Source organism: Siccirubricoccus soli (genome assembly GCF_024178315.1).
Classification (GTDB): domain Bacteria; phylum Pseudomonadota; class Alphaproteobacteria; order Acetobacterales; family Acetobacteraceae; genus Siccirubricoccus; species Siccirubricoccus soli.
In genome coordinates this window covers 1-56,326 of the sequence record NZ_JAMZIK010000071.1, presented here as the reverse complement: position 1 = coordinate 56,326, position 56,326 = coordinate 1, and the positions used below count along the sequence as shown (strand labels likewise).

The following is a 56,326-nucleotide window of genomic DNA, read 5'->3' as shown; positions in this document are numbered from 1 at the left end:
GGCCAGCGCCTGCCCCACCTCGATCACCCGCAGCCCGTCCAGCGGCCCCGACATGCGCATCCTCCTCTACCGGCGCGGCCAGCATAGAACGGGTCTCCCTGGGCGTGAACGCCCGGCGGCGCAAATCCGCCCTGCCGCGGATGCGCATGGCTGTCCGTGCCGGGGCGGCTGGCGCCGCCCTGCGAGATGGGTATCCTGCGCGCCAGGGTTCCAAGGGAGAGAGACGATGAGCGGCAACAACGCCAACGCCCATTACGTGCCGGTGCGGGAGGATTGGCTGGCCCGCCGCATCGAGCCGGCGCTGGAGCCGGACCTGCCGATCATCGATCCGCACCACCATCTGTGGGACCGGCCGGGCTGGCGCTACCAGCTGGACGAGCTGCTGGCGGATACCAGGCAGGGCCACAACATCGTCTCCACCGTCTTCGTGCAGTGCCGCGCCATGCACCGCGCCGCGGGGCCGGAGGCCTACAAGCCGGTGGGCGAGACGGAATACGTCACCGGCATCGCGGCGATGAGCGCCTCCGGCGAGTATGGCCCGACGCGCGTGGCGGAGGGCATCGTCGGCCATGTGAACCTGCAGATCGGCGAGGAGGCGCGGGATGTGCTGCAGGCGCATATCGCTGCGGCCGGCGGGCGCTTCCGCGGCATCCGCCACATCACCGCCTGGGACCCCGACCCGGTCATCATGAACCCGGCCTACCAGCCGCCGCAGGACATCCTGTTCCGCAAGGATTTCCGCGCCGGCTTCAGGCAGCTGGCGCCGCTGGGGCTGAGCTTCGACGCCTGGCTGTACCACCCGCAGATCCCGGACCTGACGGCGCTGGCGCGGGCCTTCCCGGAGACGCCGATCGTGCTGGACCATGTCGGCGGGCCGCTCGGCATCCGCGGCTATGCCGGACAGCGGGATGAGGTGTTCCGAAGCTGGCGCGCGGCGATGGCGGAGCTGGCCACCTGCCCGAATGTGCACATGAAGCTCGGCGGCCTCGGCATGCGCATCAACGGCATGGGCTTCGAGGACAAGGCGGACCCGCCCTCCTCCGACGAACTGGCGGCGGCGTGGAAGCCCTGGATGCACACCACCATCGAGCTCTTCGGCGCGACGCGCTGCATGTTCGAGAGCAATTTCCCGGTGGACAAGGGCAGCTACAGCTACGGCGTGTTCTGGAATGCCTGCAAGAAGCTGGCGGCAGGCGCGAGCGCGGCGGAGAAGGCGGCGCTGTTCGCGGGGACGGCGCGGAGCTTCTACAAGCTGTCTTGAGGGAGGCTCTGCCTCCCTCAAACCCCCTCCGCCAAGGGCCGAAAGGCCCTTGGGACCCTTGAGTTTGCAGGTCGAACCATCGGGTCTGGAACTCAAGGTTTCCAAAGGCCCTTCGGCCTTTGGTGGGGCGGGGCCGGGAGGGGCAAAGCCCCTCCCGACGCACCCCTTTCAGCAGTCCGAGGATCCGGCCCTTATCCGCCCAGGGCGCGCCCGCGATGCCCACTCCGGCGTGCGGCGAAGAGCCGGGCCGCGGTCCCTCAGCCCAGCGGCTTCAGCGGCTCCGCCACCCCCGGCGGCAGCGGCACCTGCGCCACGTTCAGCGTCATCCCCACCGCCACGTAGTAGCCGCTGACGGCGATGAGATCGATGATGCCGTTCTCCCCGAACCGCGCCTTGGTCTGTTCGTAGGTGGCGTCGGAGACGGTGCGGGTGCGGTACAGCTCCGTGCAGAATTCCCAGATGATCCGCTGGTCCTCCGTCATCCCGTCCGGCTTCCTGCCCTCCGCGATCGCTGCCGCGATGGCGGGCGGCAGCCCGGCCTTCATGGCCAGGATGTGGTGGGCGTACCATTCATACTGCGCCGACCATTCCCGCGCCGTGATCAGGATGGCCATCTCGTTCAGGTCGGGCGGGATGGAGGAGTTGAAGCGCAGATACTCGCCAAGAAGCTGGAAGCGTTCCGCCACCACCGGGCTGCGCAGCATGGCGTTGAAGGGGCCGCGGATGCCGCCGCGCGGCCCGCCGGCGATGCCGGCCGCGACGCGCTTCTGCTCCTCCGTCATCTGCTCCGGCGGTAGAGGCGGCAGGCGGCCACCGCCCTTGCCGCTATCGGCGGGCAGCCCGGTGTCGCTCGGCATGGCATCCTCCCTTTTCGGTTCGCCGGGGATCATCGCCGCCCCGGGGCGATGCGGCAAGCTGCCCGGCCCGGCGGCGTTCTGCCGCCCGTCAAGGCGCCCGCCGGGCCGGACCGCCATTTTCTTTCCTTGCCGGCCGTTTACGCCCTGGCGCGATCTGCTCTAGCCTCCCCGGGACAGGGAATGGCTGCCGGGAGAACCGCTTGGCCTATGCGCTGCAGCAGCTGATCAACGGGATCAGCCTGGGGATGATCTACGGCCTCATCGCCGTGGGTTACACCATGGTCTACGGCATCATCGGCATGATCAATTTCGCCCATGGCGATGTGTTCATGGTGGGGGCCTTCGTCGCCTTGATCTCGCTGCTGCTGCTGCAGGCCGGGGGCGTGCTGGACGGGCCGGCGGCGATCCTCGTCATGCTGCTGGTCTCCATGGCCATCACCGCGCTCTATGGCTGGACGGCGGAGCGGGTGGCCTACCGGCCGCTGCGCGGCAGCTTCCGCCTGGCGCCGCTCATCACCGCCATCGGGCTGTCCATCGTCCTGCAGAATTTCGTCCAGGTCAGCCAGGGCGCCCGGCCGAAGCCGACCGAGACCCTGCTGCCCGGCGGGTGGGAGGTGATGCGGGACGGCGCCTTCGTGGTGCAATTCTCCTACAGCCAGATGCTCATCATCGGCATCACCCTGGCGGTGCTCGCGGTGTTCACCGTGCTGGTCACCCGCACCCCGCTCGGCCGCGCCATGCGGGCCTGCGAGCAGGACCGGAAGATGGCGGCGCTGCTCGGCATCGACACGGACCGCACCATCAGCCTCACCTTCGTCATCGGCGCGGCGCTGGCCGCCGTGGCAGGCACCATGTACCTGCTGCGCTACGGCGTGATCGATTTCTACATCGGCTTCCTGGCCGGGGTGAAAGCCTTCACCGCCGCGGTGCTGGGCGGCATCGGCAGCCTGCCGGGCGCGGTGCTGGGCGGGTTGCTGATCGGCCTGATCGAGACCTTCTGGTCGGCCTATTTCAGCGTCCAGTACAAGGATGTCGCGGCCTTCTCCGTCCTGGTGCTGACCTTGATCTTCCTCCCCACCGGCCTGCTCGGCCGGCAGGAGGTGGAGAAGGTATGAGCCCCACCCGACCGCCGGAGGGCGAGCAGCTGGGCGCCGGGGGCGCGATGCGGCTGGGCCGCACGGTGCCGCCCACCGCAGGCAGGCGCCTGCAGGCAGCGGGGGCGTGACGCGGATGGGCAGGACGAACCCCGTCGCCGCCGTGAAGGATGCGGCGCTGGCCGCCCTCGTCGCCTTCGGCCTCTTCGCCATGATGGTCGGGCTGCGGACCGAGATCGGGCCCGAGGGCGCGCTGGTGCTGCGCCAGCGCTGGGGGGATGTGGCGATCCTCTGCGGCCTCGTCTTCCTCGGCCGGCTGCTGCTGACGCTCTGGCTCGGCCGCCGGCGCGTCGCCGCCTCCACCAAACCGGGGCGCTGGACGGCGCGGCTGCAGCAGGCGGGGCGCCTGTTTGCCCCGGCCATGCTGGCGGTGGCGCTGACGCTGCCGGTGCTCTCGGGCGGGGACCGCTACATCCTCGACCTCGGCATCCTGGTGCTGACCTATGTCATGCTCGGCTGGGGGCTGAACATCGTGGTCGGGCTCGCCGGGCTGCTCGACCTCGGCTATGTCGCCTTCTACGGCATCGGCGCCTATTCCTATGCGCTGCTCGCCACGGAATTCGGCCTCTCCTTCTGGCTCTGCCTGCCGCTCGCCGGCATCCTCGCCGCCTTCTGGGGCGTGCTGCTGGGCTTTCCCGTGCTCCGGCTGCGCGGCGACTACCTGGCCATTGTGACGCTCGCCTTCGGCGAGATCATCCGCGTGGTGCTGCTGAACTGGGTGAGCCTGACCGGCGGCCCGAACGGCATCGCCGGCATCCCCCGCCCCAGCTTCTTCGGCCTGCCCTTCAGCGCGGCGGGCGGGGAGGGGAGCTTCGCCGGCTTCTTCGGGCTGGAGCCCTCGCCGAGCCACCGCGTCATCTTCCTCTACTACCTGATCCTCGGCCTCGCCCTGCTGACGAACTGGGTCACCATCCGGCTGCGCCGCCAGCCCCTCGGCCGCGCCTGGGAGGCGCTGCGGGAGGATGAGATCGCCTGCCGGGCGCTCGGCATCAACGTGACGGTGACGAAGCTCTCCGCCTTCGCCATCGGCGCCATGTTCGGCGGCTTCGCCGGCGCCTTCTTCGCCACCCGCCAGGCCTTCGTCAGCCCGGAGAGCTTCACCTTCATCGAGAGCGCCATCATCCTCGCGATCGTCGTCCTCGGCGGGCTCGGCAGCCAAGTGGGCGTCGCCGTCGCCGCCCTGGTGATGATCGGCGGGTTCGAGGTGTTCCGCGATCTCGGTGACTACCGCATGCTGGTCTTCGGCGGTGCCATGGTCGTCATCATGGTGCTCCGGCCGCGCGGCCTGGTCGGCACCCGCACCCCTTCCATCGCCCTTGGCGAGAAGCGCGCCATCAGCGGGGAGCTGGTGGGGGAGGGGCATGGCTGATGCTGCTGCAAGTGCAGGATGTGACGATGCGCTTCGGCGGCCTCACCGCCGTGGACCGCGTGACCTTCGCCGCCGCCGCGGGGCAGATCACCGCCCTCATCGGCCCGAACGGTGCGGGCAAGACCACGCTGTTCAACTGCATCACCGGCTTCTACCGGCCGAGCGGGGGCGCCATCCTGCTGCATCCCCCCGGGGCCGAGACGGGCGCGGCGCCCGTCGCGCTGCACCGGCTGGCCGGCCACCGCATCGCCCGCGCCGGCGTGGCACGCACCTTCCAGAACATCCGCCTCTTCCCCGGCATGACGGCGCTGGAGAACCTGCTGGTCGCGCAGCACAACGCGCTGATGGCGACCACCGGCTGGGGCATCGGCGCGGTGCTTGGCCTTTCCCGCTACCCGGCGGCGGAGCGCGCGGCGGTGGAGAAGGCGAAGCAGTGGCTGCAGGCGACGCAATTGCTGGACCGCGCCGATGATCCCGCCGGCGCGCTGCCCTATGGCGCGCAAAGGCGGCTGGAGATCGCGCGCGCCATGTGCACCTCCCCGGACGGGCCGGCGCTGCTCTGCCTGGATGAGCCGGCGGCGGGGCTGAATCCGCGCGAATCGGAGGAGCTGGCGAAGCTGCTGCTGCAGATCCGTGCGGGGGGCACCTCCATCCTGCTGATCGAGCACGATATGGGCGTGGTGATGCGCATCAGCGACCGGGTGGTGGTGCTGGACCATGGCCAGCGCATCGCCGACGGCCCGCCCGCCGAGGTGCGCGCCGACCCCAGGGTGATCGCCGCCTATCTGGGCGAGGAGGAGGTAGAGTGACCGCGTCCGATGACCGGAGCGGCGCAGGCCGCGGAGGTCTGAATCGGCCGCATCAGGCGACCGCGCCCCTTCTCGAAGTCGATGGCCTCTCCGCCGCCTATGGCGCGGTGCAGGCCCTCACCGACGTCTCCCTGCAGGTGATGCCGGGGGAGATCGTGACGCTGATCGGCGCCAATGGCGCCGGCAAATCCACCCTGCTGATGACCCTGTGCGGCGAGCCGAAGCCCCGCGCCGGCCGCGTGGTGCTGGCCGGCGAGGACATCACCGGCGCCCCCACCCACGCCATCATGCGCCGCGGCGTCGCGCAATCGCCGGAAGGCCGCCGCGTCTTCCCCCGCATGACGGTGCGGGAGAACCTGCTGATGGGCGCCGAGGCGCTGACGCGGGGCGACCCCACGCCGCAATTGGAACGCGTCTTCGTCCTCTTCCCCCGGTTGAAGGAACGCCTGGCCCAGCGTGGCGGCACGCTTTCGGGCGGGGAGCAGCAGATGCTGGCCATCGGCCGCGCCCTGATGTCCAGGCCGCGGCTGCTGCTGCTGGACGAGCCCTCGCTCGGCCTCGCCCCGCTGGTGGTGAAGCAGATCTTCGAGGCGATCCGCGCCCTGAACGCCGAGACCGGCCTGACCGTGCTGCTGGTGGAGCAGAACGCCTTCCAGGCGCTGCGGCTGGCGCATCGGGGCTATGTGCTGGTCAATGGCCGCATCACCATGGCCGGCACCGGGCAGGAGCTGCTGGCGCGGCCGGAGATCCGCGCGGCCTATCTCGGCGGGCACTAGGCCCCTCTGCCCTCGCAACCCGTTGGAACTGCGCAACCCTCTGACGTAAGCTTCGCGCCACGCCGCCCGCCGAGGCGGCCCACCAGGGAGAGCAAGGACATGTTGACCCGCCGCGGCCTCGTCGCCGCCTCCGCCGGCCTCGCCATCGCTACCGAATCGCTGGCCCAGGGCTCCGGCCCCATCCGCATCGCCTGCGCCGGTCCGCTCACCGGCTCCAACGCCGCGGCGGGAGACCAGATGAAGACCGGCGCCCAGCAGGCGGTGGAGGATTTCAACCGCGCCGGCGGCGTGCTCGGCCGCCAGCTCGCGCTCGAGCTGGGCGACGATGCCTGCGACCCGCGCCAGGCCGTTTCCGTCGCCAACCAGATGGCCGGGCGGCGCGTGGTCATGGTCGCCGGGCATTACTGCTCCGGCAGTTCCATCCCCGCCAGCAAGGTCTATGCGGAGGAGGGCGTGCTGCAGATCAGCCCGGCCAGCACCAATCCGCGCTACACGGATGAGGGCAGCTGGAACACCTTCCGCACCTGCGGCCGGGACGACCAGCAGGGCCAGATCGCCGGCAAGTACATCGCCGAGAATTTCAAGGGCAAGCGCGTCGCCATCCTCCATGACAACCAAGCCTACGGCAAGGGCCTGGCGGAGGAGACCAAGAAGGCGATGAACGCCGCCGGGATGCAGGAAGCGCTCTTCGCCGCCTACAACCCCGGGGAGCGCGACTACAACGCCCTCGTCTCCCGCCTCAAGGGCGCGAATATCGAGGTGATGTACATCGGCGGCTACTACACCGAAGCCGGCCTCATCCTGCGCCAGGCGAAGGAGCAGGGCATGCCGGTGACGCTGATCGGCGGCGACGCGCTGGTGACGCGCGATTTCTGGCAGATCACCGGCGCCGCCGGCGAGGGCGCGCTGATGACCTTCAGCTCCGACCCCCGCACCCGGCCGAGCGCGGCGGACGTGGTGGCACGCTTCAAGGCGAAGAACATCGATCCGGAGGGCTATGTCCTCTACACCTATGCCGCGGTGCAGATCTGGGCGGCGGCGGCGGCGAAGATCAACAGCATCGACCCGCGCAAGGTGGCGGAGGCGATGAAGGCGCAGGGCCCGTGGCAGACGGTGCTCGGCCCCATCAGCTTCGACCGCAAGGGCGATGTGACGGTGCCGGACTACGTCTTCTACATCTGGCGCAACGGCAGCTACGCGCAGATCTGAGGCGGAGGACCAGGCGGCTCCGCCCGTTGGCGGCAGCGCCACGCGGCGGACTCAGGGCGGGGCCCGGGGGGAAGCCCTTCCCCCCGGTGGTGGTCTGGGGGCAAAGCCCCCATCCGCGACGGGATCGTAAAGGCGCCGCCGGCGCGGTTTCCCCTCCACCCGAATCCGGTACTCTTCCCGGGCAACGGCCGGCATACCGGCCAAGGGAGAGAGACGATGCCGGAATTCGCCCCTTCGCGGCGGCAGGCGTTGCGCCTTGCTGCGCTCGCCGCCCCTGTCCTTGCCGCACGCCCCGGCCGCGCCGCCGGCTTTCCGGACCGGCCCATCCGCCTGATCATCCCCTGGGCCGCCGGCGGATCGACCGATGCGCAGATGCGCACCATGTGCGAGATCGCCGCCCGGCATCTCGGCCAGCCCATCGTCATCGAGAACCGCCCCGGCGCCCGCGGCACCTTCGCCGCCAGCATCCTCCACACCCAGGCGCGGCCGGATGGCTACACCATCGGCCAGATCCACCAGGGCGTGCTCAGCCACCCCTTCATGACCCGCTCCGCCACCTGGGATTCGCTGAACGACTTCACCTACATCCTGGCCATCACCGGTTATCTCTCGGGGATCGTGGTGCGCGAGGACTCGCCGGTCCGCGACTGGCCCGGGCTGATGGCGCATATGCGTGCCAATCCCGGCCAGGTCTCGGTCGGCACCTCCGGCGTCGGCGGCGCCAGCCACCTCGTCATCTCCCAGCTTTTCGAGAAGGAGAAGGTGACCTATCTGCACGTGCCCTATCGCGGCGTGGCGGAGACGACGACGGCGCTGCTCTCCGGCCAGGTGGACGCCGTGGCGGACAGCAGCGGCTGGGCCCCGCATGTCGAGGCGGGGCGGATGCGGCTGCTGGCGGTCTGGGCGAATGAGCGGCCGAAGCGCTTCCCGGACGTGCCCTCCATCCGCGAATTCGGCCATGATGTCGGCGGCATCGCGCCCTATGGGCTGGCCGGCCCGAAGGGCATGGACCCGGAGGTGACGGCGCGGCTGCACGACGCCTTCAAGGCCGCGCTGTACGACCCGCAGCACCTGGCGGTGCTGGAGCGCTACGACATGCCGGTGCTGTACATGACCGGCGAGGAGTACCGCGCCTGGAACGCCGCCCGCCTGCCGGTGGAGCGCGACCTCATCCGCCGCCTCGGCATCAGCTTCGAGGGCGGCTGAGGCGGAACGCCGGCCCAGCGGGCAGGGGCCGGCGGCCGCTTTCCGGGGCCACCTGTCGCCGATCCAGCCGAAGATGCGGTCATCCCGCCTGCCGGGACGCTTCCTGCCCCGGCCGACAACCGGGCCATGCTCCGCGGAGCGGAGTGGAACGCCGCCGCGGCGCGGGCTTGGCAGGGCAGGGCAGGGCAGGGAGGTTCCCGGCCGTGGCTGGGCGTACGAATCGCGTGCGACTAACTCGGGAGTGACTCAAGCGCATGGCAGCCATGCGATGTTGTCTATCGCGTGCGATCTAATCGCTGCCTAAGTAGGAACCAACAAGGCGGCGCCTTCGGAGCTTCCGGGCGCCCCATCCTACGGAGACAGCCATGTTCCGCACCGCGATCCTTGCCTCCGCCCTGGCCCTGGCCGCCTTTGGCGGCGCCCAGGCCGCCCCTCGCCTGGTCGGCGGCGGCGACAACGCCGAGGTGGTCTATGACGCCCCCAGCGCGAACCTCGCCGGCGGCGGCACCGCGCAGCTCCTCGGCGGCGGCGATGACAGCCGCCTGATCTATACCGGCCCGGTGGTGACCGCGCCCCGCACCGGCCTTGCCGCCCGGCTGGTCGGCGGCGGCCGGGACCACCAGCTGGTCTATGGCGATCAGGGCACGGGCGGCGCCAACCTCGCCGGCAGCCCGGCCCGTCACGGCGGCTGAGCCCTCCCCTCGGCCTGCCGCTGGCTGAGCGCCCCCCTCTCAGCCAGCCGACCAGCCGCGCGAGGCCGCACGCCTCGCGCGGCTGGCGCAATTCCAACCCGTTCCGCCGCCCGGAGCCAGATCCGGAGCAGGCTGCGACCTGACCGATCACGCCGCGATCCATCAGGTCGGAGATAAGCTGCTCCGGTGCTTGCGGCGGCCCCATCGCCGCCCCATCTAGGGGTCAGTCGTCAACAACCGAAAGGAGGTGATCCAGTGTCTCATTGCCATACGCCGCGTGCCCTGCCTGCGGCCTGGATCATCGTCTCCGCCACTGCGGGGATGGCTTCCTGAGCTGAGCCGGCCGGCAACGGCTGACGCAATGGGAAGGCCCGGGCGGCGACGCCCGGGCCTTCCGCATATCCGGGCCCCGAAGGCCCGCCCCGAGGGCCTACCCCGCCGTTGCCGCCTTGCCCACCGGGTGGTAGTCGCGGCCGAAATAGATCAGCCCGTGGTCGTGCACGCTGCCGGCGCGGATGCCCTGCACCTCGCCGAAGACGACGAGATGCGTTCCCTTCTCGACGACATCCACCACCTTGCAGTCGAAGCTCACCACCGCGCCCTGCAGCACCGGCGCGCCGGTGGCCAGCGTCGCCCAGGTGCCGGCCTCGAAGCGTTCCAGCATGGTGCATTTGGTCACGCCGGCGAAGACCATGGCGGTATCCTTCTGCCCGGCCGCCACCACGTTCACGCAGACATTGCCATTGGCCTTCAGCGCCGGCGCCGCGGTGGCGTTGCGGTTCATGCAGACCAGCAGGGTCGGCGGCTCGTCCGTCACGCTGCACACCGCGCTGGCGGTGAAGCCGCCGCGGCCGCCCGGGCCGTCCGTGGTGATGATGTTCACCGCCGCGCCCAGCCGCGCCATGGCGTCGCGGAAATCCTGCTTGCTCACCGTCATCTCGGCCTGCCCCGTAGCTTCCGGCAAAAGTTAAGCACGTGCCCGGCCCCAGGAAACCCCATCCCCGGCCCTGGCCCGCGCCCCGCCGTCACCGGGCGCGGGAGAGCGGCGGCGCCACATCCTCCAGCGAGCGCCCTTCCGCCGCGAAGCCGAGGCGCCATTCCGTCGCCGCCGCCAGCAGCATCAGCGCCGCCGCCAGCAGATAGCCCCAGAGGATGTCGAACCGCTCCCCACCCTCGATCAGCCAGCCGAACAGCGCCGGCCCCACCACCCCGCCCATGGCGGTGCCGAGGGCGTAGAACAGCGCGATCGCCATGGCCCGCATCTCCAGCGGGAAGCTCTCGCCCACTGTGAGATAGGCCGCCGAGGCCGCCGCCGAGGCGAAGAAGAAGATCACCGTCCAGGCCGCCGTCTGTTCCCAGGCGGAGAGCCAGCCCGCGGCGAAGGCCGCGCCGGTCGCCGCCATCAGCAGCCCGGCGAGGGCATAGGTCGCGGTGATCATCGGCTTCCGCCCGACGGTGTCGAAGAACCGCCCCAGCAGCAGCGGCCCGGCGAGATTGCCGAGGGCGAAGGGCAGCATGAACCAGCCCACCTCGGCGGCCGGGATGCCGTAGAACTTCGTCAGCACCAGCGCATAGGTGAAGAAGACGGCATTGTAGCAGAAGGCCTGGCAGGACATCAGCACCAGCCCGAGCACCGCCCGGTCGCGATGCGTGGCGAACATGGCGTGCCAGACGTCGGCCAGGGCGGCATGGCCGCGGCGGTGGAAGATGGTGGGGCCGCCGGTCAGCGGGGGCAGGGACCCGTGCCGCGCCGCCACCTCCCGCTCGATCTGTCCCACCACCGTCTCCGCTTCCTCGGCCCGGCCATGCAGCATCAGCCAGCGCGGGCTTTCCGGCAGGTGGCGCCGCAGCAGCAGGACGATGAGCGCCAGCGCGCCCCCCACCACGAAGGCGGCGCGCCAGCCGATCTCGGGGTCGATCAGCGCCGGGTCCAGCACCACCAGCGCCGCGACGGCGCCGATCGCCGCCCCGCCCCAGAAGGTGCCGTTCACCGCAAGGTCCGTGGTGCCGCGCAGCCGCGCCGGGATCAGCTCCTGGATCGCGGAATTCACCGCCGCGTATTCCCCGCCGATCCCCGCCCCGGTCAGCGCCCGGCACAGCGCGAAGCTCCAGAAATCCCAGGTGAAGCCGGTGGCGATGCTGGCTGCCATGTAGAGCATCAGGGTGATGAAGAAGAGCCGCCGCCGCCCGATCCGGTCCGCCAGCCAGCCGAAGAACAGCGCGCCGCTCACCGCGCCGATGAGATAGGCGGAGGCGCTGAGCCCGATCTGCGTCTCGCTCAGCGCCAGCGTCGGGCTCTGATGGATGGCGCCGGCCAGGCTGCCGACCAGCGTCACCTCCAGCCCGTCCAGGATCCAGGTGATGCCGAGGGCGATGACGACCCGCCAATGGAAGCCGCTGAAGGGCAGCCGGTCCAGCCTTGCCGGGATATCGGTCTGGAACCGTTCGCCCGTATCCGTCCCTGGCGTATCGCGCATGCGCACCTCCGTCGGGCAGAACGCCGGCGGGCGGAATGGTTGCGGGCGGATGGAGAGGGGCGGAGGCCTCGCCCATTCGCTGTCCGAGAAGGTGAGGCACAGCCGCGCCCGCGCGCCTGCCGCACCACCGCTGCGCCAGCGCTCTCTGGCGGGGCCATGGGGCACCCGGCGGAGTTACGCCGCCCGCTGCCCTGCCGCGGCTCTACCGTGGCAGGCGGTGCGACACCTCAAGCACTCGGCGAAGGAGGGCATCTAGCGGCATGGCCCGAAGCGGATCGCCTCCACCCGCGCCTCCAGCCGGCTCGCCGTATCCTCCGCATCGGTGCCGATGACCAGCTCCTGCAAGGGCGGCGGCTCCCCGCCGAAGCTCGCGCGCCAGGCCGCGGCGAGGTCCACCCTTTCCTCGAACCAGCGGCCGCGCGGCGCATCGGCCGGGCGCAGCACCCAGGCCTTGCCGAGCCCGGCCATGTAGGGGCTGGGAAAGGGCCTCGGCTCCCGCCCCGTGCCGCCCCAGACGAAAAGCACCACGCTGCGCGGCAAGGGGTGGCTGCCCGCCGCGGCCTGGGCGACGGCGTGCTGGCTGCGCTGCCAGAGCGTGGCCTGCGGCGGCCAGCCCGCGAAGCCGATACCGAGGGACAGGGCGCGGTCATCGCCGCCGCGCCGGGTGAGGTCGGTCGGCGGCGGACCATGGTCCACCCGCCAGCGCCAGCTCAGGCATTGCGCCGGGCCCTGCACCGGGCGCCAGATGAAGCTGCCCTGGCCCTGGCCCTCCACCAGCACGCCGCCCTCCGGCAGCGGGCGGAACCGTGCCGGCGGCAGGCCATGCCATTCCGCATGGCGCCAGCCCGCCTCTTCCAGCGCGGTGGGCAGATGCACGGAGCCGGCCCCGGTCAGCAGGCCAGCGGCAATTGTCACGGCGAGGGACGTGGCAAGCTGGCGCATGGGTGGTTAGATGCCTGCCCGGACGCCCGGGACAAGGAGGGGATGCGCAATGGCCGAGATCAAGATCAGCGCGAGCGATGGCAGCGGCAGCTTCGCGGCCTATCTGGCGATGCCGAAGACGAAGCCCGCGGGCGCCGTGGTGATGATCCAGGAGATCTTCGGGGTGAACGCCACCATGCGCGCGCTGAGCGACTGGGTGGCGGAGATGGGCTTCATCGCCGTCAGCCCCGACCTCTTCTGGCGGCAGCAGGCAGGCGTGCAGCTCGACCCCGATGCCGGCCAGGACCAATGGGACAAGGCCTTCGCGCTGATGAAGGGCATGGACCAGGACAAGGCGATCGAGGACATCCAGGCGACCATCGCCGCGGCGCGCAAGCTGGACGGCGCCTCCGGCAAGGTGGCGACGATGGGCTTCTGCCTCGGCGGCCGGCTGGTGTTCATGGCGGCGGCGCGCACCGATGCGGAGGCGCATGTCAGCTACTACGGCGTCGGCCTCGAAGGCCTGCTGGGCGAGGCCGGCAAGATCAAGGCGCCGACCATCCTGCATATCGCCGAGAAGGACAAATTCGTCCCGCCCGAGGCGCAGGCGAAGATCCTCGATGGGCTGAAGGGCCATCCGCAGGTGCAGGCCTATGTCTATCCCGGCGTGGACCACGCCTTCGCGCGCATGGGCGGGCATTCCTGGGACGCCCGCGCGGCGACCATCGCCAATGGGCGGACGGCGGAGCTGCTGGCCAAGGTGCTCGGCTGATCCCAGGAGGGGCTTTGCCCCTCCCGGACCCACCCCACCAAAGGCCGAAGGGCCTTTGGAAGCCACGAGTTCAGGCACGTGGGTTCGAACAGCGGATTCACGGGTTCAAAGGGCCCTTCGGCCCTTTGCGGGAGGGAGTTCGAGGGAGGGCAGCGTCCTCCCTCGATACCCAAGGGAGGATAGAGAGCATGGCCGATCACGACCCGCTGCTGGTCACGCGCGAAGGCCCGGTGGTGCGCGCCACCATGAACCGTCCGGAGCGGCGCAACGCGCTGAGCACGGCGATGGGCGAGGCCTGGGATGCGCTGCTGACCGAGCTGGCGGCCGACACCACCGCGCGCGTGCTCGTCATCGGCGGGGCCGGCGGGCATTTCTGCGCCGGGCTCGACCTGACGGAAGTGGCGAGCGACGAGACGCCGGAGCAGAAGCTGGCGCGGCAGACCGTGCGCAACCGTCGCACCGGGCAGCGCTTCCTCGACATTTCCATGCTGCCCCAGGTGGTGATCGCGGCGGTGGAGGGGAGCTGCCATGCCGGGGGCCTCGGCTTCTGCTGCTCCTCGGACATCGCCTTCGCCACCGCCACGGCGCGCTTCGCGGCGCCGGAGGTGCGGCGCGGCCTGGTGCCGGCGCAGATCCTGCCCTGGCTCGCCCGCCGCGCCGGCCGCGCGGCGGTGACGCGGCTGGTGCTGGAAGCCGGCGTGATCGACGCGACGGAGGCCGGGCGGATCGGGCTGGTGCACCAGGTGGTGCCGGATGCCGTGGCGCTGGAAGCGCAGGTGCAGAAGACCATCGCCGCGGTGCTGGAAGGCGCGCCGATGGCGCTGGCCGAGACCAAGGGGCTGCTCGCCGCGCTCGGCCCCGTCTCGCCGGAGGGCTATGCCGAGGCGGGCGCCGCCAGCTTCGCCCGCACGGCATCGAGCCCTGAGGCGGCAGAGGGCATCGCCGCCTTCAAGGCGAAGCGCAAGCCGAGCTGGTCGCCCGCCGCATAGGGACCGGCCCGGGAAGGGGCCCGTGGTGGGCTGACGGCATCGGCCGGCATGCAGCCCCCCTGGCAGGAGCCCGCGTGGCCTGCTGCCCTGCCGCGGCAGGCTGTGCGAGGCTTCGGCACCGGAGCGACTGCGTGGGGCACCACCATGAGGGGCCGCCCGGGGGGCACCACCGGCGCGGCCGGCCGGGCTATCGCCGCTGCGGCCCCGCCTCGTTCAGCGCCAGGTTCTGCAGCGCCAGATCGGCGGTCGGGCTGTCCGGGGCCAGGCTCACCGCCTTCTCCCAATCCTCCCGCGCCCCGGCCACGTCGCCCTTGAGCTGGCGAATGATCCCGCGCTCCAGCAGCGCCTCCGCATTGTCCGGCGCCAGGGCCAGCGCCCGGTCCACATCGCTCGCCGCCTGATCCACCCGGTCCAGCCGGCGCTGCGCCGCGGCGCGGAACACCCAGGCCTCCGCCCGGCTTGGCGCCAGGGCGATCACCCGGTCCACATCCTCCAGCGCCTCGGCATAGCGGCCGAGCGTGCCCAGCGCCACGGCACGGTCCAGCAGCAGGTCCACATCGGCGGGCGCCAGGGTCAGCCCCATGGTGGCGGCGGCGAAGGCGCGGCCGGCCTCGCCCGCCAGCATCCAGGCCTGCACCGCCTGGGCGAACACCGCCGCCCGCGCGCCGCTGCCCGCCCGGCTGACCCGCGCCAGCCCTTCCAGCCGCTCCGCCGCCCGCGGCGCCTCTCCCATGCCCAGCAGGGCCAGCGCGGCGCAATGCCGCGCGCCCTCGCCGCCGCCATTCGCCTCCCAGGCCTCGGCCTGGGCCAGGGCCTCATCGGGGTCGCCGCGCAGCAGGCCGAGGCAGCGCTCATATTCCGGCCCCTGGCTCAGCCGGGGCAGGCTCGGCGGCATGGGCAGCGCCTCATCCGCCGCCTCGGCCGCCGGCCCCTGCATCACCAGGAAGGTGGCGCCGGAGCCAAGGGCCAACGCGGCTGCCAGGGCAGCCCCCAGCAGGACGGAACGGGGTGGGATCACACCGCCAGTCTAGCGGGCGACGATGAAAGATGCCAGATCGGGCACATGACGGTGGCGAGTGCAGCGGAATCGGGCAGGCTGCTCATTGCCGGCCTGGGCTACAGCGGCAGCGCCGTGGCACGGGCAGCGGCGGCGGCCGGCTGGCAGGTGGCCGGCACGGCGCGCGACCCTGCCCGGACCGCGCCGCCCCCCGGCGTTGCCTGCCTGGCCTTTGCCGAGGCCGGCCCGGCGATCCGGGCCGCCACCCATCTCCTCGTCACCGCCGCGCCAGGGGAGGGCGGGGACCCCGTCCTCGCCGCCCATGCGGCGGCGATCCGCGCCGCGCCGGCGCTGCGCTGGATCGGCTACCTCTCCACCACCGGGGTCTATGGCGACCGCGGCGGCGCCTGGGTGGAGGAGACCACCGAGCCCGCCCCCGGCCAGGAGCGCAGCCGGCGCCGGCTGGCCGCCGAGCAGGCCTGGCGCGCGGCTGCCGCCGGCCGGGCGCTGGACCTCTTCCGGGCGGGCGGTATCTACGGCCCCGGCCGCAGCGTGCTGGACGAGCTCCGCGCCGGCACCGCCCGCCGTATCGTGAAGCCCGGCCACGCCTTCGGCCGCATCCACCGCGACGACATCGCCCTGGCCGTGCTGGTGGCGCTGCGCCAGGCGCCGCCGCCCGGGGTGCGCGTGCTGCACCTGGTGGATGACGCGCCCGCCGAAAGCGCCGAGGTCATGGCCGGCGCCGCCGCCCTGCTCGGCCTGGAACCGCCCCCCGCCATCCCCTTCGAGGCGGCCGCCGGGATCATGTCCCCCATGGCGCGCAGCTTCTGGGCGGAGAACCGCAAGGTGGCCAATGCCGCGACCAAGCGGGCCCTCGGCATCGCCTGGCGCTATCCGAGCTGGCGGGAGGGGCTAGAGGCGATCCTCGCCGAGGAGCGCGGCGAGGGTCCGGCGTAGCAGCGCCAGATCCTCGGGGCGGGAGAGGCGGTGATCGCCATCCTTCACCAGTATCACCTGCACATCCGGGGTGGCGAGCTTCGCCGCGACCTCCAGCGAGAGCTGCCAGGGCACGTCCGGATCCTCCTGCCCATGCAGCAGCCGCACCGGCGCCCCGATGGGGATGGGCCCGCCGAGCAGCAGATGGTTCCGCCCTTCCTCCAGCAAATGGCGGGTGATGGGGTAGGGGTCGCCATAGGCGCTCGGCCGGCGCCACATCCCGGTCGCCGCCATCTCGGCCCGCGCCGCCTCGGGCAGGGCGGCCTCGATGCGCGTGACGAAATCCGGCGCGGCGGCGATGCCGATCAGCCCCGCCACCGGCACCAATTGGCGCGCGGCCAGCAGCAGCGCCATCCAGCCGCCCATGGAGGAGCCGACCAGCACCTGCGGCCCCTCGCTCTGCGCCGCGATCACCGCCGCGGCGTCGGCGAGCCAGGTGCCGATGCTGCCCGCCTCGAAGCGCCCGCCGCTCTCGCCATGGCCGCTGTAGTCGAAGCGGAGGAAGGCACGGCCGGTCGCGGCGCACCAGGCGGCCAGCTCGGTCGCCTTGCCGCCCTGCATGTCGCTGTTGAAGCCGGGCAGGAACACCACGCCCGGCCCGCGGCCCCGCAGCCGCCGCCAGGCCAGCGCCACGCCCTCGCGGTGCAGGACGCCGCTTTCCTCCCCGCTCATGTCCGCGGCAGCCCCCGCCGCGCCAAGCTGGCGAACAGCGCGCCGATGCCGAATTCCCAGGGCGGGCAGGCATCCGTCCGGTCCACCTCATTCGCCAGCGCGCCCAGGCGCGGCGAGGCGATGCGCACCACATCGCCCGGCTTGTGGGTGAAGCCCATGCCCGGCGCGCCGCGATCCTTGCTCGGCGAGAAGGGCGTGCCGAGGAACAGCACCGCGCCATCCGGGTAGTGGTGATGCGGCCCGATCAGCTGCGCCACCACATCCTCCGGGTCGCGGCTGATGGCACCCACCGCGCCGGTCTCCGCCAGGGCGAAGCCATCCTCGCCGGTGATGGAGAGCGCGATCTCCGCTTGCCGCACGTCGTCCAGCGAGAAGCCGGCATCGAACAGCCGCAGCACCGGGCCGAGGGCGCAGGAGGCGTTGTTGTCCTTCGCGCGGCCGAGCAGCAGCGCGCTGCGGCCCTCGACGTCGCGCAGGTTCACGTCATTGCCCAGCATGGCGCCGAGGATTTCTCCACGTGCATTCACCGCCAGAACCGCTTCCGGTTCGGGGTTCGACCATTGGCTGTTCGGGTGCACGCCGATCTTCGCCCCCGGCCCGACCGAGGCCATGGGCGGGCACTTCGAAAAGATCTCGGCATCCGGGCCGATGCCGACTTCCAGGTACTGGCTCCACCAGCCCTTCGCCACCAGCGCGGCCTTCAGCGCCATCGCCTCCGCGCTGCCCGGCTTCACCGCGGAGAGATCATCGCCGATGATCCCGCGGACTTCGGCCCGCACCTGCTCGGCCTGGGTCGCATCGCCACGGCAGCGCTCCTCGATGACGCGCTCCAGCATCGACCGCACATAGGTGACGCCGCAGGCCTTCACCGCCTGCAGGTCGATCGGCGCCAGCAGATAGGGCTTCGCGGGGTCGCAGGCGCCATGCGCGCTGTTGGCCAGCGTCGCCGGCAGGTCGAAGGCCAGCGGCACGCCGCGGGCGCGGATGGCGGCGACGGGATCCGGCGCGTTGAACCAGGCGGAGACGGTGCCGAAGGCCGGCGTCATGTCGAAGGCCGCGCCCTGCAGCAGCGCGATGGCGATCGGCCCTTCCGGCGTCATCGCCCGCGCCGCGAAACTTCCCTGGCGCCAATCCTCGGGCAGCGCATTCGCATCCGGCCGCAGCATCGCTTTTCCCCCGTCAAGGCGGGCAGAGTAGCGGGGGGCGGAGATTTCCGAAACTGCCCGGCCCGGCGGCGGCAAGGCCCGGCGGATGCGGCGAAAGGGCAGGGGGCGCCAGTCATGGAGCGTGATCGGTCGAGGCGGGATCGGCCGATGCCGTGACACGCGCGGCCGGACAAGGCGCCGGAGCGGGAGGGTTGAGCGAAGCTCAACCGATCACGCTCCGGCCGCCCTGCCGGAACCGCGCCGGCAGTGGCGGCGCCCTGCTACCCCGGCGGCCAGGGGCCATGCGCCGCGAACTTCCCGGCTGCGCCGATGTTGCTGCCGCATGGAGCGGGACGGCATGCGCATGGGCTGGGCCGGGGCGCTGATGGGCTTCGCCTTCGGCGGCTTCCTGGACGGCATCCTGCTGCACCAGATCCTGCAATGGCATCACCTGCTCAGCGGCTGGCGTCCGGGCGGCACCATCGGGCTGCTGCGCTGGCATGTGCAGTGGGACGGCGTCTTCCACGCGGCGCATTACCTGGTGCTGGCGTTCGGCCTCGCGTTGCTCTGGCCGCGGCCGGGCCATGGCCGGGTGTTCGGCGCCGGCTTCGCCATCGGCTTCGGCGCCTGGCATGTGCTGGATGCGGTGGTGAACCATTGGGCGCTCGGCCTGCACCGCATCCGGCAGGATGCCGCCCAGCCCTTGTGGTGGGACCTCGTCTTCTTCGGCCTCGGCCTTGCCGCGATCGCCCTCGGTCTGCTCTGGCGCCGGCGTGGCCCGGCGTTGCGGCCGGAGGGGTTTGCGGTGCTGGTGCTGGCCGCCGGGCTCGGCGCCGCCCGCCCCGCCCCGGGCCCGGCGCTACTGGCCTTCGCGCTTCCGGACGAGGCGGCGCTGCACCTCGCCGCCAGCTCCGGCGCTGCCCTGGTGGCGGCGCAGGACGGCCTCTGGGTCTTCGCCACGCCGGACCCCGCCGGGCTCGTCCGCCTCGCCGGCACCCGCCCCCTGCCGGCGCTCCCCGGCGGCTGCCTCTCCCGCATCTGAGCGCCGCCCTTCCGCTTCCCTGTGCGGCCGAAGGGCTGCTTCCCGTCCCGGCCGACGCCTTGGGACGGGGCGCGCGCAGCCTCGGTCAGGACTGGCTGCCTGCGGCCACCGCCGGGATCCCGCACCCCTTCGGATTGACGCCAGCCTTGCCCCGGGCAAGGAAATGCCATGTCCGCGCGCTACGCCCCCGCCACCCTCACCGCCTTCGCCGCCACGCTGTTCGAGCGCGGCAGCCTGGCCCCCGACCGTGCCGCCATCATGGCGGAGACGCTGGTGGAGGGCGACCTGATGGGCCATGACACCCATGGCCTCGCCTTGCTCGGCCCCTATCTGGACAGCCTGGCCAGCGGTGACATGCAGGCCGCGGGGGAGCCCGAAATCCTCTCCGGCACCCCGGTGGTGGAGACCTGGGATGGCGGCAAGCTCCCCGGCCCCTGGCTGGTGCGCCGCGCCGCCGATCTCGCCAGCGCGCGCGCCGCAGAATTCGGCCTTGCTGCCATTGCCATCCGCCGCAGCCACCACATCGCCTGCCTCGCCGCCTACCTGCCGCGGGTGGTGGAGCGGGGGCAGATCCTGCTGATCTGGTCCTCGGACCCCGCCACCGCCTCCGTCGCCCCCTGGGGCGGGACGCGGCGGATCATCACCCCCAACCCGGTCGCGGCCGGCTGGCCGAGCCCGGATGGGCCGGTGATGATCGACGTCTCCATGTCCATCACCACCAACGGCATGACGGCGCGCCGCCGCGCCGAAGGCACGGAGTTCCCCTTCGACGCCCTGCTGACCGCCGAGGGCCAGCCCACCGCCGACCCCAACGCCTTCTTCTCCGAGCCGGCCGGCACGCTGCTGCCGCTGGGCGGCATGGCGGCCGGGCACAAGGGCTTCGGCCTCGGCCTGCTGGTGGAGGCGCTGACCTCGGGCCTGGCCGGCGGCGGGCGCGTCACCGAGCCCACCGGCTGGGGCGCCGCGCTGCTGATCCTGGTGCTGGACCCCGCCCGCTTTGCCGGCGCCGAGTCCTTCCTGGCGGAATCCGGCTGGATGGCAGCGGCGGTGAAGGCCAACCCGCCCATCCCTGGCGGCAAGCCGCCCCGCCTGCCCGGCGCCCGCGCCTGGACGCGGCGGGCCGAGGCGCTCGCCCGCGGCGTCGAGCTGCACCCCTCCATCCCGCCGGTGCTCGCCGCCCGCGCCGCCGCCGCCGGCCTCGCCGCGCCGGCACCGCTTTGAGCCTGACGGTCCTGCAGGTGCTGCCCGCGCTGGTCTCCGGCGGGGTGGAGCGCGGCACGCTGGAGATCGCCGAGGCCATCATTGCCGCTGGCGGCCGCGCCCTGGTGGCGTCTGCCGGCGGGCCGATGGTGGCGGGGCTGGAGGCGCTGGGGGCGCGGCATGTGACGCTGCCGCTCGCCACCAAGAACCCGGCGCGGATCCTCGCCAATGCCAGGGCGCTGGCGCGGCTGGCGCGGGCGGAGGGCGTGCGCATCCTGCATGCCCGCTCCCGCGCCCCGGCCTGGTCCGCGCTGCTGGCGGCGCGGCGGGCGGGCGCCGGCTTCGTCACCACCTATCACGGCACCTACAACGAAGGCTTCCCGGGCAAGCGCCTCTACAACTCCGTCATGGCGCGGGGGGACCGGGTCATCGCCATCAGCGAGTTCATCGCGGCGCATATCCGGGCCCGGCACGGCGTGCCGGCGGCACGGCTCAGGGTGATCCCGCGCGGCGTCGACCCGCGCGCCTTCAGCCCGGCTTCGGTGCCGGCCGAGCGCCTTGCCGCGCTGCGCGCCGCCTGGGGGGTGCCGGAGGGGCGCCAGGTGGTGATGCTCCCCGGCCGGCTGACGCGCTGGAAGGGCCAGGGCGTGCTGCTGGAGGCCATGGCGAGGCTGCCGGGCGATGCCCTGGCGCTGCTGGTGGGCGAGGGCGGCTACCGCGCCGAGCTGGAGGCCCGCATCGCCGCCCGTGGCCTTGGCAACCGGGCCAAGCTGGCCGGCCAGACCGAGGACATGCCCGCCGCCCTGCTGCTGGCCGATGTGGTGGTGCATGCCTCGACCGATGCCGAGGCCTTCGGGCGGACGGTGATCGAGGCCCAGGCGATGGAGCGCCCGGTCATCGCCGCCGATCTCGGCGCGCCGCGGGAAACCGTGGTGGAGGGGGAGACCGGCTGGCGCGTGCCCCCCGGCGATCCGGCGGCGCTGGCGGCGAAGCTGGCGGAGGTGCTGGCCCTGCCGGCGGAAGCCCGCGCCGCGATCGGCGCCCGCGCCCGGGCCGCGGTGCTGGCCCGCTACACCACGGCGGCGATGCAGCAGGCGACGCTCGCCGTGTACCGGGAGCTGCTGTGAGCGCCGCGCCCGCCTGCTCCGCCGCGGTGCGGGACAGGGCCGGGGCGGCGATGTGCCCGGCATCCCGCCACGCCCTTCGTCCACCCCAACCTGGCCCCCGGCCACGCGCCGCGGTCCTTGGCGCCCGCCCTGCCGGAGGCAGCCTGCCCGCCCCAGCGCGGGAGGGCAGGGCGGGACGGATGGCCCCGCGGCAAGCCGGCACTTGGCCATACTCGACGGCTTCCGGCGCCAGCCCTGGCGCGCGCGGCGGGAGAGGGAGCCGGGGCCGATGACCCGCATCCTCGTCATCAAGCTCGCCGCCCTCGGCGATGTGGTGCAGGCCTTCGGGCCCTTCGCCGCCATCCGCGCCCATCATCCGGGCGCCGAGATCACCCTGCTCACCACCCCGCCCTATGCCGCACTGCTGCGGGACAGCCCCTGGTTCGACCGCATCTGGGCGGATGGCCGGCCCTCCTGGTCCGACCTGCCCGCGGTGGTTCGCCTCGCCCGCAGGCTGCGCGGCGCCGGCTTCGCCCGGGTCTATGATCTGCAGACCTCCGCCCGCTCCTCCCGCTATCGCTGGTTCGTCGGCCGGCGGGCCGAGTGGTCCGGCATCGCCAGCGGCGCGAGCCACCCGCATGCCAACCCGGCGCGCGATTCCATGCACACGCTGGAACGCCAGCGGGAGCAGCTGGAGATGGCCGGCATCCAGGACTTCCCGCCGCCCGACCTCTCCTGGCTGGAGGCCGACCTCTCCGGCTTCGCCCTGCCGGAGCGCTTCTGCCTGCTGGTCCCCGGCGCCTCGCCGCTGCGGCCGGGCAAGCGCTGGCCGGCGGAGCGCTTCGGCGCGCTGGCGGCGGGGCTCGACCTGCCCTCCGTCATCATCGGCGCCGGGGCAGAGGCGAAGCTGGCCGCCGCCATACGCGCCGCCGCGCCCGGCGCCATCGACCTGACGGGCCGCACCAGCTTCGCCGCCATCGGGGCGCTGGCGCGGCGGGCGGAATTCGCCGTAGGGAACGATACCGGGCCCAGCCACCTCATCGCCGCCACGGGCTGCCCGACCCTGACGCTGTTCGGGCCGGACAGCGACCCGGCGCTCTGCGCCCCGCGCGGGCGGGCGGTGGCGGTGCTGCGGCACGCACCGCTGGCGGGGCTGGAAGTGGCGGCGGTGCGGCAGGCGCTGGCGGCGTTGCGGGTGGGGTAGGTCGGGGGCGCTGCCCCCGTTGAACGCAGGCGTTCAACCCCCAACGGGGCCAGGACCTGGCCCCGGACCCCGGTGTGAGTTTCAGGCCCATCGGTCGAACTTGACCGCAAACCAAGCCAGAACTCGCCGAACGGCCCTGGCGAGCCAAGCGCCCTGTTGCCAATCCGGTCATCCTCCCCTTCCATGTCTGGAACCAAAACCTTCCGGGAGGATGCGACGTCCATGACCCTGACCACCACGCGCCGCGGATGGCTCGCGGCCACCACTGCCGCCGCCGGAGCCCCGCTCCTTGCCGCCCGCAGGACCCGGGCGCAGGGCACAGCGCCCGTCATCCGCCTCGGCGTCATGTCCGACTATTCCGGCCCCTACCGCGACTGGTCGGGCCCGACGAACCTCGCCTGCGTGCAGCAGGCGGTGGAGGAGTTCCGCGCCCAGCGTCCCGACATCCCGGTGGAGGTCATCAATGCCGACCACCAGAACAAGACCGATGTCGGCGCCAATGTCGTGCGGGAATGGTTCGACCGGCGCGACGTCGATGCGGTGGTGGACGTGAACAACTCCGCCGTCGGCCTCGCGGTGAACAACGTGGTGCGGGAGAAGAACAAGGTGTTCCTCTGCTCCGGCGCCTCGACCGCGGCGCTGACCGGGGAGCAGTGCAGCCCGAACACCGTGCAGTGGACCTACGACACCTACATGCTGGCCAAGGCGACCAGCACGGCGATGGTGAAGGCCGGCGGCGATAGCTGGTTCTTCATCGTCGCGGACTACGCCTTCGGCCACCAGATCGAGCGCGACGCGCGGCGCTTCATCGAGGCGGCCGGCGGCAAGGTGCTGGGCGCCGTCCGCTACCCCTTCCCCCAGACCACCGATTTCTCCGCGCTGCTCCTGCAGGCGCAGGCGAGCGGGGCGAAGGTGCTGGCCCTGGCGAATGCCGGCAACGACACGGTCAACTCCATCAAGCAGGCCAAGGAGTTCGGCCTGCAGCGGCGTGGCATGAAGATCGCGCTGATGCTCGCCTATCTGACGGATGTCCACACCATAGGGCTGGAGACCGCCCAGGGGCTGGTGCTGTCCGAGACCTTCTACTGGGACCTCAACGACCGCACCCGGGCCTTCATGAACCGCGTCAAGCCGAAGGTCGGCAACAACTGGCCCAACCAGATGGGCGCCGGCGCCTATTCGGTGACGCTGCACTACCTGAAGACGGTGGCGGCCATGGGCGGCGCCGCCGCGGCCAAGGCGAGCGGTCGCGACACCGTCGCGCGCATGAAGACGATCCCGACCGATGATGACTGCTTCGGCCCCGGCACCGTCCGTGCCGATGGGCGCAAGATGCACCCGGCCTATCTGTTCCAGGTGAAGGCGCCGGCGGAATCGAAGGGGCCCTTCGACTACTACAAGCTCATCGGCACGACGCCGCCGGAGGAGGCCTTCCGCCCCATGGCGGAGGGCGGCTGCCCGCTGGTCTGACCGCCATCCGGCGGTGGGACGATAGCCACCCAGCAGGACCCAAGGCCGAGCTTCGAGCGGAGCGGGGCTGAGCTTTCCCCTCCCATCCGGGCCAGACCCTCTCTCACACCGGGGTCCGGGGACCGGTCCGGTCCCCGGCGGGGTCCAGGGGCAGAGCCCCGGGCGGGGGTTCACGGGGGCGGAGCCCCCGTCCTCCTCCCCAGGCCACTCGCCGCCACCAGTGCCAGCAGCTCCGCCCCCACCCACCATTCCTGCCAGGCGCCGAAGCTCAGCATCCCGGTCACGCTTCCCGCCGCCAGCATCGCCGTCGCCACCGCCGGCGCGGCGGAGCGTGCGGCCGCCACCCCCAGCCACCAGGCCAGCAGCGCCGCCAGCAGCACACCGGGGATCCCCAGCTCCAACCGCAATTGCAGCGCGCCGTTATGCGGGTGCAGTGGCAGCCGCTCCGCCTGGTGGATCCAGGTGGCGGCATGCGGCGTGGTCAGGCCGAAGCGCGCCAGCACCTCGGGCGGGGCGGGGTCGCGGTGGCCGGGGATGTTGCGACTCGCCTCCATCCCCCAACCGAACAGCGGCTTCTCCGCAATGCGGGTGCCGACGAAATCCCAGATCAGCAGCCGGTGCGCCGCCGAGGGCGGCCAGCCCGCCGCCGGTATGCCGCGCGCCAGCACCGGCCCCAGCACATAGGGCGTCAGCAGCAGCACCAGGGCCAGCCCCGCCCCCACCAGCCGCGGCCCGCGCCGCGGCGCCAGCCAGGCCAGCGCACCGGCCAGCGCCCCCACCGCCACCGCGATCTTTGCCGACTCCCCCGGCAGCCAGGCCAGCACCGCCGCCCCCGCCAGCAGCCCCGCCACCCGCAGCCAGCGCGGCAAGGGCGCCACCGCCAGCAGCGGCAGCCAGAGGCCCATGGCGGAGGCCGCGGGCTTCAGCCCGAACATCAGCGTGTCGGGCGGCTCCCTCAGCCCGCGGACGAAGCCGCGGATGGCATGGCCGGTGGCGTAGTCCAGCCCCGCCGCCGCAATGCCAAGAGCCAGCCCGATGCTGGCCGAGCGCAGGAGGCGCTGCCGCGCCCCCTCCTCCTCCTCCGCCACGGCCCGCGCCGCCGCGGCGCCGAGGGCGACGAAGGCGCCGATCTGCACCGCGGTGAAGGCCGCGAGCCCCGCCACCGGCGCCCAGAGCGCCGTCACCAGCGCCCAGCCGAACAGGCCGAGCGCCGCCGCGGTGGCCGCCCCACCCGGCCAGGGCCAGGCGCCGCGCCGCAGGCGGTGGAGCACCACCACGCCCAGCAGGCCGCACAGCGCGATCGGCGCCAATGCCTTGGATTGCAGCACGCCGGCCAGCGGCGCGACGAGCAGCGCCACCCCCAGCGCATCGGCCGGTGCGGCCGCCCGCCGGCGCAGCCCGCCCTTCACGGCGCCGGGGCGGGACGCGCCCGCGCGCCCCGCCCCGGCATCCTCTCCCGTCATCTGGGTCACGCCCTTCGGTGACCCCGCTTCAAGCGCATACGTCCTGTCCGGCTCAAACCGCCGCGATGCTCTCGCGCCGGACGGTGACGGCGATCTCCTCGATCGACTTCGCCACCCGGTCGAGCATCTCGTCGACCTCGGATTCGGTGATGATGAGCGGCGGGGAGAAGCCCAGCGCGTCATTGGTCATGGCGCGCAGGATGACGCCGTTCGCCTCGCCGATCTTGGTCAGGCGCGGGCCGACCTTCCTGGCGGGGTCGAAATTCTTCTTCGCCGCCTTGTCCTCCACCAGCTCCACGGCGCCGATCAGGCCGGTGCCGCGCACCTCGCCCACCATGGGGTGGTCGGCGAAGCGGGCGCGGAGCTGCGCCTGCATATAGGCGCCGACCTTCTGGACGTGCTTCCCGATCTCCATCTCGTCGTAGATCTTCAGCGTCTCGATCGCGACGGCGGCGGGCACCGGGTGGCCGGAATAGGTGAAGCCATGGCCCCAGGTGCCGATGGAGGAGGAGCCCTCGGCGATGCCCTGGAACACCTTCTCATTCACCATCACGGCCGAGATCGGCAGGTAGGAAGCCGAGAGCGCCTTGGCGCAGACCAGGATGTCCGGCTCGATCCCGAAGGTCTGGGTGCCCCAGTAATTGCCGGTGCGCCAGAAGCCGCAGATCACCTCATCCACCACGAAGAGCACGTCGTACTTCCGCAGCACGGCCTGGATCTTCGGGAAGTAGGTCTCGGGCGGCAGGATCACGCCGCCGGCGCCCATGATCGGCTCGGCCCAGAAGGCGGCGACCGTCTCCGGCCCCTCGGCCAGGATCTTCTGCTCCAGCTCCTCGGCCAGGCGGGTGGCGAAATCCTCCTCGGACTCGCCGGGCTTCGCGTTGTGGTAGTAATGCGGCGTGCCGACATGGTGGAAGCCGGGCAGCGGCAGGTCGAACAGCTTGTGGTTGGCCGGCAGGCCGGTGAGCGAAGCGGCGGCGAGGGTGATGCCGTGGTAGCCCTTCAGCCGGGCGATGATCTTCTTCTTCTCCGGCCGGCCGATGGCGTTGTTCATGTACCAGATCATCTTGATGGCGCTGTCATTCGCCTCGGATCCGGAATTGGCGAAGAACACCTTGCTCATCGGCACCGGCGCGCGCTCGATCAGCATCTCGCTCAGGTCGATCAGCGGCTCGTGCGACTTGGCCGTGAAGGCATGGTAGAAGGGCAGCTTGCGCATCTGCGCCGCGGCGGCTTCCACCAGCCGCTCATTGTCGAAGCCGAGGCTGGCGCACCAGAGGCCGGCGACGCTCTCGATGTATTCCTTGCCCTGCTCGTCGAAGACGCGCACGCCCTTGCCGCGGCCGATGACCAGCGGCCCGTCCTTCAGATGCGCCTTGTGGTCCGTATAGGGATGCAGCGCATAGGCGATGTCGCGGGCGGCATTGGAATTGCGGGGCGGGGTCATGGGCGGGCCTTCTTTCCGGTGGGCGCGGCCTGAGGCCGGCGCCGTCCCGTCGCGGGCGGGACGCCGGGCCAGGGACGGCGTGCGGCCGCACCGCGCCGGGGGCGGGGCAGCAGCGGCGCGGAAAGTGTAAAGCATTTTTATGCGCGGCGGAAACCGTCCGGCCCGCTGCGTCGCGCCGCGCTGGCCCCGTCCCGGGGCGATCGCCGGGCGGTCTTCGGACCGTGTCCGGCCGCCATCACGCAGGCGTGTGCGCCCTATACCGTTCTGTAACCCTTCACAGCTCAACCATATGTTGCGGAAACCGGTCCTTCCGGTCCAATTACGTCACCGTTCGCCCCGGGGGAAACGATGTCCGATCAGGCCACCACGCCGCCCGAGGGGGGCACCGGCACCGGCTGGCAGGCCGGGATCTCGCCGGCCAAGCTGGAATGGACCCGCCGCGTGCTCGGCATCGACCCGCCGGTGCGCAGCAACATCCGCATCGGCGCCCAGCGCGACCCGGAGACCGCCTTCAACCGTGCCCTGCAGGGCTCGCTGGACGGGCTGCAGGCGGCGCGCGGCACCCCGGCCGTGGATGCCGCGACGGAGCAGGCCAAGGCGCTGCTGGAGAACGCCCTCGGCCGCATGGCCCAGGCGGCGAAGGCCAAGGATTTCACCACCGCCGCCGCCGCGCTGGAGGAGGCGCGCACCGCCGCCGCCACGGTGCAGGAAGGCTTCGCGACGGCGCGGGATGGCTGGCCCGCCGCGCTGGAGAAGGCGGCGGCGCCGCTCGAGGAGGCGCTCGGCCTGGCGGCGGAGCTGCGGGCGGAGGCACCGCTGGACGGGCCGCTCGACATCGCCCGGGTGAAGGCCGAGGGGCTGCGGGAGGCGGCGGAGAAGGCGGCCGCGACGGAGGATTTCCGCACCGCCTATGCCACCCTGCCGGAGCTGGCCGAGGCGACCATCGCGCTGGAGGAGGCGGCGCGGGCCGAGGCGCGGCTCCAGGATGCCGGCGGGCTGTTCCGGGCGCGGCTCGGCAAGGCGATGGACCGGCTGGAGACCGCCGGCCAGGGTGCGCCTGCGAGCGACGAGGCCGAGACGGCCCAGGGGGTGCTGGCCGAGCAGCGCGCCCGCATGGTGCAGGCGGCCAAGGCGCGGGACTATGCGGCGGCCGGCGAGGCGCTCGACCTCTGCGAAGCCGCCGCGACCACGGTGCTGGAGGCGCTGGAGGCCGCGATCGGCCGGTTCCGCGAGGCCTTCGCCCCGGCCCAGCGCGCGCTCGATGCGCTGCCCGCCCGCGTCGAGGCCCTGCCGCGGCCGGTGCCGGGCGTGGCCGAGGCGATGGCGGAGGCGGAGCGCCAGCTCCTCGCCGCCGACAAGGCTTCGGACGAGGGCGACTACCGCGCCGCGCTCGCCGCCTGCGCCGCCTGCCAGCGGGCGGCGGAGCAGGCAGCCGGGCTGCTCGACGCGGCGGAGAAGGCGCTGGCCGAGGCCAGGGCGAAATACGAGGAGAAGGCCAAGGCGATCCAGGCCAGCCTCGACGCCGCGAAGAACCTCAAGCCGGCGAGCGAGGCTGCCGATACCGCGATGGCCGAATTGCTGCGTGCCATGCAGGCCATGGAGGCGGCCGCCGGCGAGCGGCGCTACGAGGATGCGCTGAAGGCAGCCGGGGAGGCCGAGGCGGCGGCGAAGATCGTGACGGCGGAGCGGGACAAGGCGAAGCAGGCCTTCGAGACCGCCTTCGCCCTCTCCACCCAGGCCTACGCCGCCGCCACCGGCAAGCACGGCACCACGCCGGCGATCGACAAGGCGGTGCTGGCCCTGCTGAAGCAGGCGGAGGAGGCGAAGGCGGCGGCGGAGAAGGCCCGGGACGCCGGCGACTGGCGCGCCGCCAATGCCGCCATCACGCCGCTGGACGAGGCGGTGAAGGCCTTCGAGACGGCCTATGCCGAGGAGCGCCGGATCCGCGACGAGACGGCGCAGAAGATCGCCGATTTCGAGCAGCGCTGGGGGACTGCCTCCGGTCTTGCGGCGCTGGGCGGTGCGCAGGTCAAGGCGCAGAACGCCTATCTTGCCGCCAAGAAGAAGCTGGATGCGCTGCGCGACAAGGACCCGGCGAGCGCCGCCGCAGCGGCCTGCAGCACGGTCGAGGCCGCGCTCGGCAGGGTCGAGGGAATGGCGGCGCTGACGCCGCAGCAGAAGACCGAGCTCGTCACCGCGGCGACGGACCGGCTGAAGACCCTCTCGGACACCGATTTCGACAAGCAGACCACGGAGGAGCGCGCCACGGCGGTCTATGACCTGATCGCCGATGGCGAGCCGACCGGCGAGGCGCTGGCGCAGCTCAAGCGGCTCTACGACCGCAGCAAGAACGACCCCGAATTCGTCGAGCAGCGCAAGGAGCAGCGGAAGAAGATCGCCACCAAGGTCGCCGCCCTGCCGGATGCCGAGGACATGCGCGACAACTGGGACACCAAGAGCCCGGATGAGCGGAAGGCCTTCCTCGGCAAGGTGCTGAAGGCGCAGGCCGAGGAACTCGGCATCCCGGAGGTTCCGCTCGATACCTTCTCGCAGCCGCGGGACGGCGGCGGCAGCCTGCTCTTCGGCTCCTACGATCCAGGCTTGAAGCGGATCAACCTCAACACCCATCCCGATGCGATGCCGGATTTCCGCGAGGCAGTGAACACGGTGCTGCACGAGAACACCCATGCGCAGCAGGATGTGCTGGTGCAGAAGCTGCTGGATGGCGAGATCGGGCCGGGCGACCCAAACTACAACCAAGTGCTCTACTTCGCTGCCAATTTCGCCCCCGGCGCCTATGTGAATGACGGCACGGCGACCTACGACCTGCAGCCCATCGAGGCCGATGCCTGGCGCGAGGGCAATGAGGGCTCGCAGGCCGTGCTCGATATTCTCGACGGCATCACCTGAAGGCCCAGGCCGAGAAGAACGGAGAATCCATCCCATGTCGGCAACATCCGAAGCGAAGGCCGCCTTCCGTGTCTCCTACCGGCCGGCGGGGGAGGAGAGCCTGGTGCCGGCGGGCGTCATCGCCATCGGCGCCGGCAATATCGTCACCGTGGAGCAGGCGGAGGAGCGTTTCGCCCGAATGCTGGCGCGCATGGCGAAGGAGGTGAACGCGCTCAGCCACTTCACGGTGAAGACTGCGCCGCCGCCGGAGGCGGAGCGTTTCACCCTCTGGGGCAAGTCGGTGGCCCGGGATGCGCCGGAGGCGGCAGCGACGCTGAAGCGGCTGCTGGAACAGAAATACGGGCTCACCCTCGACCCCGTGTGATGGACGGGCCCGGCCCGGCAGTGGCACAACGCCCTGCCGGGAAGGGACGAGAGCATGACCGAAATCAAGCCGCACGCCGCCCATTGGGGCTATTTCGATGCCGTGGTCGAGGATGGCCGCGTCACCGGCGTGCGCCCCTTCGGGCGCGACCCCTTTCCCGGCTCGCTGATCCAGGCGGTGCCGGATGCGGTGCATTCCGCCGCCCGGATCGACCGGCCCCATGTCCGGAAGGGCTGGCTGGAAGGGAAGCGGCGCGGGGTTCTCCGCGGCGGCGACCCCTTCGTACCGGTCTCCTGGGACCGGGTGACGCGGCTGCTGGCGGAGGAGACGGCGCGGGTGCGGGCCGAGCATGGCCCGACCGCCATCTATGGCGGCTCCTATGGCTGGTCCTCGGCGGGCCGCTACCATCACGCCAAGACGCAGCTCCAGCGCTTCCTCGGCCTCGGCGGCGGCTTCACCACCTCGGTCAACGCCTATTCCTACGCCACCGGCCAGGCGCTGCTGCCGCATCTCCTCGGCACCAATGAGGTGCTGCTGGGCCGCACCACGGATTGGGCGGCGATCGCCCGCCATGCGAAGCTCATGCTCTGCTTCGGCGGGCTCGCGGCGAAGAACGGCATGGTCACCTCCGGCGGCGCCGGGCAGCACGCCTATCTGCCGCTGATGCGCCAGGCCGCCGCCGCCGGCGTCCGCTTCGTCAATATCAGCCCCTACAAGGGCGATACCGAGGATGCGCTCGGCGCCGAATGGGTGCCGATCCGCCCCGGCACGGATGCCGCCATGATGCTCGCCATGGCGCATGCCGTCCTGGCAGCGGGGCAGGAGGATCGCGGCTATCTGGCGACGCATTGCGTCGGCTGGGAGAAGCTCCGCCCCTACATCACCGGCGAGAGCGACGGCACGCCGAAGACGCCCGAATGGGCGGCTTCCATCACCGGCGTCCCGGCCGCCACCATCACCCGCCTCGCCCTGGAATGCGCGGCGCAGCCCTGCATGCTGACCGCCGCCTGGTCCCTGCAGCGCGCCGATTACGGCGAGCAGCCCTATTGGATGCTGGTGGCGCTGGCCGCCATGCTCGGGCGCATCGGCAGGCCGGGCCAGGGCGTCGCCTTCGGCTATGGCAGCATCAACGGCATGGGCACGCCGCGGCGGGAAACCCCCACCGTTTCCACCCCCGCCATCCGCAACCCGGTTGGGCTCTACATCCCGGTGGCGCGGGTGACGGAGATGCTGGAACGCCCGGGCGAGGTGCTGCATTTCAACGGCAACGCCATCACCCTGCCGGACATCCGCCTCATCTGGTGGGCCGGCGGCAACCCCTTCCATCACCACCAGGATTTGCCGCGCTTCCTCCGCGCCTGGTCCCGCGCCGAGACCATCGTGGTGCAGGAGCCCTGGTGGACCGCGCTGGCCCGCCATGCCGATATCGTGCTGCCGGCGACCACCACGCTGGAGCGGAACGACATCGCCTGCGCTGGCCGCGACCGCTTCCTCCGCGCCATGCACCAGGCCATCCCGCCCGTCGCCCAGGCGCGGAACGACGTGGACATGCTGGCCGATATCGCCGAGGCGCTGGGCTACCGCGACCGCTTCACCGAGCAGCGCGACGAGATGGGCTGGCTGCGCCACCTCTATGACCGCTTCCGCCAGGCTTCGGCGGCCACCGGCTTCGCCGCGCCCTCCTTCGACGAATTCTGGGCCGCCGGCCATCTCGAGGTGCCGGATATCGAACCCGGCGAGGAATACACCCAATTCGCCGAATTCGCCGCGGACCCGGAGGCCAACCCGCTCGACACCCCCTCCGGCAAGGTGGAGCTGTTCTCCGAGACCATCGCCAGCTTCAACTATGCCGACTGCCCCGGCCACCCGGTCTGGATCCCGCCCCGGGAATGGCTCGGCGCCAAGGCGGCGGCGGACTACCCGCTGCATCTCCTCTCCTTCCAGCCCGCCACCCGGCTGCACGGCCAGCTCGATACCGGCCGCGTCGCCGCGGCCGACAAGATCCAGGGGCGGGAGCCGATCCTGATGCACCCGCAGGACGCCGCGGCGCGCGGCCTGGCGGAGGGCGACATCGTCCGCATCTTCAACGCCCGCGGCGCCTGCCTCGGCGGGGTGCGCCTCAAGCCGGACATCCTGCCCGGCGTCGTCGCCATGGCCACCGGCGCCTGGTACGACCCGCTGGTGCCGGGCGACCCGGACAGTATCTGCGTCCATGGCAATCCGAACGTGCTGACGGCGGATGTGGGCACCTCCACCCTCGGCCAGGGCCCCTCGGCGCAATCCTGCCTGGTGCAGATCGAGAAATGGCAGGGCCCGCTGCCGCCCGTCACCGTCCACCTGCCGCCGCGCATCGAGGAGCCCCCGGCGTGATCCGTCGCCGCACCGCCCTGGGCGCGGCGCTCGCGGCCCCGTTGCTGGCCGTGCCCCGCCTCGCCGCCGCCCAGCGTGCCCGTGCCCCGCTCGGCCCGCTGCCCCTGCCGGTGAAGCAGGATGACAGCACCGCCCCCGGCTGGCAGCGGGATCTGCTGATGCGCTGGGGCGACCGCGTCGCCTTCGACGCCGCCGCCTGGAACCCGGCGGCCCAGGATGCCGAGGGCGCCTCCGGCCAATTCGGCTGGGATGCCCGCATCCTCGCCCTCGCCACCCCGCGCCAGCCGGCGACGGACGGGCTGCCGCGCGGCGTGCTCGCGGTGGGCCACCCCACCGTGGATCCCGCCATGGCCTTCCCCGGCGGGGAGGGATCGCCCGCCATGCTCGCCGCGTTGCAGGGCGCCTCCCTGCTGAACCTGGAACGCCAGGGCGGCCGCTGGGTGGTGGTGGATGGCGGCTATCAGAGCCGCCGCCTCGGCCTCGGCACCCTCTGTCGCCTGGGCGCTGGCAGCGTGCGCGGCCTGCTCGGCATCGGTGGCGGCTGCGTCACCCCCTGGGGCACGCTGCTGCTGGCGGAGGGCGATCCCGGCTTCTGGACCAGCCGCATCCCCGGCCTCGACCCCGCCGGCTACGGCTTCGTCGCGGAGCTCGACCCCTTCGACCCGCAATCCGTGCCGGCCAAGCGCGCGGCGCTGGGCCGCTTCCCGCATGGCGACGTGGCGGCGACGCTGGCGCGGGACGGCCGCGCGGTGGTGTATCTGACGGACCGGCGGGTGGGCGGCTTCCTGTTCCGCTTCGTCTCCGCCGGCCCCGCCACCAGCGACGGCGCGCTGGAGGCCGGCACCCTCTCCGTCTGCCGGATGACGGGGGAGAACGTGCTTTGGCTGCCCCTGCCGGCAGGCGCGGACCCCCTGTCGGCGGCCGCCGCCGCCGGCGGCACCGGCCTCGACACCCCCTCCGGCCTCGGGCTCGACCCCGGCAAGCCGCGGCTGCTGCTGGCCTGCCAGGGCAGCCCCGCCCGGCCCTCCGGCCATGTGATCGAGCTGACGGCGCAGGGCGGCGACGATGCGGCGCCCGGGGCCAGCGCCGCCCTGCTCTTCGCCGCCGGGCCGCCGGGCAGTTCCGCGGCGCGCTATGGCGGCGCCGGCCTGCCGCCGGGCAGCGCCTGGCCGGAGAACCCGGATACGGTGACGGTGGACGCCAATGGCCGGGCCTGGGTGGGCACGGACCGCGGCAGCCGCGACCCGCAGCAGCCGGATGCGCTGTTCGGCGTGGCACTGGACGGGCCGGCCCGCGGGGTGCCCCTGCCGCTCTACGGCGCGCCGCGCGGCGCGGCGGTGGGCGGGGCGGCGGTCTCGCCGGATGGCGGCACGATCTTCACCGGGGTGCGGCACCCGGGGGCGGTGCCGGGCGCGCGCTTCACGCGGCCGGGGACGCGCTGGCCGGATTTCCGCGCCGGGGTGCCGCCGCGGAGTGCGGTGATCGGGCTGCGGGGGTAGGGGAGGGGGCTCCGCCGGGCAGAGGGCGCTGCCCCCTGCACTCCCGCCGGGGCCAGGACCTGGCCCTGGACCCCGGGCTGAGTTTGCTGGTTCAACCAGCAGACTTGCACAAAGCCGCGCGGCGGTTTTGTGGGCGTTCTAGAGCATGCTGCGTTCGCCTGCGCTCACGCAGCATGCTCTAGAGCGTTTTCGGTTTACATGCGTTCACCGAAAACGCTCTACGCCTTTGCTTGCAGAGCGGATTCACGCCTTCGGGCGATGCCGCCCTACGGCGATCTGCTCTAGGCCGTTGTTTCTCGAGCATCTTCACGCGTTCAGATGATTCCATCTGAACGCGATCTGCTCTAAACCTCTCCAAGCCGCCGCCGCAGCGCCTCCACATCCTCCTTCCGCGGACGCGCCGTGCCTTCCTGCATCACCGCGGCGGCGCCGGTGGCCATGCCCCAGGCGAAGGCCTCCTTCGGGCTGTCGCCGCGCGCCAGCGCCACTACCATGCCGGCGAGGAAACTGTCCCCCGCTCCCACCGCCCCCTTCACCGGCACATCCAGCGCCGGCAGGCGGGTGACCCCCTCCTCCGTCGCCAGCACGGCGCCCTGATGGCCGAGCGAGACCGCCACCATCCCCACCTGGCCGCTGCGCACCACCTGCAGCGCCGCCTCGTTCAGCGCCCGGGGCGTGCCGAGCGGGCGGCCCACCAGCGTCTCGAACTCCCCGCGGCTCGGCTTGACCAGGAACACCCCCTTGCCCATGGCGGCCTTCAGCGCCGCGCCCGAGGTATCGAGCACCAGCTTCCGCCCCTGGCGCCGGGCGATCGCCGCGCAGCGGACATAGAAATCATCCGGCACGCCGCGCGGCAGGCTGCCGCTGCCGATCACCCAATCCCCCGCCTCCTCGGCCAGCAGGTCCAGCATCGCCTGCCATTCCGCCTCGCCGAGCACCGGGCCTTCCGGCACGAAGCGGAATTCCTTGCCGGTGGAGAGGTCGTTCACCGTCTGCGCCATGCGGGTCCAGCCGGCGATGGCCACCTTGCGGTAGGGCAGGCCATCCCGTTGCAGCAGATCCTCCACCACCGCGCCGGGCAGGCCGCCGCTGACGATCAGCGCCAGCGTCTCCCCGCCCAGGATCCGGACGACGCGGGAGACATTGATGCCGCCGCCGCCGGGATCGAGGCGCTCATTCCTGGTGCGCACCTTGCGCACCGCCACCACCGCCTCGGCGTCCGCGGCGATGTCGAGGCTGGGGTTCATCGTCAGGGTCAGGATGCGGCGGGACAGGATCACCTCCGATGCCGGGTTGCAGCCAGGTTGACGGGGCCGGCGAATGCCGGCGCGCCCTCTCACATGGTTCGATACGCCAAACCGGTGACCGGTTTCCTCCCGGCTTCGGCGCCCGATGGGCCGATCCGTCGCCCCTGAAGCCCATACCGGGGTCCGGGGCCAGGTCCTGGCCCCGGCGGAGGTGCAGGGTCGCGGGCACTGCCCAGGGCGGAGCCCCGCCTATTGCCGCAGCACCCCCTCGATCTCCTCCAGGATCGCCGGGTCGTCGATGGTCGGCGGCACGGTGTAGCTTTCTGCATCGGCGATCCTGCGGATGGTCGCCCGCAGGATCTTGCCGCTGCGCGTCTTCGGCAGCCGGGCCACCACCCGCGCCTCCTTGAAGGCGGCAACGGGTCCGATCCGCTCCCGCACCAGCGCCACCAGCTCGCGCGTCAGCTCCGCCTCCGGCTTGGCGACGCCGGATTTCAGCACCACCAGCCCCAGCGGCACCTGGCCCTTCAGGCTGTCCTTCGCCCCTACCACCGCGCATTCCGCGACGTCGGGATGAGAGGCCAGCACCTCCTCGATCGCGCCCGTTGAAAGCCGGTGGCCGGCGACGTTGATGATGTCGTCGGTGCGGGACATGACGGAGACATAGCCCTCCGCATCCACCACCCCGGCGTCGGAGGTGTTGTACCAGCCGGGGAAGGCGGTGAGGTAGGCCTCGCGGAACCGTTCCTCCGCCTGCCACAGCGTCGGCAGGCAGGCCGGCGGCAGGGGCAGCCTGATGGCGAGCGTCCCGGTCTCGCCGGGCGGCAGCGGGTTGCCCGCCTGGTCCAGCGCCTTCACCGCATAGCCGGGGGCGGGCTTGCCGCCGCTGCCGAAGCGGGTGGGGAAGAGGCCGAGGCCGCGGAAATTGCCGGTGATGGACCAGCCCGTCTCGGTCTGCCACCAATGGTCGATCACCGGCTTGTCCAGCAGCGCCGCGGCCCATTCGGCGGTCGGCGGGTCGCAGCGCTCTCCGGCCAGGAACAGCGCCTCCAGCTTCGAGAGGTCGTGGCGCGCCAGCAGCTTGCCGTCCGGGTCGTCCCGCTTGATGGCGCGGATGGCGGTGGGGGCGGTGAACATCGCCTTCACGCCGTACTCCGCGCAGACCCGCCAGAAGGTGCCGGCATCCGGCGTGCCGACCGGCTTGCCCTCGAACAGCACCGTGGTCGCGCCGGCCAGCAGCGGCGCATAGACGATGTAGCTGTGCCCCACCACCCAGCCGACATCGGAGGCGGTGAACATGACGTCGCCGGCGCCGATGCCATAGAGCAGCCCCATGGAGTTGTGCAGCGCGACGGCATGGCCGCCATTGTCCCGCACGATGCCCTTGGGCTTTCCCGTCGTGCCGCTGGTGTAGAGGATATAGAGCGGGTCCGTCGCCGCCACCGGCACGCAAGCCTGCGGCGTACCCTCGGCCTCCGCCTCCAGCAGGTCCCGGTCGCGGCCTGGGGTCAGCTCGCAGGGCAGTTCCGGCCGCTGCAGGATGAGGCAGGCGGCCGGCTTGTGTGGCGACAGGGCGATCGCCGCATCCAGCAGCGGCTTGTAGGCGACGACCCGCCCCGGCTCGATCCCGCAGGAGGCGCTGATGATGACCTTCGGCTCGGCATCGGCGATGCGCGCCGCCAGCTCCGCCGCCGCGAAGCCGCCGAAGACCACGGAATGGATGGCGCCGAGCCGGGCGCAGGCGAGCATGGCGACGGGCGCTTCCGGCACCATCGGCAGGTAGATCACCACCCGGTCCCCGGCCGCGACGCCGAGGGCGGCGAGCGCCCCGGCGAGCTTCGCCACGCGCTGCTGGAGCTGGGCGTAGGTGAGGGTGGCACGCCGCCCGGTGACCGGGCTGTCGTAGAGGATGGCGGCCTGCTCCGCGCGCCCCGCCGCCACGTGCCGGTCCACCGCATTGTGGCAGGTGTTCAGCCGGCCATCCGGGAACCAGCGCCCATAGGCGCCGAGCGAGGGGTCGAAGATGCGGGAGGGCGGCGTTGCCCAGTCGATGCCCTCGGCCGCCTTGCCCCAGTAGGCGGTGGGATCCGCCATGGCTGCGGCATAGACCTCATCGTAGCGGCTCGGCATGCGGTTCCTCCCTCTCTGGCCGGCGAGTCCGGCTTGGGGTGAAGCATGCCACGTCCCGCCCGGCTTTGCGCCGGGTCAACGCCATCCGTGATATGTCGGGTTTGAGGCGAAAGCGCGGGCGCCTGCCGCCCGCGCCGCCCGTTGCGCCGCCGCGGCTTTGCCGCGGCGGCCTGTGCTGGATCCCCGGAGCCAGGCGACTCCGGGGCCCCCATGACGGCGCGCAGCGCCGTCATGGGAAGTATCAGACGCTGGCGCTGGCCGGCCGGCCCTGCGGCTTCTCCGCCACGTCCTGGGCGTAGATGTCCACATCCTTGGTCTCCGGCACGAAGAGCAGGCCGATGACCACCGTCGCCCCGGCGATGACGATGGGATACCAGAGCCCGTAATAGACATCGCCCGTCTGGGCGATCATCGCGAAGCTCGTCGCCGGCAGCAGCCCGCCGAACCAGCCATTGCCGATATGGTAGGGCAGGGACATGGAGGTGTAGCGGATGCGGGTCGGGAAGAGCTCGACCAGCGCCGCGGCGATCGGGCCATAGACCATGGTCACGTAGATCACCAGCAGGGTCAGCACGCCAACGAGGACGGCCGGCTGCTCGCGGAAGATGTCGAAGGGATGCGCCATCTTCACCACAGTCGGGTTGCTGGCCGCCGGGTAGCCCGCGGCGGCCAGCGCCGCGCCCAGGTCGCGGGCGAAGCTCGGGCTGTCCGCCGGGATGGGCGCGGCGCCCTGGATGCGCACCGCGGCGACGCTGCCGGGCGGCGCATCCTCCACCGTGTAGTTCACCGAGGCGCGGGCGAGCGCCGCCTTGGCCATGTCGCAGGGCTGGGTGAAGCGGGCGGTGCCGGTCGGGTTGAACTGGAAGGAGCAGGTGGAGCGGTCCGCCAGCACCTGCACCGAGATCTCGCTATGCGCCTTGTGCAGCGCCGGATTCGCCTCCGCACTCATCAGCTTGAACAGCGGGAAGTAGGTCAGCGCCGCGATCAGGCAGCCGCCGAGGATGATCGGCTTGCGGCCGATCTTGTCGGACAGCCAGCCGAAGAAGACGAAGCCGCCGGAGCCGAGCAGCAGCGCCCAGGCGATCAGCAGGTTGGTCGTGTAGGCATCCACCTTCAGCACGCTGCCCATGAAGAACAGGGCGTAGAACTGGCCCGTGTACCAGACCACCGCCTGCCCCATGACCAGGCCGAGCAGGGCGAGGAGGGCGATCTTCGCGTTCTTCCACTGGCCGAAGGCCTCGGTCAGCGGCGCCTTGGAATGGGTGCCCTCCGCCTTCATCCGCTGGAAGGCCGGGCTTTCCTCCATCTGCAGCCGGATCCAGACGGAGATGCCGAGCAGCAGGATGGAGACGAGGAAGGGCACGCGCCAGCCCCAGGCGCGGAACGCCGCATCGCCCAGCGCGAGCTGGGTGAAGAGGATCACCAGCAGGGAGAGGAAGAGGCCGGCGGTCGCGGTGATCTGGATGAAGCTGGTGTAGAAGCCGCGCCTGCCATGCGGCGCGTGCTCCGCCACATAGGTCGCGGCGCCGCCGTATTCGCCGCCGAGGGCGAGGCCCTGCAGCATGCGCAGCCCGATCAGGATGATGGCGGCGGCGATGCCGATATCGGCCGAGGTGGGCAGGATGCCGACGATGAAGGTCGAGCTGCCCATGATGAGGATGGTGACGAGGAAGGTGTATTTCCGCCCGACCAGGTCGCCCAGCCGGCCGAAGACCAGGGCGCCGAAGGGCCGCACCAGGAAGCCCGCGGCGAAGGCCAGCAGGGCGAAGATGTTGCGCGTCGCCTCGTTGAAGATCGGCTGGTTGTTGGCGTCGAGCGGGTTGAAGAAATTCGTCCCGATCACCGCCGCAAGCGAGCCGAAGAGATAGAAATCATACCATTCGAAGACCGTGCCGAGGGAGGAGGCGATGATGACCTTCCGCTCCTCGCGGGTCATCGGCGGCACCTCGGTATCGCTGCGCAGGATCGCTGTTCGTTCGGACATTCCTCGCCCCTGTCGTGTTATCCCGCCGTCGCGCCTTCCGACGGCGGGGCAGGTTCACTTCCTGCCTCTTGGCTGGCGCCGGGCAGGTCATTGGCAGGCTAGCAGGCTCTTCGGCACGCCGCCGCATCGAAGACGCGGCCGGGGTGACGATGGTCCGCCGCGCAAGATGACATATCGTTCACGCAAGGGCGAGGTAAACATCCATCCCTCGTCACGGAGGCGGCGGCCCTCAGGGGCAGATCGGGCGAAGCGGGACGGCAGCCCCCCGGCCCCGGCTGGCAGGATGCGGGCGACGCGGCGCGGGCGCACGGCAGCCGGGCCCGAAGCCCGGCACCCCCCGCAGCGCCAGGGCGGGTAGGGGCCAGCGGGCTCAACCCGCCCCGCTCTTGCCGTGACCCGGATGCCGCCGGCCGGCAGGAGCTATCGAAGTCTTCACCCTTCCTTCATGTATCGCCGGGTCAGGCCAGGGCCCGGGCCGGCGGTCGGATGACCCAATTCGCGGCCACAGCCACCGCGCCCACCAGGATCATCACCGGCCAGAAGGCATCGTAGTTGCCGGCGAATTCCAGCAGCAGCGCCCCGGCCGCGGCGCCGAGGAAGCCCCCCACCTGATGGCTGAAAAAGCAGACGCCGTAGAGCGCGCCCAGATCCGTCACCCCGAAGCGGCGGGCGATGGCGGCATTGGTCAGCGGGATGGAGCCGAGCCAGACGAAGCCCATCACCGCGGCGAAGACCACGGTGCCGAGCGGCGTCGGCGCGGTATAGGCGAAGACCGCGATCGCCACGCTCCGCACCAGGTAGATCCAGCCCAGTGCCAGCTCCGGCCGCATCACGTTGCTGACGCGGCCGCACAGCCAGCTCCCGGGGATGTTGAACAGCCCGACCGTCATCAGCGCCGTGGCCCCCAGCCCCGCCGGCATGCCGCAGAGCTGCAGATGGCTGGGCAGATGCATGGTGAGGAAGGCGAGCTGGAAGCCGCAGGCGAAGAAGCCGAGGGTGAGCAGCGCATAGCCGCGATTCGCCAGCGCTTCCCGCGCCAGGGCGGGCAGGCCGGCGAGGCCGGTGGCCGTCACGCCCGGCCGTGCCGGCGGCGGCCGCCATTCGATGCTGCGGGCGATGGGCAGGATGGCCAGCATGGTCAGGCCGAGCACGCCGAGGCTTGCCGTCGCCCCGACCCAGCCGATCAGGTTCTGCGCCAGCGGCACCAGCGCCGCCTGGCCCAGCGAGCCGCCGGCCGAGGCGAGGCCGATCAGCTCCCCCCGCCGCTCCGGCGGCGCGGCGCGGCCGATGGCCGCCAGCGCCGCGCCGGTGCCGCAGCAGGAGACGCCGATGCCGGTGAACAGGCCGACGCCGAGCAGCACCGCCCAGGGCACCGGCAGCAGCGCCGGCAGGGCGAGGCCCGCCAGGTAGAAGAGGGCGCCGCCGGCGATGACGCGGCCGGCGCCGTGGCGGTCCGCCAGCGCGCCGGTCACCGGCTGGGCGAGGCCCCAGACCAGGTTGTGCAGCGCGACGGCCAGGCCGAGCACGGTCGGCGGCAGCGCCGCTTCCTGGGCCAGGGGCAGCAGGAAGAGGCCGAAGGTCTGCCGCACCCCGAGCGCGAGGCTGATGGAGGCGGCGGCGGCGGCGATGAGCATCCAGAGCGCGGCAGGCATGCTGTCATCCGACCAGTTCGTGCCCGGGCCGTACAAATGCCATCCGCGCCGGGGCTGCCATGCGTGGCGGTCCGGGCTGTGCGGGCCGCTGCGCGGCAGGGCGGGCCGGGGCGTCTCCTCCCGGCCGCCGAGGGGTGCCGCAGGATATCTGCTGGTGGTCGCCGATGGGCGCTTGATCCCCGGCCGCGTCGCCGCTACAAGCCCGCCTCGCCTCAGTCCCCTTCGTCTAGAGGCCTAGGACACCGCCCTCTCACGGCGGCAACAGGGGTTCGAATCCCCTAGGGGACGCCAGGCTTTCCGGCGTCATGGTGGCTGCAATGACCGGCTCGGCCCGATATCGCCGGGCGACGGCAAGGGCTGCCTCCGCCATGACCCTGTCGGCGCCATGCGCCTTGGGCCATGCCCCCTACCTGGAAGCATCGTCCGGACGGCCGTGGGGCGCGTCGGAAAAGTCGTGCGATCGTCCCGCCGCGGTGCCGCACGCGATGTTTCCAGCCGCGGCCCGAAGGCGACCAGCGGCGCCCAATCCACCGCCGCCATCATGACATGAAGCGCGCCGCCTCACCGGGCGGAAACCTCTGCCGCGCATTCACCCGCAACAGAAAAATCGATACCAACTCAAGGGACCGGATTGTAACGCCAAGCTACCACCCCTCCCGGCCACATGGAGAATCGGTCATCCCGCCAGGATATGCTAGGCGGGGTCGGGCGTTTCCCCGACCAGCAAGGGTGGGTTTTCAGATGGCCATCGCAGATCTCTTTCCGGCGCCGGACGCAATCCTGTCTCTCTCGCCGTCCGGCAGGAAAGATCTGTTCGACATGCTGGCCTCCGAGGTGGCGGCCCGGCACGGCCTGCCGGAGGACAAGGTCCTCGATGCGATCCAGGCCCGGGAGCGGCTGGGCTCCACCGCGCTCGGCCGTGGCGTCGCCCTGCCGCATGCCCGGGTGGACTGGCTCGACGCCCCGGTCGCAGTCCTCGCCCGCCTGACCCACCCCATCGACCTCGAGGCGCGTGACGGCGAGCCGGTGGACCTGGTCTTCCTCGTCCTCTGGCCGGAGGCGGCCTCGGAAGGCTTCCTGCCGGCGCTTTCGAATATCTGCCGCGCCCTGCGCGACAACCAGATCCCCCGGCAGCTCCGCCGCGCCCGCTCCGCCGCCGAAGCCTTGCAGACTCTCCAGGCCGCGGACCGCTCCGCGCCCTGACCGCGCCCCTGTAAGGTCCCGATGCCCCTCCGTGCCCCGGGCGAGGCTGGGCACGGACCACGAACCTGCGGAGAGCCAGGCGCCCGATGCAAGACGCCTTCCACCTACTCGCTGCGGTCCTGCTCCCCTATGCGGGTGCGCTGATCGCCTGCCTGCTGCCGGCCCGGGCCCGCACCATCGCTTGGCTCGCCGGGGGCACCGCGCTGCTGACGCTGCTGATGGTGCTGCTGGGCTATGCGGACATCACGGCCGGCCAGATCCCCCGCGTCGCGCTGCCCTGGGCGCCGGAGCTCGGCCTCTCCTTCACCCTGCGGATGGACGGCTTCGCCGCCACCTTCGCCCTGATGGCCTCCGGCATCGGCTTCCTCGTCGTCCTCTACAGCCGCTACTACATGTCGCCGGACGACCCGATCCCGCGCTTCTTCGCCTTCCTGCTGGCTTTCATGGGCTCGATGATGGGGCTGGTGCTCTCGGCCAACCTCATCCAGCTCGTCTTCTTCTGGGAGCTGACCAGCCTCTTCTCCTTCCTGCTGATCGGCTACTGGCAGAACCTCGCCGCGGCGCGGGACGGCGCCCGCATGGCGCTGACCGTCACCGCCGGCGGCGGCCTCGCGCTCTTCGCCGGCGTGCTCGTGCTGGGCCACATCGTCGGCAGCTATGAGCTGGATGACGTGCTGGCGGCCGGCCATGTCATCCGCGCGCATCCGCTCTACCTGCCGGCGCTGATCCTGATCCTGCTCGGCGCCCTGACCAAGAGCGCGCAATTCCCGTTCCATTTCTGGCTGCCGCACGCCATGTCGGCGCCGACGCCGGTCTCCGCCTATCTGCATTCCGCCACGCTGGTGAAGGCCGGCATCTTCCTCATGGCGCGGCTCTGGCCGGTGCTGGCCGGGACCGATGCCTGGTTCTGGATCCTCTGCCCGGCCGGCCTCATCACCCTGGTGGTCGGCGCCTACGTCGCCATCTTCCAGCACGACATGAAGGCGCTGCTGGCCTACTCCACCATCAGCCATCTCGGCCTGATCACGCTGCTGCTCAGCCTGAACAGCGACCTCGCCATGGTCGCCGCCGTCTTCCACACGATCAACCACGCGACCTTCAAGGCCTCGCTCTTCATGGCGGCCGGCATCATCGACCATGAGACCAGCACCCGCGACATCCGCCGCCTCTCGGGCCTCAACCAGTCCATGCCCTTCACCGCCCGGCTGGCGCTGGTGGCGGCCGCGGCCATGGCCGGCGTGCCGCTGCTCAACGGCTTCATCTCCAAGGAGATGTTCTTCACCGAGGCGCTGACCGCCGCGACCACCCCCACCCTGCTGCACAGCATCCTGCCGGTGGCCGCGGCGCTGGCCAGCATCCTCGCCGTCACCTACTCGCTCCGCTTCATCCATGGCGCCTTCTTCGGGCCGGAGACGGACGACCTGCCGAAGACGCCGCACGAGCCGCCGCAATTCATGCGCGTGCCGGTGGAGATCCTGGTCTTCGCCTGCATGGTCGTCGGCATCCTGCCCTCCGCCACGGTGGGGCCGGTGCTCGACCTCGCGGCGCGCTCCATCCTGGGCGAGGCCACGCCGGACTACAGCCTGGCCGTCTGGCACGGCTTCAACCTGCCGCTGGTGATGAGCCTCATCGCCCTCGCCGGCGGGGTAGTGCTCTACCGCCTGCTCTACCGGCACCTGAATGCCGGCATCGACGGCACGCCGCTGCTGGAGCGGCTGGACGGCCGCCGGGCCTTCGACCAGGTGATGGTCTTCATCTCCTGGCGCTTCGCCCGCGCGCTGGAACGGCTGGTCGCCACGGACCGGCTGCAGATGCAGCTCCGGCTGCTGGTCTGCATCGCCTTCCTCGCCGCCACTCTGGCGCTGCTGCCGCACGGCCTGGCCCCTGGCGGCGTGGAGCTCACCCGGCCCGATCCGGTGGTGGCGCTGCTCTGGGTGGTGGGCGGCGCCTGTGCCATCGCCGCCGCCTACCAGGCCAAGTACCACCGGCTCGCGGCGCTCGTCATGCTGGGCGGCGCCGGGCTCGCCACCTGCCTGACCTTCGTCTGGTTCTCGGCGCCCGACCTCGCGCTGACCCAGCTCCTGGTCGAGATCGTGACCACGGTGCTGATGCTGCTCGGCCTCCGCTGGATGCCGAAGCGCATGGAAAGCGCGAGCTCGGGCCACATCCTCGCCCGGCTGCGGCGCGGGCGGGACCTCGTCATCGCCGCCGCCGCCGGCCTCGGCCTCGCGGCCATCTCCTACGCCACCATGACGCGCGTCTCGCCCGACGGCATCTCCCGCCAATTCCTCGAGCGCGCCTATACCGAGGGCGGCGGGACCAATGTGGTGAACGTGATCCTGGTGGATTTCCGCGGCTTCGACACCATGGGCGAGATCACCGTCCTCGGCATCGTGGCGCTGACGGTCTATGCGCTGCTGCGCCGCTTCCGCCCGGCCGCCGAAAGCGTCGGCATGCCGGAGCAGCAGCAGGGCGAGGCGCGGGACTGGCTGCTGGTGCCGGCCGTCACCATGCGCCTGCTCTTCCCGGTGATCATCGCCGTCTCGCTCTACCTGCTGCTGCGCGGGCACGACCAGCCGGGCGGCGGCTTCGTCGCCGGGCTGATGCTCGCCATCGGCGTCCTGCTGCAATACATGGCCGGCGGGACGCGCTGGGTGGAGGACCGGCTGCGCGTGCTGCCGCTGCGCTGGATGGGCTTCGGCCTGCTGCTGGCGGCCGGCACCGGGGCGGCGGCGGTCGCCTTCGGCAAGCCCTTCCTGACCTCCTACTTCGCCTATGCGGATCTCGGCCCGCTCGGCAGGCTGCCCCTGGCGAGCGCGGTGATCTTCGACCTCGGGGTCTTCGCCCTGGTCTTCGGCGCCACGGTGCTGATGCTCATCGCCCTCGCGCACCAGTCGGTCCGCCGGCCGCGCCCGGCGCCGCCGCCCCTGGTCACCGCCCGGCCCGAGCCTGCCGTCGCGGGAGAGAATTGATGGAACTCATCCTGGCCCTCGCCATCGGCATCCTCGGCGGCTCCGGTGTCTGGCTGCTCATGCGGCCGCGCACCTTCCAGCTCATCATCGGGCTCTCGCTGCTCTCCTATGCGGTGAACCTCTTCATCTTCAGCATGGGGCGCTTCCCGGTCGGCGCGGCGCCGATCCTGGAGGCGGGCGGCAAGGGCGACCCCGCCCATTTCGCCGACCCGCTGCCGCAATCCCTGGTGCTGACGGCCATCGTCATCGGCTTCGCCACCACCGCGCTCTTCCTCGTCGTCATGCTGGCCGCCAGAGGCCTCACCGGCGGCGACCATGTGGATGGGAGGCCGCCGCGGTGACCGGCTGGCTGCAGCACCTCGCCATCCTGCCCATCGCGCTGCCGCTCATCGCCGGCGCGGTCATGGTCGCGCTGGATGAGAGCCGGTCGCGGCTGAAGGCGGCGATGGGCATCGGCTCCATCCTCGTCATGCTTGCCGCCGCGGTGGCGCTGGCCGTGCAGGCGCATGCCGGCGGGGCGGCCGCGGTGCAGGTCTATCGCCTCGGCAATTGGCCAGCCAGCTTCGGCATCGTGCTGATGGTGGACCGGCTCTCCGCCCTGCTCCTGCTCGTCACCGCGTTGCTCGGCTTCGCGGCGCTGCTCTACGCGCTGGCGCATTGGCAGCGGATGGGCGCGCATTTCCACGCCCTGCTGCAATTCCAGCTCATGGGGCTGAATGGCGCCTTCCTCACCGGGGATCTGTTCAACCTCTTCGTCTTCTTCGAGGTCCTGCTCGCCGCCTCCTACGGGCTCGCGCTGCACGGCTCGGGAGTCGCGCGGGTGAAGGCGGGGCTGCACTACATCTCGATGAACCTCGCCGCCTCGCTGCTGTTCCTGATCGGCGTCAGCATGATCTACGGCGTCGCCGGCACGCTGAACATGGCCGACCTCGCCGCCCGCATCCCGCGAATGCCGGCGGCGGACCGGCCGCTGCTGGAGGCGGGCGCCGCCATCCTCGGCGTCGCCTTCCTGGTGAAGGCGGCGATGTGGCCGCTCGGCTTCTGGCTGATGCCCACCTACGCCGCCGCCAGCCCGCCCGCGGCGGCCATCTTCTCGATGATGAGCAAGGTCGGCGTCTATGCCGTGCTGCGGCTCGTCCTGCTGCTCTTCGGGCCGGAGACGGGGGTCTCCGCCGGCTTCGGCAGCACCTGGCTGATGGCCGGCGGCGTCCTGACGGTGATCTTCGGCGCCATCAGCGTCCTCGGCACCCAGGACCTGCCGCGCCTTGCCGGCGGCTGCGTCATCATCTCCTCCGGCACCCTGCTCGCGGCCGTCGGCGCCGGGCAGACGGCGGTGACCGGCGGCGCGCTGTTCTACCTGGTCAGCTCGGCGCTGGCGATCGGCGCCCTCTTCCTGCTGATCGAGCTGCTGGACCGCGGCCGCGACCTCGGCGCCGACGTCCTCGCCGTGACGGCGGAAGCCTTCGGCGAGGGCGATGACGAGGAGGAGCAGCAGGGCGATGACGGGATCGGCGTGCCCATCCCCATGACCATGGCGACCCTCGCCACCTGCTTCCTCTGCTGCGCCCTGGTGCTCGCGGGCCTGCCGCCGCTCTCTGGCTTCATCGCCAAATTCGCCATGCTCGACGGCATCCTCAACCCCCGGGGGCTGGGCCAGGGGCCGGTGCTGGTCTCGCCGGGAAGCTGGTCCCTGCTGATCGTGCTGGTCCTCTCGGGCTTCGCCACGCTGCTGGCGATGACGCGCGCCGGCATCCGCAACCTGTGGGCGGATGCCGACCGTGCCGTGCCGCGGATCGGCGCGGTCGAGATCGCGCCGGTGCTGCTGCTGATCTTCGTCTGCATCGGCATGACCGTCGCCGCGGGCCCGGTGATGCGCTACATGCAGGCGACGGCCGCCGCGCTCCACGCGCCGGACCATCCGCGCCAGCCGGGACGGGGCGCGCGATGAGGCGGCTGCTGCCCCATCCGCTGGTCTCGGCCGCCTTGCTGGCCCTGTGGCTGCTGCTGAACCAGACCCTCGCCCCCGGGCCGGCGCTGGTCGGCATCGTGGTCGCGCTGCTCGGGGGGCGGGCCTACGACCGGCTGGAGCAGGGCCGGCCCCGGCTGCGGCGCCCGGGCATCGCGCTGCGGCTGGCCGGGCTGGTGCTGGTGGATGTGGCCAGGTCCAACCTCGCCGTGGCGCGCCTCATCCTGAACCGGCGCCAGGATCCCCCGGCCGGCTTCATCCGGATTCCCCTGGCCCTGCGGGACCCGCGGGCGCTGGCCGTGCTGGCCGCCATCCTCACCGCGACGCCCGGCTCCGCCTGGGTGGAGTTCGATGCGGAGGAGGGCTGGCTCCTGCTGCACGTGCTCGACCTGGGGGAGGAGGGGGAGTGGGTGCGCCTCGTCAAGGACCGCTACGAGCAGCCTCTGCTGGAGATTTTCGCATGACGGCAACCCTGCTGGGTTGGGCGCTCCTGCTCGCGCAGCTGATGATCGGCGGCGCGATGCTGTGCGCGAGCTGGCGCGTGCTGCGCGGGCCGCGGGCCCAGGACCGCGTGGTGGGGCTGGATGCGCTGTATGTGAACGCGATGCTGCTGCTCGTCACCTTCGGCATCCGCTCCGGCACCCAGGTCTATTTCGAGGCGGCCCTGCTCATCGGGCTGCTCGGCTTCGTCGGCACGGCGGCCCTGGCGAAATTCCTGATGCGCGGCGAGGTGATCGAATGATCCCGCAGGTGGCGGAGCTTCCCTGGTTCGTGGCGCTGCCGGTGGCGCTGCTGCTGCTGGCCGGCGCGGGCCTGACGCTGATCGGCTCCATCGGGCTGCTGCGCCTGCGCAGCTTCTATGAGCGCGTGCACGCCCCGACCCTGGCCACCTCCTATGGCATGGGCTGCATCCTGGTCGCCTCGATGCTCTTCTTCTCCGTGCTGCAGACGCGGCTCGTCCTGCATGAGGTCGCGATCGGCCTCTTCATCCTGCTGACCACGCCCGTCACGCTGATGCTGGTCGCCCGCGCCGCGCTCCACCGGGACCGGCTGGAGCGGAACGCGGCGGTGCCGCCCACGATCGACCGGCGCGCCGCCTGACATGCCTGGCATGGGGTGGCGTTCAGCCGCCCTCGCTGCCCTGCCCGGCAGCGAGCCGCGCTGTCCGGCGCATCTCCTCGGCGATCTCCCGCTGCGCCTGCGCCTGCGCCGCGGCGCGTTCGGCTTCGGCTTCGTTGCGGTCCCATGATCACCGCGCGCTGTCGGTACAGCGATACCGCCGACGCTGCGACGCCATCTCTCCCGCAGCGTTGCGCAGCCGGTGTGGCGGGTCCTGGCGCCTTTCCCATCCCGGCGGGGCTCCGCTAGAGCAGCCTCCGACCTGATGGATCACCGCGTGATCCATCAGGTCGGAGATAAGCTGCTCTAGATGTTGTACTATCTAGAGCAAGAGATCCGATCAGGTGAGTCCACCTGATCGGATATTGCTCTAGGCTCCGCGGCGGCAACCAGGCGGGCCGCAGAGCCCGGAAGGAGACGCAGATGGATGACGTGACGATCCGGCCGGCTGCGGCACGGGCGACCAAGACCGCACCCGCCGAGAACTTCACCGGGACCGTGTTGCAGGATGCCTATGCCGCGCCGACGGCAACATCGCGCACCAGCGCCACTCTGGTAACCTTCGCCCCCGGCGCGCGCACCAACTGGCACACCCACAAGACCCGGCAGGTGCTGGTGGCCACGCTGGGGACCGGCATGGTGGAGGTGCGCGGCAAGCCGCCCCGCATCCTGCGCGCCGGCGATGTCGCGGAGGTGCCGCCGGGCGTGGTGCACTGGCATGGCGCGGTGGCCGGACACCTCTTCGCGCATATCTCCTTCCTCGAGATCGAGGGGCCGGACAACAACAATTGGATGGAGCCGGTGGACGAGGCGCATTACCGCAAGGTGGCGGTCGCGCCGGAGGCCTAGAGCGGATCGCCGTAGGGCGGCATCGCCCGAAGGCGCGAATCTGCTCTGCAGGCAACGGCGTAGAGCGTTTTCGGTGAACGCATGTGAACCGAAGACGCTCTAGCGTCCTGGTTTCGAACTCCTGCGGACTTCGTTCTCAGGCCACTGCCCATTGTCTTCAGCGGCCTGCCGATCCGCTGCGTACGTGGGGAATCCCACGAACGTCGCGGGCAGGACACTGGCCGGAACGCGGCGGGGCCGCATCTCCGGCCGCGATCCCCAGGGCCGGCTCGCCCGGAAACGCGAAGGGCGGGACCTCCGTCGCGGTAACGGGACCTTGCGGCCAATGCGGCACGGTGTCCCGTCGGCGCAGGTGCCTTTCAACGACACGAAGCGCGCTCGCGATGTTGCGTGCTTCGGCATCCCGAATGGGCGCCGCCGCTGCGCCGCGAAACATCGGCCGCCCCCTCGGGGCTGCACGCGACCAGGGCAGTTTCAGCCCCCGCCGCGTGCCGTCAGCCGAAGCGCAGCGGGGTCAGATCGCCAGATCCTTGGTGTTGTAGTCGCGGATCACGCGATCGAAGGTCTCGGGCGTGAAGCGGAACTGGTCCTCCAGCCCGGCGAAGGGCTGGTAGCGGAAGACCGGCTCCTCCGGGTGTGCCTGGTGCCGCGCATCGATCGCCACCTGGATCACCGCGGAGCGCTCGAAGATGCGCTGCTCGTCATAGACCGCCTGGGTCTCCGCCATGGAGAGCGCCGCCTTCTGCCCCAGCACAGAGCGGCGCCGGTGGAAGCCGAAGGTCAGCGAGATGCGGATGTCCGGCGAGCTGTTGGCGAAGGAGCCATGCACCATCTGGCGGTTCACCATGGTCACGTCGCCCGCGGCGCAGACCAGCGGCACCGCGCCCGGCAGCTGCTCGCTGCCGCCATTCGCCGCCACCATGGCCTTGATGTCCGCCCTGCCCAGCTTGTGGGAGCCGGGGATCACCCAGAGGCAATTGGCCGGCGTCGTCGGGTAGAGCTGCACCTGGTAGTTGAAGCCGTGGATCCCCTCGTCCCAGTCGGGCGAGTTCCAATGCGTCACCCCGTCCTGATGCCAGGCGACGGAGCCGCCGAGGCCCGGCTGCTTGACGAAGATGGCGTCGTTGAAGGGCACGAAATCCGGGCCGTTGATGGATTGCGCCGCGGCCAGCAGCTTCGGGTGCCCGTAGAGGCGGAGGCCCGAGGGCATGGACTGGCACATGGCGTACATCAGGAACACCACCCATTCCGGCGCATCCGCATCCGGCTTGGGCTGGCTCATCTGCGCCGGATGGCGCCCGCCGAGGAGCTGCGTCCCGCCCCAGGGATCCGCGAGCGGCCGGGTGAAGCGATAGGGCAGGCGGGCATGGTCCAGGCCGAGCGCCGGGCGGCCCTGCGCGTCCAGCTTGGCCTCCGGCCCCACCGGCGCGCGTTCCAGCATGTTGTGCGCATCGGCGCGCAGCGCCGCGATCTCCTCCGCGTCGATCACGCCCTCGAAGATGTAGTAGCCATGGCGCCAATAGGCGGCCTGGATGTCCGGGTGCAGCGCGCCGTCATCCGTCAGGCGCAGCGGCCCGCGATTGCCGATCTCGGCCGCCAGCCGCTCGCCCGCCGCGCGATAGGCCGCCATGCCGGCCGCGTGTTCGGCGCGGGAGAGGCTGCGCGGGGCTGCTGCCGGCTCGGCCAGGGTGCTGCTCATGGCGCGTGTCTCCTCCCAGGTTTGCCGGCATGGTCGCCGCATCGCCGGGGCGGCACAAGCGGCTTTTGCCCGGGCATCGGCCCTGCGGCGGCCGTGCCGCGAGCGGGCCGAAACCCTGCGGCGATGATACGCGGTCGGATCGGAACGGTGCTGCGCGGGCGCCCCGGAGATCCGCCCTGCCGTTCCATCCGCGCCCAGCCCGAAGCAGGCCCGGCGCTGGGTTGGCCCTCGGGCCACCCCCACGACGCATCATGCGCGCTCGGCACGTCGGCGGACCGATCCCGAACGCGGTTGCGTGCCACACGCGCAGATTGCAGCATCCTCCTGCGAGGCCGAACCAATCGGCCCGCACCGGCCGCAGGCCAGGGAAATGGGAGAATCCGTCCAATGAGCTCAACTGCAGTCGATGCAGCCGGCGCGCCTGCGCCCGATGTCGGACCACCGCTGGTTCCCGGTGGCCCGCTGGAGGCGAAGCACATGCGCAGCGCCCCCTACCGCAACGCCGTGCAGCAGGGGAAGCTGACGCGCACGCATTGGCACATCGCCTGGGCCAACGGGCTGGGCTGGGGGTTCGACGGCATGGACGGCGCGATCTTCGCGCTGGTCGCACCCATGGTGATGCAGGAATTCGCCGTCACCCTGCCGGAGTACCGCAGCGGCGTGCAGATCGCCATGCTGGTCGGCATCGTCGGCCTCTATCTCTGGCCCTGGCTGGCGGACCAGTTCGGCCGGCGCACGCTGCTCGCCGTCAACATCGCGATGTTCTCTTTGATGATGCCGCTGGTGGCGCTCGCCCCCAACTGGGGCTTCTTCGTCGCCGCCTATGCCATCGTCCGCTTCGCGCTGAACGGCGAATGGGCCATCGGCTCCATGCTGGTGGCGGAAACCTGGCCGGCCCGGCTGCGCGGCATGATCGTCAGCGTGGACCGCTCCGCCTGGGGCGTGGGCGCCGCCCTCGCCGGGACCATCACCGCGGTGGTCGTCGGGCAATGGGGCTGGCGCGCCGCCTTCGTGCTGCCGGCCGTGGTGGCGCTGCTCGCGGTCTATGTCCGCTTCCTCTGCCCAGAATCTCCCTACTGGGTGCGGACCATGGACCGCAAGCGACGCATCCGGGAGGCGCTGCGCAACGGCCATGGCATCAGCGCAGAGGATCGCCAGTGGATCGGCAAGGCGGAGAAGGTCGGCGTCAGCCAGCTCTTCCTGCCGGACATGCGCCGCAGCACGCTGCTCGCCACCTTCGTCGCCTGCACCAACGTCATCGCCTTCTCGACGGTCGGCCTCTGGATGCCGCTCTTCCTGAAGGAGGCGCATGGCTGGACGGCGGCGGAATATGGCAGCTTCTACGTCGCCTGGGGGCTGATCGGCGTGCTCGGCATCATCGGCGCCGGCTGGATCATCGACCGCTTCGGCCGTCGCCTCGGCTTCGTGCTGATGCTGGTGGAGGGGGCGGTGTTCCTCACCCTCTGGACCTACACCAGCAACAACACGCTGCTCTGGGTCTATGGCCTGCTCTGGAGCATCGGCTTCCTCGGCGTCTGGGGGCCGGCCACCACCTATACGGCGGAGATGTACCCGACGCGCATCCGCGGGGTCGGCAACGGCTTCTCCTGGGCGCTCGCCTTCTTCACCGGCTATGTGCTCTGGCCCTTCGTCTCGGTCTGGATCCGCGAGGCGACCGGCAGCTTCCAGCTCGCCTTCCTGCTCATCCCGGTGGTGATGCTGGGCCAGGCCGCGGTGGTCTGGTGGTGGAGCCCGGAGAATGCCGGCAAGGACCTGGACGGCATCCATGTCTGAGAACCTCCCGCAAGGCCGCTGCGCGGCCTTGCGGGGCTGAATTCCCGGGACCTCGCATGGCCTTCCACGGCAGGACACCGGGCGGCAGCGGGTCTGGCAGGCGCCCCGGGCGAGGCCGGGGTGCCGGTTCACCGGAGGCGGGGAGGGGTCCTGGACTTCCCCTCCTCCGGCGGGGGATGCGGCATCCGCCTCCCCCCGGCCGTGCGGCCAGAACGGGGATGCGCCGCGCCGGCCATCCATCGCCACGAGGGGCCGGCCATTGCCCGGCCCGGCCGGCGAGACCGCAAGGCGCCATGCCCTTCGGGCTCAGGCCGCCCGGCTGCCCCTCCCTGCCACGCCGCGGCCGAGGCCGCCGCGGTACAGGGCGGCGATCAGGTCGGCCTGGGAGATGATGCCCGAGAGCTGCTGGCGCTCATCGACGACCGCGACGTGCCGCAGCCCGGCATCCGCCATCAGCGGCACCAGATCCGCCACATGCGTCCCCTCCGGTACGGTGCGCACCGTGCGCGGCATGATCTGCCCCACCACCTCCGGCCGCTCGGCCCGCACTGCTCTCGGGCGGCGGATCATGGCGTGGAACCGCGCCGCGAAGCCCTCATACAGGTCGAGCTCCGGGCTGCGCAGGAAATCGACATCCGAGACCATGCCGATCACCCGCCGGGCCGGATCCAGCACGGGCAGCGCCCGGATGTCGTGCCGGCGCAGCAGCCGCCAGGCCTCCGCCAGCTTCGTCCCGGACTGCACCGTGACGACGTCGCGCGACATGATGTCGGCGCAGGTGATCTCGCCGAAGCGGCGCCGGTAGGCATGCATCTCCGCCTGCCGCACCACGCTGTCCAAATCGTCGCGGCTGACATCGAGCAGCTCGTCATGCTGCCGCAGGACGGCGTCGAGATCCTCCGCCTGCACGCCGAGGCGCTGGGTGGGGGCAGCGTCGGCGGTGCCGTGCGGATGGTGCCGGACCGGCTGCTGGCGATGCGGATAGGCGTGGCGCGTCGCGGCATGGAAGGCGAGCGCCGCCAGCGTGAGCAGCAGCGATTCCAGCGCGACCGGCTTGAGCACGAAGCCGTAGCCGGCGGCGGTGACGGCCGGCCCGCCCAGCACCGCGGTCAGTGCGATCGCCCCGCCCGGCGGATGCAGGCAGCGCAGGGCGAACATGCCGCCGATGGCGAAGGCCACGGCGAAGGGCGCCGCCAGCAGCGGGTCCGGGATCCAGTGCGCGCAGGTCACGCCGATGACGGCGGAGACGATGTTGCCGCCGAGGATCGACCAGGGCTGGGCGAGCGGGCTGGCCGGCAGGGCGAAGAGCAGCACGGCCGAGGCGCCGAGCGGCGCGATCAGCAGCGGGGAGGCCGCCCCGGGGTCCAGCCGGCCACAGATGAGGCCGGTGAGCAGCAGGCCAAGCAGCGCGCCGCAGGCGCCGCGGACGCGTTCCGTCAGGCTGGCGCCCATCGGCGCCGGCCGGAAGGCCATCAGCCAGCCGGGGTTCACCGGGCGATGGCCCCGCCCATGCCCGTCTCCTGCGGCGGCAGCCCGGCAGGCAGCAGCCCGAGCCGGCCCGCCATTGCCTCCCGCTGCGGGCTGGCCAGGAGATCCGCCAGGGTCCGCGCGTCCAGCACCGCCATGAAGGCGGCCATCGCCTCTCCCAGCAGCGTCTGCAGCCGGCAGGCATTGGCCAGGGCGCAGCCGCCGCGCTCCGCCGCCGCGGCCTGGAAGCAGGCGACCAGGGCCATGTCCTCCTCGGTGAAGCGCACCACCTCGCCGACCCGGATCTCCCCCGGCGGCCGCGCCAGGCGGAGCCCGCCGCCCTTCCCGCGCAGGGTCTTCACGAAGCCGCCCTGGCCGAGCTGATGCACCACCTTCACCAGGTGGTTCTCCGAGATGCGGTGGGCGGTGGCAATCTCCCGGATCGAGACCAGGCGATCCGGCCGGAGGCCGAGATGGATCAGCACCCGCAGGGCGTAATCCGTGTAGAGGGTCAGTCGCATCTGGAAGGTGTAGCAGCTTTACACCTTTTCGCCAGGAGGTTAGAAGGTGCGCCGCAAATACACCTTATGAGGCCCGCATGCCCCGCCCGCTCAGCGCCCAGACCATTGCCCTGGTGAAGGCCACGGTCCCCGCCCTCGAGGCGCATGGCCTTGCCATCACCCGCCGCATGTATGAGCGGATGTTCCAGAATGCGGCGATCCGCGACCTGTTCAACCAGTCGCATCATGGGGAGACGGGCGCGCAGCCCAAGGCCCTGGCCACGGCGGTGCTGGCCTATGCCCGCAACATCGAGAATCTCGGCGCCCTCGCCGGCGCCGTGGAGCGGATCGCGCAGAAGCATGTCGGGCTGAACATCCTGCCCGAGCACTACCCCTTCGTGGCCGAGGCCCTGCTCGGCGCCATCCAGGACGTGCTGGGCGAGGCGGCGACGCCCGAGATCCTGGCCGCCTGGGGCGAGGCCTACTGGTTCCTGGCCGAGGTGCTGATCGGCCGCGAGACGCAGATCTATGAGGAGCACGCCACGGCCCCCGGCGGCTGGAAGGGCTGGCGCGACTTCGTCGTGCAGGAGAAGCGGCGGGAAAGCGAGATCATCACCTCCTTCCTCCTCGCCCCCGAGGATGGCGGCGCGGTGCTGCGGCACCGGCCGGGCCAGTACCTCACCTTCTGGCTGGAGATCCCGGGGCATGCGCCGCTGAAGCGGAACTACAGCATCTCCTCCGCCCCCGGCGGGGCGGAGTACCGCATCTCGGTGAAGCGCGAGCCGCAGGGCGTCGCCTCCAACTGGCTGCATGATGCGGTACGGCCGGGCACGCGGCTGAAGGTCGCCGCGCCCGCCGGCGAGTTCATCCTGCCCGAGCGCCCCGAGCGGCCGGTGGTGCTGCTCAGCGGCGGCGTCGGCCAGACGCCGCTGCTGAGCATGCTGCACGCCGCGGCGCGGCTGCCCGCCGCCCCGCAGGTGCAGTTCGTCCATGGCACCTTCTCCGGCGCCACCCATGCCCTGGGGGCGGAGGCCCGGGCCCTGGCCGCCGAGGGCCGGATCGGCGTGACCACCTTCTACGAATGCCCGCGGCCGGAGGACCGGCCAGGCCGGGATTACGACCTGGCCGGCCGGATCGGCCTGGACTGGCTGCGGGCCAATACGCCGGTGGCGACGGCCGACTACTACCTGTGCGGCCCGCGCGAATTCCTGCGGGGCTTCGTGGCCGGGCTGACGGGGCTGGGCGTGCCGGCGGCGCGGATCCACTACGAATTCTTCGGGCCGGCGGACGAGCTGCTGGCGGCCTGAGCGGCCGGGCACGGCGCACGCGAAGCGCCCGGCCGCCCGGGCGGCGGGCTGCCGGCGCGG

Annotated in this window: 47 protein-coding genes and 1 tRNA gene (1 of these 48 cut by a window edge); 31 read left to right on the top strand and 17 right to left on the bottom strand. The window is 71.9% G+C overall.

The window, feature by feature from the left end; genetic code table 11:
* Positions 1-54, bottom strand: partial view of a CaiB/BaiF CoA transferase family protein gene (locus NJ376_RS12320; protein WP_252953563.1) — the 5' end (the start) only. Its footprint begins 1,086 nt before the window's first position; 54 of the gene's 1,140 nt are visible here — the first part of the coding sequence; it begins with the start codon at positions 52-54; its stop codon lies off the left edge, out of view.
* A gap of 172 nt (positions 55-226) precedes the next feature.
* On the opposite strand from NJ376_RS12320, the gene NJ376_RS12315 reads away from it, so the two are divergent.
* A complete protein-coding gene (locus tag NJ376_RS12315; protein ID WP_252953562.1) occupies positions 227-1,261 on the top strand; it encodes an amidohydrolase family protein in 1,035 nt (344 codons plus the stop codon).
* Positions 1,262-1,518: 257 nt separating this feature from the next.
* Here the strand turns inward: NJ376_RS12315 and NJ376_RS12310 are convergent, their stop codons facing one another.
* Complete coding sequence (locus NJ376_RS12310; RefSeq protein WP_252953561.1) at positions 1,519-2,118, bottom strand: carboxymuconolactone decarboxylase family protein; 600 nt, start codon at positions 2,116-2,118, stop codon at positions 1,519-1,521.
* A 200-nt stretch (positions 2,119-2,318) separates the two neighbouring features.
* Here NJ376_RS12310 and NJ376_RS12305 point away from each other — a divergent pair, with 200 nt between their 5' ends.
* The 7 genes from NJ376_RS12305 (at position 2,319) to NJ376_RS12275 (ending at position 9,333) form a co-directional block, all read left to right on the top strand.
* Positions 2,319-3,233: an ABC transporter permease subunit gene (locus NJ376_RS12305; protein WP_252953560.1), complete on the top strand. Its 915-nt coding sequence runs from the start codon at positions 2,319-2,321 to the stop codon at positions 3,231-3,233.
* 115 nt (positions 3,234-3,348) lie between these two features.
* Positions 3,349-4,641 carry a high-affinity branched-chain amino acid ABC transporter permease LivM gene (gene livM / locus NJ376_RS12300; RefSeq protein WP_252953559.1) on the top strand — a complete coding sequence of 431 codons (1,293 nt, stop codon included), beginning with the start codon at positions 3,349-3,351 and terminating at the stop codon, positions 4,639-4,641.
* The gene (locus tag NJ376_RS12295) at positions 4,641-5,450 is read left to right on the top strand and encodes an ABC transporter ATP-binding protein (protein WP_252953558.1); all 810 of its coding nucleotides are present in this window, start codon (positions 4,641-4,643) and stop codon (positions 5,448-5,450) included. Before livM ends, NJ376_RS12295 begins: the two co-directional genes overlap by 1 nt.
* Before the next feature lie 38 nt (positions 5,451-5,488).
* Entirely contained in the window at positions 5,489-6,226 is a 738-nt protein-coding gene (locus tag NJ376_RS12290; RefSeq protein ID WP_252953615.1) for an ABC transporter ATP-binding protein, read from the top strand.
* 99 nt (positions 6,227-6,325) lie between these two features.
* Positions 6,326-7,435 (top strand): branched-chain amino acid ABC transporter substrate-binding protein, encoded by a 1,110-nt coding sequence (locus tag NJ376_RS12285; protein WP_252953557.1) that lies wholly within the window; start codon positions 6,326-6,328, stop codon positions 7,433-7,435.
* A gap of 216 nt (positions 7,436-7,651) precedes the next feature.
* Entirely contained in the window at positions 7,652-8,641 is a 990-nt protein-coding gene (locus tag NJ376_RS12280) for a tripartite tricarboxylate transporter substrate binding protein (protein WP_252953556.1), read from the top strand.
* 365 nt (positions 8,642-9,006) lie between these two features.
* Positions 9,007-9,333 (top strand): hypothetical protein, encoded by a 327-nt coding sequence (locus tag NJ376_RS12275; protein ID WP_252953555.1) that lies wholly within the window; start codon positions 9,007-9,009, stop codon positions 9,331-9,333.
* Between the two features lie 430 nt (positions 9,334-9,763).
* Here NJ376_RS12275 and NJ376_RS12270 read toward each other — a convergent pair whose 3' ends face one another.
* The 3 genes from NJ376_RS12270 to NJ376_RS12260 form a co-directional block, all read right to left on the bottom strand.
* Positions 9,764-10,270 (bottom strand): flavin reductase, encoded by a 507-nt coding sequence (locus tag NJ376_RS12270; RefSeq protein ID WP_252953554.1) that lies wholly within the window; start codon positions 10,268-10,270, stop codon positions 9,764-9,766.
* Between the two features lie 88 nt (positions 10,271-10,358).
* A complete protein-coding gene (locus NJ376_RS12265) occupies positions 10,359-11,810 on the bottom strand; it encodes an MFS transporter (protein WP_252953553.1) in 1,452 nt (483 codons plus the stop codon).
* Between the two features lie 252 nt (positions 11,811-12,062).
* Positions 12,063-12,752 (bottom strand): DUF3047 domain-containing protein, encoded by a 690-nt coding sequence (locus NJ376_RS12260; RefSeq protein ID WP_252953552.1) that lies wholly within the window; start codon positions 12,750-12,752, stop codon positions 12,063-12,065.
* A gap of 49 nt (positions 12,753-12,801) precedes the next feature.
* Here NJ376_RS12260 and NJ376_RS12255 point away from each other — a divergent pair, with 49 nt between their 5' ends.
* Positions 12,802-13,503 (top strand): dienelactone hydrolase family protein, encoded by a 702-nt coding sequence (locus tag NJ376_RS12255; protein WP_252953551.1) that lies wholly within the window; start codon positions 12,802-12,804, stop codon positions 13,501-13,503.
* Between the two features lie 188 nt (positions 13,504-13,691).
* Positions 13,692-14,492: an enoyl-CoA hydratase/isomerase family protein gene (locus tag NJ376_RS12250; RefSeq protein WP_252953550.1), complete on the top strand. Its 801-nt coding sequence runs from the start codon at positions 13,692-13,694 to the stop codon at positions 14,490-14,492.
* Between the two features lie 187 nt (positions 14,493-14,679).
* Here NJ376_RS12250 and NJ376_RS12245 read toward each other — a convergent pair whose 3' ends face one another.
* Positions 14,680-15,510 carry a tetratricopeptide repeat protein gene (locus tag NJ376_RS12245; protein WP_252953549.1) on the bottom strand — a complete coding sequence of 277 codons (831 nt, stop codon included), beginning with the start codon at positions 15,508-15,510 and terminating at the stop codon, positions 14,680-14,682.
* A 45-nt stretch (positions 15,511-15,555) separates the two neighbouring features.
* On the opposite strand from NJ376_RS12245, the gene NJ376_RS12240 reads away from it, so the two are divergent.
* Complete coding sequence (locus NJ376_RS12240; RefSeq protein ID WP_252953548.1) at positions 15,556-16,446, top strand: Rossmann-fold NAD(P)-binding domain-containing protein; 891 nt, start codon at positions 15,556-15,558, stop codon at positions 16,444-16,446.
* On the opposite strand, the gene NJ376_RS12235 is transcribed toward NJ376_RS12240, so the two are convergent.
* A complete protein-coding gene (locus NJ376_RS12235; protein ID WP_252953547.1) occupies positions 16,402-17,157 on the bottom strand; it encodes an alpha/beta hydrolase in 756 nt (251 codons plus the stop codon). The genes NJ376_RS12240 and NJ376_RS12235 overlap by 45 nt on opposite strands.
* Positions 17,154-18,323, bottom strand: coding sequence for a fumarylacetoacetate hydrolase family protein (locus NJ376_RS12230; RefSeq protein ID WP_252953546.1), 1,170 nt, complete (start codon positions 18,321-18,323; stop codon positions 17,154-17,156). Before NJ376_RS12230 ends, NJ376_RS12235 begins: the two co-directional genes overlap by 4 nt.
* A 337-nt stretch (positions 18,324-18,660) precedes the next feature.
* Between NJ376_RS12230 and NJ376_RS12225 the strand changes: the two genes are divergently transcribed.
* The 5 genes from NJ376_RS12225 to NJ376_RS12205 all read left to right on the top strand — a co-directional run bounded on the left by NJ376_RS12225 (position 18,661) and on the right by NJ376_RS12205 (position 24,324).
* Complete coding sequence (locus tag NJ376_RS12225; RefSeq protein ID WP_252953545.1) at positions 18,661-19,344, top strand: DUF2243 domain-containing protein; 684 nt, start codon at positions 18,661-18,663, stop codon at positions 19,342-19,344.
* A 168-nt stretch (positions 19,345-19,512) separates the two neighbouring features.
* On the top strand, positions 19,513-20,565 hold the full coding sequence (locus tag NJ376_RS12220; protein WP_252953544.1) for an Ldh family oxidoreductase: 1,053 nt from the start codon (positions 19,513-19,515) through the stop codon (positions 20,563-20,565).
* Positions 20,562-21,671: a glycosyltransferase family 4 protein gene (locus NJ376_RS12215; RefSeq protein ID WP_252953543.1), complete on the top strand. Its 1,110-nt coding sequence runs from the start codon at positions 20,562-20,564 to the stop codon at positions 21,669-21,671. The genes NJ376_RS12220 and NJ376_RS12215 overlap by 4 nt, the downstream gene beginning before the upstream one ends.
* A gap of 268 nt (positions 21,672-21,939) precedes the next feature.
* Positions 21,940-22,854, top strand: a complete 915-nt coding sequence (locus tag NJ376_RS12210) for a glycosyltransferase family 9 protein (protein WP_252953542.1) — start codon at positions 21,940-21,942, stop codon at positions 22,852-22,854.
* A 222-nt stretch (positions 22,855-23,076) separates the two neighbouring features.
* Positions 23,077-24,324, top strand: coding sequence for an ABC transporter substrate-binding protein (locus NJ376_RS12205; RefSeq protein ID WP_252953541.1), 1,248 nt, complete (start codon positions 23,077-23,079; stop codon positions 24,322-24,324).
* 170 nt (positions 24,325-24,494) lie between these two features.
* Here the strand turns inward: NJ376_RS12205 and NJ376_RS12200 are convergent, their stop codons facing one another.
* Both NJ376_RS12200 and NJ376_RS12195 read right to left on the bottom strand, forming a co-directional pair.
* Positions 24,495-25,787, bottom strand: a complete 1,293-nt coding sequence (locus NJ376_RS12200; protein ID WP_252953614.1) for an O-antigen ligase family protein — start codon at positions 25,785-25,787, stop codon at positions 24,495-24,497.
* A 52-nt stretch (positions 25,788-25,839) separates the two neighbouring features.
* A complete protein-coding gene (locus NJ376_RS12195; RefSeq protein WP_252953540.1) occupies positions 25,840-27,234 on the bottom strand; it encodes an aspartate aminotransferase family protein in 1,395 nt (464 codons plus the stop codon).
* A gap of 348 nt (positions 27,235-27,582) precedes the next feature.
* Here NJ376_RS12195 and NJ376_RS12190 point away from each other — a divergent pair, with 348 nt between their 5' ends.
* From NJ376_RS12190 to NJ376_RS12175, 4 genes are read left to right on the top strand one after another with little or no spacing between them, the layout of a single operon-like run.
* A complete protein-coding gene (locus NJ376_RS12190; protein WP_252953539.1) occupies positions 27,583-30,144 on the top strand; it encodes a hypothetical protein in 2,562 nt (853 codons plus the stop codon).
* 34 nt (positions 30,145-30,178) lie between these two features.
* Positions 30,179-30,508, top strand: a complete 330-nt coding sequence (locus NJ376_RS12185) for a hypothetical protein (RefSeq protein ID WP_252953538.1) — start codon at positions 30,179-30,181, stop codon at positions 30,506-30,508.
* A 54-nt stretch (positions 30,509-30,562) separates the two neighbouring features.
* Positions 30,563-32,878 (top strand): molybdopterin-dependent oxidoreductase, encoded by a 2,316-nt coding sequence (locus NJ376_RS12180; protein ID WP_252953537.1) that lies wholly within the window; start codon positions 30,563-30,565, stop codon positions 32,876-32,878.
* On the top strand, positions 32,875-34,377 hold the full coding sequence (locus tag NJ376_RS12175; protein ID WP_252953536.1) for a PhoX family protein: 1,503 nt from the start codon (positions 32,875-32,877) through the stop codon (positions 34,375-34,377). Before NJ376_RS12180 ends, NJ376_RS12175 begins: the two co-directional genes overlap by 4 nt.
* Before the next feature lie 344 nt (positions 34,378-34,721).
* Here the strand turns inward: NJ376_RS12175 and NJ376_RS12170 are convergent, their stop codons facing one another.
* From NJ376_RS12170 to NJ376_RS12155, 4 genes are all read right to left on the bottom strand, one after another.
* Complete coding sequence (locus NJ376_RS12170; protein ID WP_252953535.1) at positions 34,722-35,657, bottom strand: 1-phosphofructokinase family hexose kinase; 936 nt, start codon at positions 35,655-35,657, stop codon at positions 34,722-34,724.
* Between the two features lie 216 nt (positions 35,658-35,873).
* Positions 35,874-37,754: an AMP-binding protein gene (locus tag NJ376_RS12165; RefSeq protein ID WP_252953534.1), complete on the bottom strand. Its 1,881-nt coding sequence runs from the start codon at positions 37,752-37,754 to the stop codon at positions 35,874-35,876.
* A 241-nt stretch (positions 37,755-37,995) separates the two neighbouring features.
* On the bottom strand, positions 37,996-39,738 hold the full coding sequence (locus NJ376_RS12160) for an MFS transporter (protein WP_252953533.1): 1,743 nt from the start codon (positions 39,736-39,738) through the stop codon (positions 37,996-37,998).
* 458 nt (positions 39,739-40,196) lie between these two features.
* Positions 40,197-41,390, bottom strand: a complete 1,194-nt coding sequence (locus tag NJ376_RS12155; protein ID WP_252953532.1) for an MFS transporter — start codon at positions 41,388-41,390, stop codon at positions 40,197-40,199.
* A gap of 215 nt (positions 41,391-41,605) precedes the next feature.
* Here NJ376_RS12155 and NJ376_RS12150 point away from each other — a divergent pair.
* The 9 genes from NJ376_RS12150 to NJ376_RS12110 all read left to right on the top strand — a co-directional run bounded on the left by NJ376_RS12150 (position 41,606) and on the right by NJ376_RS12110 (position 49,499).
* Positions 41,606-41,681, top strand: a tRNA-Glu gene (locus NJ376_RS12150).
* Positions 41,682-42,131: 450 nt separating this feature from the next.
* The gene (locus NJ376_RS12145) at positions 42,132-42,593 is read left to right on the top strand and encodes a PTS sugar transporter subunit IIA (protein ID WP_252953531.1); all 462 of its coding nucleotides are present in this window, start codon (positions 42,132-42,134) and stop codon (positions 42,591-42,593) included.
* 86 nt (positions 42,594-42,679) lie between these two features.
* Positions 42,680-45,565 carry a monovalent cation/H+ antiporter subunit A gene (locus NJ376_RS12140; RefSeq protein WP_252953530.1) on the top strand — a complete coding sequence of 962 codons (2,886 nt, stop codon included), beginning with the start codon at positions 42,680-42,682 and terminating at the stop codon, positions 45,563-45,565.
* Positions 45,565-45,906: a Na+/H+ antiporter subunit C gene (locus NJ376_RS12135; RefSeq protein ID WP_252953529.1), complete on the top strand. Its 342-nt coding sequence runs from the start codon at positions 45,565-45,567 to the stop codon at positions 45,904-45,906. Before NJ376_RS12140 ends, NJ376_RS12135 begins: the two co-directional genes overlap by 1 nt.
* Entirely contained in the window at positions 45,903-47,513 is a 1,611-nt protein-coding gene (locus NJ376_RS12130; RefSeq protein WP_252953528.1) for a monovalent cation/H+ antiporter subunit D, read from the top strand. Before NJ376_RS12135 ends, NJ376_RS12130 begins: the two co-directional genes overlap by 4 nt.
* Positions 47,510-47,995: a Na+/H+ antiporter subunit E gene (locus tag NJ376_RS12125; protein WP_252953527.1), complete on the top strand. Its 486-nt coding sequence runs from the start codon at positions 47,510-47,512 to the stop codon at positions 47,993-47,995. Before NJ376_RS12130 ends, NJ376_RS12125 begins: the two co-directional genes overlap by 4 nt.
* Complete coding sequence (locus tag NJ376_RS12120) at positions 47,992-48,273, top strand: K+/H+ antiporter subunit F (protein WP_252953526.1); 282 nt, start codon at positions 47,992-47,994, stop codon at positions 48,271-48,273. Before NJ376_RS12125 ends, NJ376_RS12120 begins: the two co-directional genes overlap by 4 nt.
* Positions 48,270-48,632, top strand: a complete 363-nt coding sequence (gene mnhG / locus NJ376_RS12115) for a monovalent cation/H(+) antiporter subunit G (protein ID WP_252953525.1) — start codon at positions 48,270-48,272, stop codon at positions 48,630-48,632. The genes NJ376_RS12120 and mnhG overlap by 4 nt, the downstream gene beginning before the upstream one ends.
* 441 nt (positions 48,633-49,073) lie before the next feature.
* Complete coding sequence (locus NJ376_RS12110; RefSeq protein ID WP_252953524.1) at positions 49,074-49,499, top strand: cupin domain-containing protein; 426 nt, start codon at positions 49,074-49,076, stop codon at positions 49,497-49,499.
* A gap of 514 nt (positions 49,500-50,013) precedes the next feature.
* Here NJ376_RS12110 and NJ376_RS12105 read toward each other — a convergent pair.
* Positions 50,014-51,198, bottom strand: coding sequence for a phytanoyl-CoA dioxygenase family protein (locus NJ376_RS12105; protein WP_252953523.1), 1,185 nt, complete (start codon positions 51,196-51,198; stop codon positions 50,014-50,016).
* A 387-nt stretch (positions 51,199-51,585) separates the two neighbouring features.
* On the opposite strand from NJ376_RS12105, the gene NJ376_RS12100 reads away from it, so the two are divergent.
* Positions 51,586-52,992, top strand: a complete 1,407-nt coding sequence (locus NJ376_RS12100) for an MFS transporter (protein WP_252953522.1) — start codon at positions 51,586-51,588, stop codon at positions 52,990-52,992.
* A 306-nt stretch (positions 52,993-53,298) separates the two neighbouring features.
* Here NJ376_RS12100 and NJ376_RS12095 read toward each other — a convergent pair whose 3' ends face one another.
* Positions 53,299-54,483 carry an HPP family protein gene (locus tag NJ376_RS12095; RefSeq protein ID WP_252953521.1) on the bottom strand — a complete coding sequence of 395 codons (1,185 nt, stop codon included), beginning with the start codon at positions 54,481-54,483 and terminating at the stop codon, positions 53,299-53,301.
* Positions 54,480-54,980 (bottom strand): RrF2 family transcriptional regulator, encoded by a 501-nt coding sequence (locus NJ376_RS12090; RefSeq protein ID WP_252953520.1) that lies wholly within the window; start codon positions 54,978-54,980, stop codon positions 54,480-54,482. The genes NJ376_RS12095 and NJ376_RS12090 overlap by 4 nt, the downstream gene beginning before the upstream one ends.
* Before the next feature lie 77 nt (positions 54,981-55,057).
* Here NJ376_RS12090 and hmpA point away from each other — a divergent pair, with 77 nt between their 5' ends.
* Positions 55,058-56,266 carry an NO-inducible flavohemoprotein gene (hmpA, locus tag NJ376_RS12085; protein ID WP_252953519.1) on the top strand — a complete coding sequence of 403 codons (1,209 nt, stop codon included), beginning with the start codon at positions 55,058-55,060 and terminating at the stop codon, positions 56,264-56,266.
* The last annotated feature ends 60 nt before the right edge of the window (positions 56,267-56,326 follow it).

Excerpts from the sequence above, each read along its gene's own strand:
- NJ376_RS12315 (WP_252953562.1), top strand. The coding sequence starts at position 227 with ATGAGCGGCAACAACGCCAACGCCCATTACGTGCCGGTGCGGGAGGAT.
- NJ376_RS12310 (WP_252953561.1), bottom strand. The coding sequence starts at position 2,118 with ATGCCGAGCGACACCGGGCTGCCCGCCGATAGCGGCAAGGGCGGTGGC.
- livM (WP_252953559.1), top strand. The coding sequence starts at position 3,349 with ATGGGCAGGACGAACCCCGTCGCCGCCGTGAAGGATGCGGCGCTGGCC.
- NJ376_RS12295 (WP_252953558.1), top strand. The coding sequence starts at position 4,641 with ATGCTGCTGCAAGTGCAGGATGTGACGATGCGCTTCGGCGGCCTCACC.
- NJ376_RS12285 (WP_252953557.1), top strand. The coding sequence starts at position 6,326 with ATGTTGACCCGCCGCGGCCTCGTCGCCGCCTCCGCCGGCCTCGCCATC.
- NJ376_RS12280 (WP_252953556.1), top strand. The coding sequence starts at position 7,652 with ATGCCGGAATTCGCCCCTTCGCGGCGGCAGGCGTTGCGCCTTGCTGCG.
- NJ376_RS12275 (WP_252953555.1), top strand. The coding sequence starts at position 9,007 with ATGTTCCGCACCGCGATCCTTGCCTCCGCCCTGGCCCTGGCCGCCTTT.
- NJ376_RS12270 (WP_252953554.1), bottom strand. The coding sequence starts at position 10,270 with ATGACGGTGAGCAAGCAGGATTTCCGCGACGCCATGGCGCGGCTGGGC.
- NJ376_RS12265 (WP_252953553.1), bottom strand. The coding sequence starts at position 11,810 with ATGCGCGATACGCCAGGGACGGATACGGGCGAACGGTTCCAGACCGAT.
- NJ376_RS12260 (WP_252953552.1), bottom strand. The coding sequence starts at position 12,752 with ATGCGCCAGCTTGCCACGTCCCTCGCCGTGACAATTGCCGCTGGCCTG.
- NJ376_RS12255 (WP_252953551.1), top strand. The coding sequence starts at position 12,802 with ATGGCCGAGATCAAGATCAGCGCGAGCGATGGCAGCGGCAGCTTCGCG.
- NJ376_RS12250 (WP_252953550.1), top strand. The coding sequence starts at position 13,692 with ATGGCCGATCACGACCCGCTGCTGGTCACGCGCGAAGGCCCGGTGGTG.
- NJ376_RS12240 (WP_252953548.1), top strand. The coding sequence starts at position 15,556 with ATGACGGTGGCGAGTGCAGCGGAATCGGGCAGGCTGCTCATTGCCGGC.
- NJ376_RS12235 (WP_252953547.1), bottom strand. The coding sequence starts at position 17,157 with ATGAGCGGGGAGGAAAGCGGCGTCCTGCACCGCGAGGGCGTGGCGCTG.
- NJ376_RS12230 (WP_252953546.1), bottom strand. The coding sequence starts at position 18,323 with ATGCTGCGGCCGGATGCGAATGCGCTGCCCGAGGATTGGCGCCAGGGA.
- NJ376_RS12225 (WP_252953545.1), top strand. The coding sequence starts at position 18,661 with ATGCGCATGGGCTGGGCCGGGGCGCTGATGGGCTTCGCCTTCGGCGGC.
- NJ376_RS12220 (WP_252953544.1), top strand. The coding sequence starts at position 19,513 with ATGTCCGCGCGCTACGCCCCCGCCACCCTCACCGCCTTCGCCGCCACG.
- NJ376_RS12210 (WP_252953542.1), top strand. The coding sequence starts at position 21,940 with ATGACCCGCATCCTCGTCATCAAGCTCGCCGCCCTCGGCGATGTGGTG.
- NJ376_RS12205 (WP_252953541.1), top strand. The coding sequence starts at position 23,077 with ATGACCCTGACCACCACGCGCCGCGGATGGCTCGCGGCCACCACTGCC.
- NJ376_RS12200 (WP_252953614.1), bottom strand. The coding sequence starts at position 25,787 with ATGACGGGAGAGGATGCCGGGGCGGGGCGCGCGGGCGCGTCCCGCCCC.
- NJ376_RS12195 (WP_252953540.1), bottom strand. The coding sequence starts at position 27,234 with ATGACCCCGCCCCGCAATTCCAATGCCGCCCGCGACATCGCCTATGCG.
- NJ376_RS12190 (WP_252953539.1), top strand. The coding sequence starts at position 27,583 with ATGTCCGATCAGGCCACCACGCCGCCCGAGGGGGGCACCGGCACCGGC.
- NJ376_RS12185 (WP_252953538.1), top strand. The coding sequence starts at position 30,179 with ATGTCGGCAACATCCGAAGCGAAGGCCGCCTTCCGTGTCTCCTACCGG.
- NJ376_RS12180 (WP_252953537.1), top strand. The coding sequence starts at position 30,563 with ATGACCGAAATCAAGCCGCACGCCGCCCATTGGGGCTATTTCGATGCC.
- NJ376_RS12165 (WP_252953534.1), bottom strand. The coding sequence starts at position 37,754 with ATGCCGAGCCGCTACGATGAGGTCTATGCCGCAGCCATGGCGGATCCC.
- NJ376_RS12160 (WP_252953533.1), bottom strand. The coding sequence starts at position 39,738 with ATGTCCGAACGAACAGCGATCCTGCGCAGCGATACCGAGGTGCCGCCG.
- NJ376_RS12155 (WP_252953532.1), bottom strand. The coding sequence starts at position 41,390 with ATGCCTGCCGCGCTCTGGATGCTCATCGCCGCCGCCGCCGCCTCCATC.
- NJ376_RS12145 (WP_252953531.1), top strand. The coding sequence starts at position 42,132 with ATGGCCATCGCAGATCTCTTTCCGGCGCCGGACGCAATCCTGTCTCTC.
- NJ376_RS12140 (WP_252953530.1), top strand. The coding sequence starts at position 42,680 with ATGCAAGACGCCTTCCACCTACTCGCTGCGGTCCTGCTCCCCTATGCG.
- NJ376_RS12135 (WP_252953529.1), top strand. The coding sequence starts at position 45,565 with ATGGAACTCATCCTGGCCCTCGCCATCGGCATCCTCGGCGGCTCCGGT.
- NJ376_RS12125 (WP_252953527.1), top strand. The coding sequence starts at position 47,510 with ATGAGGCGGCTGCTGCCCCATCCGCTGGTCTCGGCCGCCTTGCTGGCC.
- NJ376_RS12120 (WP_252953526.1), top strand. The coding sequence starts at position 47,992 with ATGACGGCAACCCTGCTGGGTTGGGCGCTCCTGCTCGCGCAGCTGATG.
- mnhG (WP_252953525.1), top strand. The coding sequence starts at position 48,270 with ATGATCCCGCAGGTGGCGGAGCTTCCCTGGTTCGTGGCGCTGCCGGTG.
- NJ376_RS12110 (WP_252953524.1), top strand. The coding sequence starts at position 49,074 with ATGGATGACGTGACGATCCGGCCGGCTGCGGCACGGGCGACCAAGACC.
- NJ376_RS12105 (WP_252953523.1), bottom strand. The coding sequence starts at position 51,198 with ATGAGCAGCACCCTGGCCGAGCCGGCAGCAGCCCCGCGCAGCCTCTCC.
- NJ376_RS12100 (WP_252953522.1), top strand. The coding sequence starts at position 51,586 with ATGAGCTCAACTGCAGTCGATGCAGCCGGCGCGCCTGCGCCCGATGTC.
- NJ376_RS12090 (WP_252953520.1), bottom strand. The coding sequence starts at position 54,980 with ATGCGACTGACCCTCTACACGGATTACGCCCTGCGGGTGCTGATCCAT.
- hmpA (WP_252953519.1), top strand. The coding sequence starts at position 55,058 with ATGCCCCGCCCGCTCAGCGCCCAGACCATTGCCCTGGTGAAGGCCACG.